This window comes from Cupriavidus sp. WGlv3 (assembly GCF_023952475.1).
GTDB classification, from domain to species: Bacteria; Pseudomonadota; Gammaproteobacteria; order Burkholderiales; family Burkholderiaceae; genus Cupriavidus; species Cupriavidus phytorum.
In genome coordinates, this window is record NZ_JALHRX010000014.1 from 1 (window position 1) to 56,902 (window position 56,902).

Annotated in this window: 50 protein-coding genes and 1 tRNA gene (1 of these 51 cut by a window edge); 36 read left to right on the forward strand and 15 right to left on the reverse strand. The window is 67.4% G+C overall.

Going from position 1 to position 56,902, the window contains the following annotated elements:
* The first annotated feature begins 236 nt into the window (after positions 1–236).
* On the forward strand, positions 237–1,178 hold the full coding sequence (locus MKD38_RS21250; protein WP_252679727.1) for a DUF3047 domain-containing protein: 942 nt from the start codon (positions 237–239) through the stop codon (positions 1,176–1,178).
* A gap of 20 nt (positions 1,179–1,198) precedes the next feature.
* On the opposite strand, the gene MKD38_RS21255 is transcribed toward MKD38_RS21250, so the two are convergent.
* Entirely contained in the window at positions 1,199–2,224 is a 1,026-nt protein-coding gene (locus tag MKD38_RS21255; protein ID WP_252679729.1) for a DUF2891 domain-containing protein, read from the reverse strand.
* Positions 2,225–2,311: 87 nt separating this feature from the next.
* Complete coding sequence (locus MKD38_RS21260; protein ID WP_252679730.1) at positions 2,312–3,505, reverse strand: M20 aminoacylase family protein; 1,194 nt, start codon at positions 3,503–3,505, stop codon at positions 2,312–2,314.
* A 56-nt stretch (positions 3,506–3,561) separates the two neighbouring features.
* Between MKD38_RS21260 and MKD38_RS21265 the strand changes: the two genes are divergently transcribed.
* The 6 genes from MKD38_RS21265 to MKD38_RS21290 all read left to right on the forward strand — a co-directional run bounded on the left by MKD38_RS21265 (position 3,562) and on the right by MKD38_RS21290 (position 9,529).
* Positions 3,562–3,762, forward strand: a complete 201-nt coding sequence (locus tag MKD38_RS21265) for a hypothetical protein (protein ID WP_252679732.1) — start codon at positions 3,562–3,564, stop codon at positions 3,760–3,762.
* A gap of 66 nt (positions 3,763–3,828) precedes the next feature.
* Complete coding sequence (locus tag MKD38_RS21270; RefSeq protein ID WP_252679734.1) at positions 3,829–5,415, forward strand: ABC transporter substrate-binding protein; 1,587 nt, start codon at positions 3,829–3,831, stop codon at positions 5,413–5,415.
* A 130-nt stretch (positions 5,416–5,545) separates the two neighbouring features.
* Positions 5,546–6,523, forward strand: a complete 978-nt coding sequence (locus MKD38_RS21275) for an ABC transporter permease (protein WP_012353976.1) — start codon at positions 5,546–5,548, stop codon at positions 6,521–6,523.
* A gap of 3 nt (positions 6,524–6,526) precedes the next feature.
* Positions 6,527–7,459 carry an ABC transporter permease gene (locus MKD38_RS21280; RefSeq protein WP_252679741.1) on the forward strand — a complete coding sequence of 311 codons (933 nt, stop codon included), beginning with the start codon at positions 6,527–6,529 and terminating at the stop codon, positions 7,457–7,459.
* 13 nt (positions 7,460–7,472) lie between these two features.
* Complete coding sequence (locus tag MKD38_RS21285; RefSeq protein ID WP_018003713.1) at positions 7,473–8,471, forward strand: ABC transporter ATP-binding protein; 999 nt, start codon at positions 7,473–7,475, stop codon at positions 8,469–8,471.
* Positions 8,468–9,529: an ABC transporter ATP-binding protein gene (locus MKD38_RS21290; RefSeq protein ID WP_371925724.1), complete on the forward strand. Its 1,062-nt coding sequence runs from the start codon at positions 8,468–8,470 to the stop codon at positions 9,527–9,529. The genes MKD38_RS21285 and MKD38_RS21290 overlap by 4 nt, the downstream gene beginning before the upstream one ends.
* A gap of 25 nt (positions 9,530–9,554) precedes the next feature.
* On the opposite strand, the gene MKD38_RS21295 is transcribed toward MKD38_RS21290, so the two are convergent.
* On the reverse strand, positions 9,555–10,757 hold the full coding sequence (locus MKD38_RS21295) for an ABC transporter substrate-binding protein (RefSeq protein ID WP_252679743.1): 1,203 nt from the start codon (positions 10,755–10,757) through the stop codon (positions 9,555–9,557).
* A gap of 289 nt (positions 10,758–11,046) precedes the next feature.
* Between MKD38_RS21295 and MKD38_RS21300 the strand changes: the two genes are divergently transcribed.
* From MKD38_RS21300 to MKD38_RS21315, 4 genes are all read left to right on the forward strand, one after another.
* Complete coding sequence (locus MKD38_RS21300; protein WP_252679745.1) at positions 11,047–13,155, forward strand: molybdopterin-containing oxidoreductase family protein; 2,109 nt, start codon at positions 11,047–11,049, stop codon at positions 13,153–13,155.
* The gene (locus MKD38_RS21305) at positions 13,152–14,285 is read left to right on the forward strand and encodes an aminopeptidase (protein WP_252679747.1); all 1,134 of its coding nucleotides are present in this window, start codon (positions 13,152–13,154) and stop codon (positions 14,283–14,285) included. Before MKD38_RS21300 ends, MKD38_RS21305 begins: the two co-directional genes overlap by 4 nt.
* 68 nt (positions 14,286–14,353) lie before the next feature.
* A complete protein-coding gene (locus tag MKD38_RS21310) occupies positions 14,354–15,016 on the forward strand; it encodes a TetR/AcrR family transcriptional regulator (RefSeq protein ID WP_252679749.1) in 663 nt (220 codons plus the stop codon).
* 188 nt (positions 15,017–15,204) lie between these two features.
* Positions 15,205–16,887 carry a long-chain fatty acid--CoA ligase gene (locus MKD38_RS21315; protein WP_252679751.1) on the forward strand — a complete coding sequence of 561 codons (1,683 nt, stop codon included), beginning with the start codon at positions 15,205–15,207 and terminating at the stop codon, positions 16,885–16,887.
* Between the two features lie 75 nt (positions 16,888–16,962).
* Here MKD38_RS21315 and MKD38_RS21320 read toward each other — a convergent pair whose 3' ends face one another.
* The 4 genes from MKD38_RS21320 to MKD38_RS21335 all read right to left on the reverse strand — a co-directional run bounded on the left by MKD38_RS21320 (position 16,963) and on the right by MKD38_RS21335 (position 20,384).
* A complete protein-coding gene (locus MKD38_RS21320) occupies positions 16,963–17,412 on the reverse strand; it encodes a hypothetical protein (RefSeq protein ID WP_252679752.1) in 450 nt (149 codons plus the stop codon).
* On the reverse strand, positions 17,409–17,912 hold the full coding sequence (locus MKD38_RS21325) for a MarR family winged helix-turn-helix transcriptional regulator (RefSeq protein ID WP_062801825.1): 504 nt from the start codon (positions 17,910–17,912) through the stop codon (positions 17,409–17,411). Before MKD38_RS21325 ends, MKD38_RS21320 begins: the two co-directional genes overlap by 4 nt.
* A gap of 163 nt (positions 17,913–18,075) precedes the next feature.
* On the reverse strand, positions 18,076–19,077 hold the full coding sequence (locus tag MKD38_RS21330) for a Bug family tripartite tricarboxylate transporter substrate binding protein (protein WP_252679754.1): 1,002 nt from the start codon (positions 19,075–19,077) through the stop codon (positions 18,076–18,078).
* 173 nt (positions 19,078–19,250) lie between these two features.
* Entirely contained in the window at positions 19,251–20,384 is a 1,134-nt protein-coding gene (locus MKD38_RS21335) for a porin (RefSeq protein WP_252679756.1), read from the reverse strand.
* A gap of 337 nt (positions 20,385–20,721) precedes the next feature.
* Between MKD38_RS21335 and coq7 the strand changes: the two genes are divergently transcribed.
* From coq7 to lpxC, 18 genes are all read left to right on the forward strand, one after another.
* Positions 20,722–21,345 (forward strand): 2-polyprenyl-3-methyl-6-methoxy-1,4-benzoquinone monooxygenase, encoded by a 624-nt coding sequence (coq7, locus tag MKD38_RS21340; protein ID WP_252679758.1) that lies wholly within the window; start codon positions 20,722–20,724, stop codon positions 21,343–21,345.
* Positions 21,346–21,782: 437 nt separating this feature from the next.
* Positions 21,783–22,211 (forward strand): division/cell wall cluster transcriptional repressor MraZ, encoded by a 429-nt coding sequence (gene mraZ, locus MKD38_RS21345; protein WP_018006227.1) that lies wholly within the window; start codon positions 21,783–21,785, stop codon positions 22,209–22,211.
* Between the two features lie 7 nt (positions 22,212–22,218).
* Positions 22,219–23,220: a 16S rRNA (cytosine(1402)-N(4))-methyltransferase RsmH gene (gene rsmH, locus MKD38_RS21350; protein WP_252679760.1), complete on the forward strand. Its 1,002-nt coding sequence runs from the start codon at positions 22,219–22,221 to the stop codon at positions 23,218–23,220.
* Entirely contained in the window at positions 23,217–23,528 is a 312-nt protein-coding gene (ftsL, locus tag MKD38_RS21355) for a cell division protein FtsL (protein WP_018006229.1), read from the forward strand. Before rsmH ends, ftsL begins: the two co-directional genes overlap by 4 nt.
* Positions 23,528–25,333 (forward strand): peptidoglycan D,D-transpeptidase FtsI family protein, encoded by a 1,806-nt coding sequence (locus MKD38_RS21360; RefSeq protein WP_252679762.1) that lies wholly within the window; start codon positions 23,528–23,530, stop codon positions 25,331–25,333. Before ftsL ends, MKD38_RS21360 begins: the two co-directional genes overlap by 1 nt.
* A 10-nt stretch (positions 25,334–25,343) precedes the next feature.
* Entirely contained in the window at positions 25,344–26,909 is a 1,566-nt protein-coding gene (locus tag MKD38_RS21365) for a UDP-N-acetylmuramoyl-L-alanyl-D-glutamate--2,6-diaminopimelate ligase (RefSeq protein ID WP_252679764.1), read from the forward strand.
* On the forward strand, positions 26,906–28,306 hold the full coding sequence (locus MKD38_RS21370; protein WP_252679766.1) for a UDP-N-acetylmuramoyl-tripeptide--D-alanyl-D-alanine ligase: 1,401 nt from the start codon (positions 26,906–26,908) through the stop codon (positions 28,304–28,306). The genes MKD38_RS21365 and MKD38_RS21370 overlap by 4 nt, the downstream gene beginning before the upstream one ends.
* Positions 28,307–28,319: 13 nt before the next feature.
* A complete protein-coding gene (gene mraY / locus MKD38_RS21375; protein WP_012353957.1) occupies positions 28,320–29,489 on the forward strand; it encodes a phospho-N-acetylmuramoyl-pentapeptide-transferase in 1,170 nt (389 codons plus the stop codon).
* A 64-nt stretch (positions 29,490–29,553) separates the two neighbouring features.
* Positions 29,554–31,065 (forward strand): UDP-N-acetylmuramoyl-L-alanine--D-glutamate ligase, encoded by a 1,512-nt coding sequence (murD, locus tag MKD38_RS21380; protein ID WP_252680021.1) that lies wholly within the window; start codon positions 29,554–29,556, stop codon positions 31,063–31,065.
* Complete coding sequence (gene ftsW / locus MKD38_RS21385; protein WP_116600847.1) at positions 31,062–32,303, forward strand: putative lipid II flippase FtsW; 1,242 nt, start codon at positions 31,062–31,064, stop codon at positions 32,301–32,303. The genes murD and ftsW overlap by 4 nt, the downstream gene beginning before the upstream one ends.
* On the forward strand, positions 32,300–33,370 hold the full coding sequence (murG, locus tag MKD38_RS21390; RefSeq protein WP_252679768.1) for an undecaprenyldiphospho-muramoylpentapeptide beta-N-acetylglucosaminyltransferase: 1,071 nt from the start codon (positions 32,300–32,302) through the stop codon (positions 33,368–33,370). The genes ftsW and murG overlap by 4 nt, the downstream gene beginning before the upstream one ends.
* 21 nt (positions 33,371–33,391) lie before the next feature.
* Complete coding sequence (murC, locus tag MKD38_RS21395; RefSeq protein ID WP_092306212.1) at positions 33,392–34,819, forward strand: UDP-N-acetylmuramate--L-alanine ligase; 1,428 nt, start codon at positions 33,392–33,394, stop codon at positions 34,817–34,819.
* Positions 34,816–35,799 carry a D-alanine--D-alanine ligase gene (locus MKD38_RS21400; protein WP_115704895.1) on the forward strand — a complete coding sequence of 328 codons (984 nt, stop codon included), beginning with the start codon at positions 34,816–34,818 and terminating at the stop codon, positions 35,797–35,799. The genes murC and MKD38_RS21400 overlap by 4 nt, the downstream gene beginning before the upstream one ends.
* Positions 35,800–35,826: 27 nt before the next feature.
* On the forward strand, positions 35,827–36,765 hold the full coding sequence (locus MKD38_RS21405) for a cell division protein FtsQ/DivIB (RefSeq protein WP_252679770.1): 939 nt from the start codon (positions 35,827–35,829) through the stop codon (positions 36,763–36,765).
* Complete coding sequence (gene ftsA / locus MKD38_RS21410) at positions 36,762–37,994, forward strand: cell division protein FtsA (protein WP_012353950.1); 1,233 nt, start codon at positions 36,762–36,764, stop codon at positions 37,992–37,994. The genes MKD38_RS21405 and ftsA overlap by 4 nt, the downstream gene beginning before the upstream one ends.
* 179 nt (positions 37,995–38,173) lie before the next feature.
* A complete protein-coding gene (gene ftsZ, locus MKD38_RS21415) occupies positions 38,174–39,367 on the forward strand; it encodes a cell division protein FtsZ (protein ID WP_252679771.1) in 1,194 nt (397 codons plus the stop codon).
* 476 nt (positions 39,368–39,843) lie between these two features.
* On the forward strand, positions 39,844–40,350 hold the full coding sequence (locus tag MKD38_RS21420) for a peroxiredoxin (RefSeq protein WP_252679773.1): 507 nt from the start codon (positions 39,844–39,846) through the stop codon (positions 40,348–40,350).
* Between the two features lie 153 nt (positions 40,351–40,503).
* Positions 40,504–41,421, forward strand: a complete 918-nt coding sequence (gene lpxC, locus MKD38_RS21425; RefSeq protein WP_012353947.1) for a UDP-3-O-acyl-N-acetylglucosamine deacetylase — start codon at positions 40,504–40,506, stop codon at positions 41,419–41,421.
* 69 nt (positions 41,422–41,490) lie between these two features.
* Here the strand turns inward: lpxC and MKD38_RS21430 are convergent, their stop codons facing one another.
* The gene (locus MKD38_RS21430; RefSeq protein ID WP_252679776.1) at positions 41,491–41,994 is read right to left on the reverse strand and encodes a DciA family protein; all 504 of its coding nucleotides are present in this window, start codon (positions 41,992–41,994) and stop codon (positions 41,491–41,493) included.
* Positions 41,995–42,252: 258 nt separating this feature from the next.
* Here MKD38_RS21430 and secA point away from each other — a divergent pair, with 258 nt between their 5' ends.
* From secA to MKD38_RS21455, 5 genes are all read left to right on the forward strand, one after another.
* On the forward strand, positions 42,253–45,033 hold the full coding sequence (secA, locus tag MKD38_RS21435) for a preprotein translocase subunit SecA (protein ID WP_252679778.1): 2,781 nt from the start codon (positions 42,253–42,255) through the stop codon (positions 45,031–45,033).
* Positions 45,034–45,174: 141 nt separating this feature from the next.
* Positions 45,175–46,413 carry a bifunctional glutamate N-acetyltransferase/amino-acid acetyltransferase ArgJ gene (gene argJ / locus MKD38_RS21440; RefSeq protein WP_252679786.1) on the forward strand — a complete coding sequence of 413 codons (1,239 nt, stop codon included), beginning with the start codon at positions 45,175–45,177 and terminating at the stop codon, positions 46,411–46,413.
* A gap of 71 nt (positions 46,414–46,484) precedes the next feature.
* Complete coding sequence (locus MKD38_RS21445) at positions 46,485–47,390, forward strand: ATP-binding protein (RefSeq protein ID WP_252679788.1); 906 nt, start codon at positions 46,485–46,487, stop codon at positions 47,388–47,390.
* Positions 47,387–47,833 carry an NUDIX domain-containing protein gene (locus MKD38_RS21450; protein WP_252679790.1) on the forward strand — a complete coding sequence of 149 codons (447 nt, stop codon included), beginning with the start codon at positions 47,387–47,389 and terminating at the stop codon, positions 47,831–47,833. Before MKD38_RS21445 ends, MKD38_RS21450 begins: the two co-directional genes overlap by 4 nt.
* A gap of 91 nt (positions 47,834–47,924) precedes the next feature.
* The gene (locus MKD38_RS21455; RefSeq protein ID WP_252679792.1) at positions 47,925–49,964 is read left to right on the forward strand and encodes an OPT family oligopeptide transporter; all 2,040 of its coding nucleotides are present in this window, start codon (positions 47,925–47,927) and stop codon (positions 49,962–49,964) included.
* A 25-nt stretch (positions 49,965–49,989) separates the two neighbouring features.
* Here MKD38_RS21455 and MKD38_RS21460 read toward each other — a convergent pair whose 3' ends face one another.
* The 6 genes from MKD38_RS21460 to pilB all read right to left on the reverse strand — a co-directional run bounded on the left by MKD38_RS21460 (position 49,990) and on the right by pilB (position 55,862).
* A complete protein-coding gene (locus MKD38_RS21460; protein WP_111519102.1) occupies positions 49,990–50,178 on the reverse strand; it encodes a DNA gyrase inhibitor YacG in 189 nt (62 codons plus the stop codon).
* Between the two features lie 17 nt (positions 50,179–50,195).
* Entirely contained in the window at positions 50,196–50,954 is a 759-nt protein-coding gene (gene zapD, locus MKD38_RS21465; protein WP_115681185.1) for a cell division protein ZapD, read from the reverse strand.
* Between the two features lie 209 nt (positions 50,955–51,163).
* The gene (coaE, locus tag MKD38_RS21470; protein WP_252679794.1) at positions 51,164–51,790 is read right to left on the reverse strand and encodes a dephospho-CoA kinase; all 627 of its coding nucleotides are present in this window, start codon (positions 51,788–51,790) and stop codon (positions 51,164–51,166) included.
* 83 nt (positions 51,791–51,873) lie between these two features.
* Entirely contained in the window at positions 51,874–52,797 is a 924-nt protein-coding gene (locus MKD38_RS21475; protein WP_252679801.1) for a prepilin peptidase, read from the reverse strand.
* Positions 52,798–52,800: 3 nt separating this feature from the next.
* Entirely contained in the window at positions 52,801–54,072 is a 1,272-nt protein-coding gene (locus MKD38_RS21480; RefSeq protein ID WP_252679803.1) for a type II secretion system F family protein, read from the reverse strand.
* Positions 54,073–54,137: 65 nt separating this feature from the next.
* Positions 54,138–55,862, reverse strand: a complete 1,725-nt coding sequence (gene pilB, locus MKD38_RS21485; RefSeq protein WP_252679805.1) for a type IV-A pilus assembly ATPase PilB — start codon at positions 55,860–55,862, stop codon at positions 54,138–54,140.
* Between the two features lie 321 nt (positions 55,863–56,183).
* Here pilB and MKD38_RS21490 point away from each other — a divergent pair, with 321 nt between their 5' ends.
* Both MKD38_RS21490 and MKD38_RS21495 read left to right on the forward strand, forming a co-directional pair.
* A complete protein-coding gene (locus tag MKD38_RS21490) occupies positions 56,184–56,489 on the forward strand; it encodes a type II toxin-antitoxin system RelE/ParE family toxin (protein WP_252679807.1) in 306 nt (101 codons plus the stop codon).
* A 21-nt stretch (positions 56,490–56,510) separates the two neighbouring features.
* On the forward strand, positions 56,511–56,822 hold the full coding sequence (locus MKD38_RS21495) for a helix-turn-helix domain-containing protein (protein ID WP_252679809.1): 312 nt from the start codon (positions 56,511–56,513) through the stop codon (positions 56,820–56,822).
* A 60-nt stretch (positions 56,823–56,882) separates the two neighbouring features.
* Here the strand turns inward: MKD38_RS21495 and MKD38_RS21500 are convergent.
* A tRNA-Pro gene (locus MKD38_RS21500) sits at positions 56,883–56,902 on the reverse strand (it continues 57 nt past the right edge of the window).

Consider the following 56,902-nt stretch of genomic DNA (forward strand, 5'->3'; position numbering starts at 1 on the left):
TGCTTTGGCGCGGCGCAAACGCCGTGCCGTACGCTGGCATGCCGGTCCCCGTTGTTTTCATGCTGCATTGCGGGTCGTGGCGCATTCCGGCCCCGTCCGGCTTCTGCTATGTTCGACCCTCAAGTGCCCACGGGTGGCACGAAGGCGGTTGCAACATGTGTTTGCAGCAAGCAGTGAGCAATAAAGCGGGCCGATGCCGCAGAGCGGGTCCGCGATTTCGGGTTTCGAGGGGTTACATGACGGCCAAGATGTTTCGGCTGGTTTTGACTGGCGCCGCCGGCGCGCTACTGCTGGCAGGGTGCGCTTCCACTCCCCCTGAACCGACCGCGTCGAAAGGCGATCCGGCCCCCGCCGTCCCGAGCGCCTCCAGCTCCGCCATCGATTGCCAGGCCTTCACAGAGCGCATGGCTGCCCACGCGGCGGCGCAGGCCGATTCCGCGGTGAACGAGCCCGACGCCCTGGCCGCTGCCAACACCGGCGCCGAGGAGGCAGGGGACGATGGCGAGTTCGCCGACGCCACGCCAGCCACTCTTGCCACGCTGCCGCTGTTTTCGATTTCGCCGCGCCGCGACCAGTTGCCCGTAGGCTGGCAGCCGTGGACCATCAACCGCAACAAGATCCCCACCACGTACTCGATGGCCGAGGTCGACCAGCGTGTCGTGGTGCACGCCAAGGCCGACAGCTCGGCCTCCGGCCTCTATGTGCCGCTGCGCGAGCGCGATGCCGGCATGCTGCGCTGGACCTGGAAGACCAGCGGCATTATCCGCAACGCCGACAACAGTCATGGCCCGCGCGAGGATTCGCCGCTGCGCCTGTTCGTGGCCTTCGATGGCGACAAGGGCGCGTTGCCGCTCAAGGACCAGTTGATGTACGAGATGGCGCGGCTGACCACCGGGCGCGAGATGCCGTACGCCACACTGATGTATATCTGGGGCGGACAGCGCGCGGAAGGTGCGGTGGTGAAGAACCCGCATACCGATCGCGTGCGCATGATCGTGGTGGATAGCGGCATGAAGCACGCCAATGAGTGGCGTTGCCACGAGCGCGACCTGCGCGCCGACTACCGCAAGGCGTTCGGGGCCGACCCTGGCCGCGTCATCGCCGTCGGCATCATGACCGATACCGACAATACCAAGACCAAGGCCGAAGCCTGGTACGGCGACATCGCGCTGGACTAGATTGTCGCGCCGGCGGCTCCTCAGCCGCCGATCGGCTCGGCCAGCGCAAGCACCGCGAACGAGGCCAGCCAGTGCGTGGACACATACTCGCCTTCCACCGCCTGGGGCAGTGACGCCTCGATATGGTCCGACCACGCACGGATCGCCAGCGGCCGCAGCGGCTCGGGCAGGGCGGGCTCCAGCAGGCGCCAGCACCAGGCGCGCGACAGGTTCAGTCCGTCCAGGTGCGCGGCCTTGGGGTCATTGCGGTTGGTCACCGTCACCGGTGTCAGCCAGTTGGCCAGCTCTGACTGGCCCGGGACGAACAATTCCCACCATTCCGAAAACGCGCAGCCATCCATCACCGCGTGCATCAGCACGGCTTCGGTCAGTCCGCCGGACAGGAATTCATCCCCGCCAGGCTCGTAGCGGGCCGGATACTTCTGGTCGTGGCCGAACCAGCGGTGGGCGCGCCGTACGATGGCGCGCCGCAAGGCCAGGTCCTGGTAATTGCGCGCATAAGCCAGCGCCATGACCAGCGCGAAGGCGCTGTTGTAATGGGTGCCGGTGCGTACCGGGAACGCTGCCGCATCGAGGAAATCCGCCAGTTGCTGCGATAAATGCGAGGCCAGCGGCGCGCAAGCGTCAGCCCAGACGCCGGCATGCGTATCGTGCCGTGCCAGCGACAGGAGTTCGGCTTGCAGCCTCAGCATCCAGCCCCAGCCGTAGGGGCGCTCGAAGGTGCATGCGTCCGGCCGGCGGAAATACGCGAGTTCGGCGGCCATGGCGTCCGGTCGCAACTGGGCGTCCAGCATGGCGCGGATGCGCGGCGCTTCCTCGAGGTCCGGATGCAGTGTCAGCAACCGCACCAGCAGCCAATGCATATGGACGCTGGAGTGCCAGTCGTAGCTGCCGCAAAACACCGGATGCCAGGCGGCCGGGCCGGCGAGATCGCCGGCGCCCGCCATCATGTGGTCCAGCTTGTACGGATAACGGCGCAGGATATTCTCCAGCGCCACGCGCGCAAAGCTGCGCGCGGTCTCGCGATCCAGCGCCGAACGCCCCATCGCCGAAGCTCCCCTTTGTGATCGTATTGCCCTGCTCAGGCAGGCGTGCTCGGGCACGCTCTGGTCTATGCCATCCACTACCTGTCATCAGGCAGGTGCAAGCCACTTCTCCACCAGCCGTACGAAGAAGGTCGAGCCGACCGGCAGCAGTTCGTCGTTGAAATCGTAGCTCGGGTTGTGCAGCATGCAAGGCCCCATGCCGTGGCCGGCGTCGCGATGGCCGCCGTCGCCATTGCCGAGGAACAGATAGCAGCCCGGCTTGTGCTGCAGCATGAACGAGAAATCCTCGGCGCCCATGGTGGGCTCGACGTTGCTGTCGACGTTGTCCGCGCCGACCAGTTCGGCGGCGACCGTGGCGGCAAAGCCGGTCTCCGCTTCGCTGTTGATGGTGGGCGGATAGTTGCGGTGGAATTCGTATTCGACGGTGCAGTCGAATGCCGCCGCCACCGCGCGCGCCACCTCTTCCATGCGCCGCTCGATCAGGTCGAGCACTGGCACCGTGAAGGTCCGCACGGTACCGCCGATCCAGGCCTGGTCCGGCACGATGTTGGTGGCATCGCCGGCATGGAACTGCGTCACCGAGATCACCGCGGTATCGATCGGGCGCTTGTTGCGCGTGATGATGCCCTGCAGCGCCGACACGATCTGCGCCGCGGTGAACACCGGGTCGTTGCCGTTGTTGGGCATGGCCGCATGCGCGCCCTTGCCGCGCACGACGATGCGGAACTCGTTGCTCGATGCCATCAGCGGGCCCGCGCGCGTGCCGAAGGCGCCCATCGGCATGCCCGGCCAGTTGTGCACGCCGAACACCGCGTCGCATGGAAAGCGCTCGAACAGGCCGTCCTTGATCATCTCGCGCGCGCCGCCGCCGCCTTCTTCGGCGGGCTGGAAGATCAGGTGCACGGTGCCGTCGAAGGGCTTGTGTTGCGCTAGGTAGCGCGCCGCGCCGAGCAGCATCGCGGTGTGGCCGTCATGGCCGCACGCGTGCATCTTGCCGGCGTGCTGCGAGCGGTGGTCGAAGGCGTTGGCTTCCTGCAGCGGCAGAGCATCCATGTCGGCGCGCAGGCCGATGGTGCGCGGGCTGCTGCCGTTGCGGATCACGCCGACCAGGCCGGTGGTGCCCAGCCCGCGGTGGACTTCGATGCCCCACGCTTCCAGGTTGCGGGCGACCACGTCGGCGGTGCGCTGCTCTTCGAAGCAGAGTTCAGGGTGGGCGTGGATGTCGCGCCGGATCGCGCGGATTTCGGCTTGTGCCTGCAGGATTTCGGGGATCAGCTTCATGATGCCGGGCGGCCTTGGGGTCGAAGGCGTTAGCAATGGGATACCCGGATCATACGATGCCTGTCGCGAAAGCGCCAAAACGCGGCGATTTGCTGCGCGCTCGCCGCCTTGGCGCAGTGCAATATGCCGGCGCGGGTGGGTTTCCCCGCATTGCCCTGGCATGTGCACTGCTGGAACAGTTCATGCTTGAAGTGCCCGGCCGGCAATACCGTCGCTTTGTGATGCCCCATCGCACCAAAAAGCAGCGCCGCTCGTGACCCGCTGCGCGCGCGCATTGCCGATCCTAAAACGTCTGCTTCACTTCCTACAGGGAGAATTGCGCGATGTCCCTTCGCACTTTCAAGAAGGCAATTGGCGCGGTCGCGGTGGCGGGGGCCCTTGGCCTCGCGCTGGCCGGCACCGCCCAGGCCGCGGACCTCAAACTGGCCATGAGTTCGCCGCCGACCTCGATGGATCCGCACTTCTACAACCTGTTCTCCAACATCAACGTTTCCGAGCATATTTTCGACTCGCTGACCAAGATGGACCCGGACAGCCGCATCATCCCGGGCCTGGCCGAGTCGTGGAAGCTGGTCAACGACCTCACCTGGGAATTCAAGATCCGCAAGGGCGTGAAGTTCCACGACGGCTCCGAGCTGACCGCCGAGGACGTGATCTGGTCGCTCGACCGCCCCGCCACCATCCAGAACAGCCCGGGAAAATTCGACGTCTATACCAAGGCGATCGTCAACAAGAAGATCGTCGACAAATACACCATCCAGCTCACCACCAGCCAGCCGTATCCGCTGATGCTGAACGACCTGACCTCGATCTTCATCGTGCAGAAGAAGGCCACGCAGGGCCTGGGCTCGGATGACTTCGCGCAGGGCAAGGGCATGGTCGGCACCGGCCCGTTCAAGTTCGTCAGCTATGCGCGCGACGACCGGGTCGAGCTGGTGCGCAACAACGATTACTGGGGCAACAAGCCGGCCTGGGACAAGGTCACGCTGCGCTTCATCCCCAACCCGGCGACGCGCCTGGCGGCGCTGCTGTCGGGCGACGTGCAGGCCATCGAGAACGTGCCCACGCCCGACTTGCCCAAGGTGCGCAAGGATCCCAAGCTGGCGTTCTTCTCCAAGATCTCGCACCGCGTGATCTACCTGTACTTCGATGCCAAGCGCGACAAGTCGCCTTACGTCACCACCAAGGAAGGCGCGCCCCTGGACAAGAACCCGCTGAAGGACACGCGCGTGCGCAATGCCATCAGCATGGCGATCAACCGGCAGGGCATCAAGGACCGGCTGATGGAAGGCCTGTCCGAGCCGACCAACAACCTGGTGCCGCCCACGCTGTTCGGCTACAACCCCAACCTGAAGACCGTCAAGTACGACCCCGAGGGCGCCAAGAAGCTGCTGGCCGAGGCGGGCTTCGCCAACGGTTTCGGCGTGACGCTGCATACGCCCAACAACCGCTACGTCAACGACGAGAAGATCGCGCAAACCATCGCGCAGAACCTGACCCGCATCGGCATCGCCACCAAGGTCGAGGGCATGCCGATGGCGACGTACTCGTCCAAGGGCATCAAGCACGAGTGGTCGTTCGGCCTGCTCGGCTGGGGCGCCCAGACCGGCGAGGTCAGCTCGCCGCTGCGCGCGCTGCTGGCGTGCGAAGACAGCAAGAAGGGCTTCGGCACCACCAACTGGGGCGAGTACTGCAACCCGAAGATGGATGTGGTGCTGGAAAAGGCGCTGTCGACGGTGGACGACACCGAGCGCTCCAAGCTGCTGCAGGAAGCCACCGCGATCGCGATCAACGATGGCGGTATCATCCCGATCCACCAGCAGGTGACCACCTGGGCCACGCAGAAGGGCATCGTCTACGTGCCGCGCACCGACGAGCGCACCTACGCGCATAACTTCAAGCCCCAGTAAGTCAAGCCCTGGTAAGCAGGCTGCCTGCTGCTGAGTTCGCGGTGCCGCGCGTGGCTGCCGCGCCGCCTGGAAGCGCATCGCGCTCCCGGGCGGCGCGCGCATTCCCGCGCGAAAGGATAGTGGTCTGAATATGCTGGTCTTTATCATCCGGCGCCTGATGCAGAGCGTGGTCGTGCTCTTCGTCATGTCGCTGCTGGTTTTCCTCGGCGTCTTTGCCATCGGCAATCCCGTCGACATCCTGATCAACCCGCAGGCCGACCAGGAGGACATCAAGCGCACCATCGCGGCGCTGGGCCTGGACAAGCCGCTGTGGGAGCAATACTGGGTGTTCCTGCAGAATGCGCTGCAAGGCAACCTCGGTACGTCGTTCGCGCATGGCACGCCGGCGCTCAAGCTGATCTTCGAGCGCATGCCCGCGACCATGGAGCTGGCGGTCTGCGCGATCCTGCTGGCGATCGTGCTGGGCATCCCGCTGGGCCTGTGGGCCGGGCTGCGGCCCAAGGGCATTGCCGGCAAGTCGATCATGACGGTGTCGATCCTGGGCTTCTCGCTGCCCACCTTCTGGGTCGGGCTGATGCTGATCATGGTGTTTGCGGTGCAGCTGGGCTGGCTGCCCTCCAACGGCCGCGGCGAGACCGTGCGCGTGCTGGGCATCCCGCTCAGCTTCCTGACCGCGGACGGCATCCGCCACCTGATCCTGCCGGCGGTGACGCTGTCGCTGCTCAACATCGCCATGGTGATCCGGCTCACGCGCGCCGGCACGCAGGAGGCGATGCTGCAGGACTACGTCAAGTTCGCGCGCGCCAAGGGGCTGTCCAACACGCGCATCGTCGGCGTGCATGTGCTGAAGAACATCCTGATCCCGATCGTGACCGTGATCGCGCTGCAGTTCGGCTCGATCATCGCCTTTGCGATCGTGACCGAGACCATCTTCGCCTGGCCCGGCATGGGCAAGCTCATCATCGACTCGATCCAGCTGCTGGACCGGCCGGTGATCGTCGCCTACCTGATGGTGATCGTGACGCTGTTCATCCTGATCAACCTGGTGGTGGACATCATCTACAGCATGCTCGATCCGCGCGTGCGCATTGCCGACAACAAGGGCTGAGCCATGACCGCAGTAACTGTCGAACCCGAAGACAAGACGCCGCCGCGCGCCGGGGCGCGCGAGCAATCTCCATGGCGGCGCTTTGCCGCCGAGTTCTTCGCCAGCAAGATCGCCGTGGCCGGGCTGGCCACGCTGGTGACGATCATCCTGATCGCCATCTTCGCGCCATGGCTGGCGCCGCAGAACCCGTATGACCTGGCCACCCTGGACGTGCTCGACGCGCGCCTGGCGCCGGGCGAGCAGGCCGGCAGCGGCATGACCTTCCTGCTGGGCTCGGACGAGCAGGGCCGCGACATCCTGTCGGCGGTGATGTACGGGCTGCGCATCAGCATCGGCGTGGGCGTGGTCAGCACCCTGATCGCGCTGCTGCTGGGCGCCACGCTCGGGCTGCTGGCCGGCTTCCTCGGCGGGCGTACCGAAGCCCTCATCATGCGTGTGGCGGACCTGCAGCTGTCGTTCCCGCCGATCCTGCTGGCGCTGATCCTGCTGGCCTTCCTGCGCCCAGGGCTGGGCAATATCGTGATCGCGCTGGTGGCGGTGCAGTGGGCCTACTACGCGCGCACCACGCGCAGCGCCGCGCTGGTCGAACGGCGCAAGGAGTACATCGAAGCCGCCACCTGCCTGGGCCTGCCGCCCGCGCGCATCATGTTCCGCCACCTGCTGCCCAACTGCCTGCCGCCGTTGATCGTGATCGCGGCGCTGCAGGTGGCCTCGGCGATCACGCTGGAGGCGACGCTGTCGTTCCTCGGGCTGGGGGTGCCGATCACCGAGCCGTCGCTTGGTTCGCTGATCTCCAACGGCCAGCAGTACATGCTGTCGGGCAAGTACTGGATCAGCTTCTTCCCGGGCATCGCGCTGGTGGTCACCATCGTGGCGATGAACCTGGTCGCCGACCAGCTGCGCGATGTGCTGAACCCGCGCCTGCAGACGCAATAACCGGGAGCGCAAGATGGCACAACCGACGCTGGTGGTCGAACACCTGAAAACGCATTTCTATACGCGCGGCGGCATCGCCCGGGCCGTCGACGACGTGTCCTTCACCGTGGGCCGCGGCGAGATCATGGGGCTGGTGGGCGAGTCCGGCTCGGGCAAGTCCATGACCGGCTATTCGATCATGGGCCTGATCGATCCGCCCGGGAAGATCGTCGACGGCCGCATCGCGCTGACCAGCCGCGACGGCGTCACGCGCGACCTGCGCGCGCTCACGCCGGCACAGCAGCGCGACGTGCGCGGCAACCGCATCGCCATGATCTTCCAGGATCCGATGATGACGCTGAACCCGGTGCTGCGCATCGACACGCAGATGATCGAGGCGGTGCTGGCGCATGAGAACGTGAGCAAGGCGGTGGCGCGCGAGCGCGCGCGCAATGCCCTGGCGCGGGTCGGCATTCCGTCGCCGGACGAGCGCCTGCAGGCCTATCCGCACCAGTTCTCGGGCGGCATGCGCCAGCGCGTGGCGATTGCCACGGCGCTGCTGAACAAGCCCGACCTGATCATTGCCGATGAACCGACCACCGCGCTCGACGTGACCATCCAGGGCCAGATCCTGTACGAGATGCAGACCCTGTGCCGCGAGTCCGGCACGGCGCTGATCTGGATCACGCACGATCTGTCGGTGGTGGCGGGACTGGCCGATTCGGTCTGCGTGATGTACGCCGGCAAGATTGTCGAGGCTGGCGACGTGCGCCAGGTGCTGGAGCACCCCGAGCATCCCTACACCCACGGGCTGATCAGCTCGGCGCCGTCGCGCAATCCGCGCGGCGCGCCGCTGCGGCAGATCCCGGGCATGACGCCATCGCTGCTGAACCTGCCGGGCGGCTGCTCGTTCCGCGAACGCTGCCCCTATGCGACCGCGGCGTGCAAGACCGAGCCGCCGCTGGAAACCGCCGCGGACGGGCGCCGGCTGCGCTGCTTCCATCCGGTGCTGGCCAACCAGGAGGCAGCATGAACGCCACTGCACTGCAATCCCGACCCATGACCGAACCTGCTGCGCAGGAAGGTGCCACGCCCGCTGCGCCGATCCTCGAACTGCGGGGCGTGTCCAAGCGCTTCGTCAAGTCGCTCGATGCCGCCGCGCGCATCGCCAACCTGTTCGGCGCGCATGCGCGCGAAGAGGTGGTGCATGCGGTGGACCGCGTCGACCTGAGCATCCGCGCCGGCGAGGTGGTGGGGCTGGTGGGCGAATCCGGCTGCGGCAAGTCCACGCTCGGGCGCATGGCCGTGGGCCTGCACTCGCTGACCGAAGGCGAACGGCTGTGGCGCGGCACCAACCTGGACCACCTGCCGCCCGACAAGCGCCGCGAGAAGCAGCTGGCGATCCAGATGATCTTCCAGGATCCGTATGCCTCGCTCAACCCGCGGCTGCGCGTGCTCGATATCGTGGGCGAGGCGCCGGTGGTGCACGGCATGGTCGGACGCGGCGCGCAGAAGGGCTATGTCGAGGACATGCTGGTGCGCGTCGGCATGGACCCGACCGTGCTGCGCCGCTTCCCGCACCAGTTTTCCGGCGGCCAGCGCGCGCGCATCGGCATTGCGCGCGCGCTGGCGGTGAAGCCGGAGTTCCTGGTCTGCGACGAATCGGTGGCGGCGCTGGACGTGTCGATCCAGGCCCAGGTGCTGAACCTGTTCATGCGCCTGCGCGAAGAGCTGAACCTGACCTACCTGTTCATCAGCCACGACCTGGGTGTGGTCAAGCACATCAGCGACCGGGTGGTGATCATGTACCTGGGGCGGGTGGTCGAATCCGCGCCGACCGAGGACGTGTTCGCCGCGCCCAACCACCCCTATACGCAGGCGCTGCTGGCGGAGGCGCCCAAGCTGGAGGTGGCGCGCAAGAACTACGTCGCGATCCGCGGCGAGATTCCGTCGCCGCTGCACCCGCCGAGCGGCTGCCATTTCCATCCGCGCTGCCCGCACGCGATGCCGCGTTGCCGCGAAGAGCAACCGCTGCTCAAGGAAATTGCGCCGCTGCGGTTCTCGGCATGCCATCTGAATGACATGAAGTAGGGCCTGCAAATCGCGGGGGCGCGCTTCAGCGAATCACCTGTCCCTTCGAATTGATGATCGTCATCTCCACGAACTTCGAGCCGACATGGTTCTCGGGCGTGAAGTTGACGATAAACCCACCCAGGTCGTAGTTGCGCATCGATTCCAGTGCGGTCACCAGCTTCTCGCGCGTCAGGTCCTTGCCCGCGCGGCGCAGGCCTTCGGTGAAGGTCTTGGCGGCGATGAAGCCCTCGATGCTGGCATAGTCGAATTCGCTGGGCTTGCCCGCGGCCTGCAGCAGGCGCAGGTATTCGCGCACGATCGGCAGCGTGGCGTTGCCCGGGTGCGGCATCACCTGCGAGATGATCACGCCGCTGCCCTGCGCCCCGACCACGTTGGCCAGCGCCTGCGTGCCGACGAAGGACACGTTGTAGAACTGTCCGTTGTAGCCGCGGCGCAGCGCTTCCTTCACGAACGCGCCGGCGGTGCGGTAGGCGCTGATCATCACCACTGCGTCGGGCTTTGCCTTCATCGAGCCCTGCATGGCGTCGCCGATCTCCGTCGTGTTGCGCACCACCGGCTCGCGCGCGACGATCTGCACGCCGCTGTCGGGGGCGGCCTTGAGCGCGCGATCGAGCCCGTCGAGGCCGGCCTTGCCGTAGGCATCCTCGTTGTAGACCACGGCCACGCGCTTGAGCCCGGTGGTCTGGATCTGGCGCACGATGGCCGCGGTTTCCTCGTTGTAGCCGGCGCGCACATGGAACACGTAGCGGCTGCGGGGCTCGCGCAGCGACTGCGCGCCCGTGTACGGACCGAAGAACGGCACCCTGGCCTGGATCGCCAGCGGCAGCGCGGCCTGGCTGGTGGGCGTGCCGACATAGCCGAACAGGGCGAAGACGCGATCCTCTTCGATCAGCTTCTTCGTGTTCTTGGCCGCCGGTTCGGGCTCGTAGTAGTCGTCGAGCGCCTCGAGCCGGATCTTGCGCCCGTGGATGCCGCCCTGCTGGTTGATGTGGTCGAAATACAGCCGCGCGCCCGAGTTCATCTGCTTGCCGAGTACGGCGGTCGGGCCCGTCAGCGCGGCGGACTGGCCCAGCAGGATGGTGTCGGCGGTGACGCCTTGCTCGGATGTGGCGGTAGTGGCTGCGGTGTTCGCCGCAAAGGCGGCGCAGGACGCGCCGCCCGTGCCGATGGCGCACGCCACCAGCAGGCCGGCAAGCCGGCCATTGACCCCGGATCGGAAAGACATAAACCCCCCGCGAATGATGGTTCGGTTACCCGTTCGCCGCGTTGGCCGGTCTGCGCCGGCGGGTTCCTGAAAGCATGCGGCATGGTGCGCGTCCCGGTCTGTGCCGCGAGCGCGCCGGCACATCATAATCGAATACAATCGGGACGAGATACTCCCCGCCATCGCCCCGCACGCCAGGGGGAATGCGCTGCCGGCCGGCGCGGCGCAGGCGCCGCCACCAGCGGCCTGCACCGGCACTCCAGTTCCGTACGACCGAACGAAAACAACACATCCCCCGCCCGGAGACCCCATGGCTTCCCGCATCGTCCGCGCCGCCTGCCCGCATGACTGCCCCGATACTTGTGCCTTGCTCGTCACCGTCGAGGGCGGCCGCGCCGTCAAGGTAGCGGGCGATCCAGACCATCCCGGCACGCAGGGCGTGCTCTGCACCAAGGTCTCGCGCTACACCGAGCGCACCTACCACCCCGACCGCCTGCTCACGCCGATGAAGCGCATCGGCAGGAAGGGCGAGGGCAAGTTCGCGCCGATCTCGTGGGACGAGGCGCTGGATACCATCGCCACGCGCCTGCAGGCGATCGCCGCGTGCGATCCGCAGGCGATCGTGCCGTACAGCTATGCGGGCACCATGGGGCTGGTGCAGGGCGAGAGCATGGCCGCGCGCTTCTTCAACAAGCTGGGCGCGTCGCGGCTGGACCGCACCATCTGCGCCAGCGCCGGCGCCACCGCGCTGCGCTACACCTACGGCGCCAGCGTGGGCATGGACATGGAGCACGTGGTCGATGCCCGGCTGGTGATCATCTGGGGCGGCAACCCGATTGCCTCCAACCTGCACTTCTGGACCCGCGCGCAGGAGGCCAAGCGGCGGGGCGCCACGCTGGTGGCGATCGACCCGTACCGCTCGCTCAGCGCCGAGAAGTGCCACCGCCATATCGCGCCGATGCCCGGCACCGACGGCGCGCTGGCGCTGGCGCTGATCCACGTGCTGATTCGCGACGGCCTGCTCGATCACGACTACATCGAACGTCACACCGTGGGCTTCGAGGCGCTGCGCGAGCGCGCGCAGGCCTATCCGCCGGCGCGCGCCGCCGAGATCTGCGGCATCCCGGTCGAGGACATCGAATGGCTGGCCGGGCTCTACGGCCAGCTCGCGGTGCGCGAGCGCCAGCCGGTGGCGATCCGGCTGAACTACGGCATGCAGCGCGTGCACGGCGGCGGCCAGGCGGTGCGCGCGGTGGCGTGCCTGCCGTCGCTGGTGGGCGCGTGGCGCCATCCGGCGGGCGGACTGCAGTTGTCGACCTCGGGTTTCTTCCCGATCAACGAAGCCGCGCTGCAGCGCCCGGACCTGCTGCCGGGATGGCCGCAGCAGCTGCCGCGCCTGGTCAACATGAGCACCATTGGCGATGCCTTGCTGGCCGAGGGCGCGCCCGGCGCGCCGCGCATCGAGGCGGTGGTGGTGTACAACAGCAACCCGGTGGCGGTGGCGCCGGAATCGGGCAAGGTCGCCGCGGGCTTCGCGCGCGAGGACCTGTTCACGGTGGTGCTGGAGCACTTTCGCACCGACACCGCCGACTACGCCGACATCATCCTGCCCGCGACCACGCAGCTCGAGCACACCGACGTGCACAAGGCCTACGGCCATACCTATTTCCTCGCCAACAACGCTGCCATCGCGCCGCTGGGCGAGGCGCTGCCCAATACCGAGATCTTTCGCCGGCTGGCGCAGCGCATGGGCTTTACCGAGTCCTGCTTTGCCGACAGCGACGAGGCCATCGCCGCGCAGGCGATCCTGCCGGACGATGCGCGCGCGGCCGGTATCAGCTGGGAAACGCTGAAAGCGCAGGGCTGGCAGAAGCTGGCGCTGCCGGCGGCGCCGTTCGCCGAGGGCGGCTTCCCCACGCCATCGGGCAAGTGCCAGTTCTATTCGGAGCCGATGGCGCGCGACGGTTTCGACCCGCTGCCCGACTACGTGCCGCAGTACGAAGCGCCGCAGACCGCGCCGGAACTGGCGGCGCGCTATCCGCTGGCGATGATCTCGCCGCCGGCGCGCAATTTCCTCAACAGCTCGTTCGTCAACGTCGACAGCCTGCGCGCCACCGAGGGCGAGCCGCACCTGGACATCCATCCGGCCGATGCTGCCGAGCGCGGCATCGTGCACGGCGCGCTGGTGCGCGCCTTCAATGACCGCGGCAGCATGGTGGCGCGCGCCCGCGTGACCGATCGCGCCCGGCGCGGCCTGGTGGTGGGGCTGTCGATCTGGTGGAAGAAGCTCGCGCCCGACGGCAAGAACGCCAACGAGCTGACCAGCCAGCGTCTGACCGACCTGGGCCGCGCGCCGGTGTTCTACGACTGCCTGGTGCAGGTCGAAGCCTGCGCGCAAGGGGCAGTCGAGGCGGCATGACGCGGCTGCGCGGCCGCCGCGGCTGGGCGGCACTCGTGGGGGCGGCGGCGCTGTCGGCCGTGCTGCTGCTGACGGCGGGGTGCGAGGCGGTCGGCTACTACGCGCAGTCGATCGGCGGCCATCTCGGCGTCATGGCCCAGGCGCAGCCGCTGACCGACGCCATCGCCAGCGCGCACGACGCCAACGATGCGCGCCTGGCCCAGCGGCTGGCGCTGGCCGGCCGCATGCGCGACTTTGCCTCGCGCGAGCTGAAGCTGCCCGACAACGGCAGCTATCGCCGCTACGCCAACCTGCACCGGCCCTATGTGGTGTGGAGCGTGTTCGCCACGCCGGAGCTGTCGATGGAACTGAGCAAGTGGTGCTTCCCCATCGTCGGCTGCATCAGCTACCGCGGCTACTACGCCAAGTCCGATGCCGAGCAGTATGCGCAAGGCCTGCGCCGCGGCGGGCTCGAGACCTATGTGGCCGGCGTCCCCGCCTATTCGACGCTGGGCTATTTCGACGACCCGCTGCTCAACACCTTCGTCTACCTGCCCGAGGGCGAGCTGGCGCGGCTGATCTTCCATGAGTTGGCGCACCAGGTGGTGTACGTGCGCAACGACACCGCGTTCAACGAGTCCTTCGCCACCGCGGTCGAAGCGGCCGGCGTGGAGCGCTGGCTGGACCAGGATGCGTCGGAGGATGCGCGCACCAGCTATCGCCAGTACGATGCCCGGCGGCAGCAGTTCCGCGCGCTGCTGCTGGGCACGCGCGACCGGCTGGTGGCGCTGTACCAGACCCCGCTCGACGACGCCGCCAAGCGCGAGGGCAAGGCGCAGATCTTTGCCGACCTGCGCGCCGGCTATGCGCGGCTGCGTACCGATTGGGGCGGCTACAGCGGCTATGACCGCTGGTTCGACCAGCCGCTGACCAACGCCCACCTGGCCGCGGTGGCGACCTACCAGCAATGGGTGCCGGCCTTTACCGCGCTGCTGGCGCGTTGCGACGGCGACTGGCAGCGCTTCTATGCCGAGGCACGCCGCATCGGCGCGCTGCCCGCCGGCGAGCGCGAGGCGGCATTGCGCCGGCTGGCGCCGCCGGCGACCCGCACCGACACGCTGACCGCGGGCGGCAAGGCGGCGGCCAACTAGGCCGCAGGCGGACTTTGGGCGGGTAACCACGGTGCTGCGCCCCCGGCGCCCCGTGCGAGAATGCCGTCATGTCGATTGCTCCCAGATCCGAACCGCTGGCACCACCGTCGGGCGTGCCGCCGGAGCCCCAGCCGGCCCGCGCGCATATCGCCGAGCGCCAGGAGGCGCGCCGCCGGCAGATCCTCGATACCGCCGCACAGCTCTTCTACAGCAAGGGCTACCCCGGCATGACCATGAACGACCTGTGCCGCGCGCTGGGCGTGACCAAGCCGGCGGTCTACTACTACTTCACTGACAAGTACGAGATCTTCGACATCCTGTGCCGGGAGTCGGCCCAGACCTGCCTGCCCGTGATCCGCGAGACCGCCGATCCGGCGCAACCCGTCCAGGCCCGCCTGCACGCCTGCCTGCTCGAGATGGCGCGGCGCTGCATCGCTTGCCACGTGCCGGCCACGCTGAGCTTCCGCGACCGGCAGTACCTGCGTCCGGACACCGTGGCCTGGCTCGACAGCATGGCGCGGGACTTCTATCGCGACCTCTATGCGCTGCTGGACGAAGGCCAGCGCGAGGGCGTGTTCGCCTTTGGCGACGCGCGCGTGACCGCGCATGCGATCGGCAGCGTGGTTGGCTTCCTGTACACGTGGCACGAACCCGGGCGCACCGACCCCGAAACCCTGGCGCAGGAACTGGCGGCCAGCATGATGAAGCTGGTGCAGCCCAGCGGCGCGTGAGCGCGGCGCGGGCACGTAGGGGTTATCCCGCTGCCTATGTCCGATCGGTGGCGCATAATGCTCGCCAGGGCCGGCCAGGATTGGCGAACGACCCTGAGGACTTCGTCTAAGTTGTTGTTTTAACCGGGGCGCCCGTTTAGCATCTCGGAAAAATCGAACGACCATTCAGAAATTCAGGAGACGGTGCTATGGAAAGAATTTGGCTGAAACACTACCCGGCCGGCGTCCCTGCCGAGATCGATGCCAGCCAGTTCCGCTCGCTCGCTGCGCTGCTCGAGGCGTCTTTCCACAGCTATGCCGACCGCAAGGCCTTTATCTGCATGGACAAGGCCATCACCTACGGTGAACTGGACCGGCTTTCGACCCACTTTGCCGCATGGCTGCAGTCGCGCGGGCTGCGTCCCGGTGCGCGCGTGGCGATCATGATGCCCAACGTGCTGCAATACCCGGTGGTGCTGGCCGCGGTGCTGCGTGCGGGCTTCGTGGTGGTCAACGTCAACCCGCTCTACACCCCGCGCGAGCTCGAGCACCAGCTCAAGGACAGCGGCGCCGAAGCCATCGTGATCCTCGAGAACTTTGCCGCGACGCTGCAGCAGGTGCTGCCCCGGACCCCGGTCAAGCACGTGGTGGTGGCCAGCATGGGCGACATGCTGGGCGGGTTGAAGGGCGCGATCGTCAATTTCGTCGTGCGCAACGTCAAGAAGATGGTGCCGGCGTGGGAATTGCCCCACTGCGTGCGCTTCAACAGCGTGCTGGCCGAAGGCCGCAAGCTGACGCTGCAACCGGCCACCACCGGCCCCGACGACATCGCCTTCCTGCAGTACACCGGCGGCACCACGGGGGTGTCCAAGGGCGCGGTGCTGCTGCACCGTAACGTGGTCGCCAACGTGCTGCAGTCCGAGGCATGGATGCAGCCGGCGCTGAACAAGGGCGCCCATATCGACCAGCCCATCACCATCACGGCGCTGCCGCTGTACCACATCTTCGCGCTGACGGTCTGCTGCCTGCTGGGCATGCGCAGCGGCGGCACCAGCGTGCTGATCCCGAATCCGCGCGACATCCCGGGCTTCATCAAGGAACTGCAGAAGTACAAGTTCAATATGTTCCCGGCCGTCAACACGCTGTACAACGCGCTGCTCAACAACCCGGAGATCGGCAAGGTCGACTTCTCGGGCCTGCGCGTGGCCAACGGCGGCGGCATGGCGGTGCAGGAAGCGGTGGCCAAGCAATGGCTGGCCAAGACCGGCTGCCCCATCATCGAGGGCTACGGCCTGTCCGAGACCTCGCCGTCGGCCACCTGTAACCCGACTGACACCGATGCGTTCTCGGGCACCATCGGCATGCCGCTGCCGTCGACCGAAGTCGTGATCCGCGACGACGACGGCAACGACGTGCCGCTGGGCCAGCCCGGCGAGATCTGCATCCGCGGCCCGCAGGTGATGGCCGGCTACTGGAACCGCCCGGACGAGACCGCCAAGGTCATGACCCCGGACGGCTTCTTCAAGACCGGCGATATTGGCATGATGGACGAGCGCGGCTATACCCGGATCGTCGACCGCAAGAAGGACATGATCCTGGTGTCGGGCTTCAACGTCTATCCGAACGAAGTCGAAGGCGTGGTGGCGGAGTGCCCGGGCGTGCTGGAAGTGGCGGCGGTCGGCGTGCCGGACACGCATTCGGGCGAGGTGGTCAAGCTGTTCGTGGTGAAGAAGGACCCGGCGCTGACCGAGACCGATGTGATCGAATTCTGCAAGGAGCGCCTGACCGGCTACAAGCGGCCCAAGTACGTCGAATTCCGCACCGAACTGCCGAAGACCAACGTCGGCAAGATCCTGCGCCGCGAACTGCGCGACAGCCGCGCGGCAGCCTGAACGCCCGGTCTTGCCACGGGAAACGACAACGGCCTCCTCGAAGGCCGTTGTGCGTTCAGGCAGGGCGGTTCTGGCTCAGCACTCGTTCGATGGCGCCAGCTGTGGCTCCTGCCCGCCATCGGGGTAGATCACCCGCACGCAGGCGCCCGGCTCCAGGCCAGGTACGGCCGGTGCGTTCGCTGTCACCATCGCCCCGTCCAGGGTGCGCACCTTGTACTGGAACAGATCCACCTGCTGCACCGGCGCGGGCTTGTTGAACAGCCGGCTCAGGTCGAAGGCAAAGCCCACGCCGACCCCGCCGCCGCCGTGGCCGCCGCTAGCGGCACCCACGCCGACGCTGGTGCCGCCACCGTAGTAAGAGGGCACCTGGGCCACGTCCAGGCGGGTCAGGAACACTCTTTCGGTGACGCGGCCGAGCTTGATGGTGGCGTTCACCGGGGTGACCTGCGGTGGCTGCGGCGTGCTGCTGCAGGCGGCCAGCACCGGCAGCACGCCGCACAGGGTAAGGATGGCAAGCGGTTTCATGGCGAGATCAGGCCGGATTTGAGCCGGCCAAGCAGTCGGAACAAGGCGCGCCGGTCGGTCTCGGCCAGGCCCGAGAACAGTTGCCCGATCCAGTCCTCGTGGGCGCGCGCCATGCGCGAGAACGCGGCGCGCCCGGCCGGCGTCAGGCGGATCAGATAGGCGCGCCGATCGGTGGGCAGGGCCTCGCGTGAGACCAGCCCTTCCTGCTGCAGCTGGTCGGTGATGCCCGTGACGTTGCCGCCGGTCACCATCATGCGGCGCGACAGTTCGCCCATCTTGAGCCCTTCGGGATGGCGGTCGAGCTGCGCCATCAGGTCGAAGCGGGGCAGGGTGCAGGCGAAGTCCTGGCGCAGCCGCGAGCGGATATCGGCTTCGATCAGGTTGGTGCAGGTCAGCAGCCGCAGCCACAGCCGCAGGGCCTCGTGCTCGGTGTGGTCGGCGCGGGTTTCGAGGTCGACCGGCGCGCTCTCGGCGCCGGCCGCAGGAGACAGGTTTGGCATCTTCGGTGCGCCCTGGGGTGGCAGGTGTGCGGCAAGCGCCGCCAGGGGCCGCCCGACTTCGGGCGGCCGACATTTGATGCCTCAAGTATATGCGCGATATATAGCCGATAAGCGCCGCGGCCCTGCCGGCGATCAATTCAAGCCGATCCGGCCCAATCCCGCATCAATCCACCTTGGCGCCCGAATCCTTGACCACCTTGGCCCATTTCGTGGTTTCGGCGCGGATGAAGGCGGCGAACTGCTCGGGCGTGTTGCCGACCGGCTCGGCGCCCTGTGCCTGCAGCCGCTCGCGCACCGCCGGGGCGCCCAGCGCCTTGGCCACTTCCTGCTGGATGCGCTGGATTACCTCCGGCGGCGTGCCCGCCGGCGCCAGCATGCCGAACCAGGAACTGGCCTCGTATTGCGGCAGGCCGGCCGCCTGGGCAATGGTCGGCACGCCCGGCAGCGCCGGCGACGGCCTGGCGCTGGTCACCGCCAGCGCCTTGAGCTTGCCGCTCTTGATCAGCGCCATCGACGACGGCAGGTTGTCGAACATCACCTGCATGGTGCCGCCCGCCAGGTCGACCAGCGCGGGACCGCTGCCCTTGTAAGGGAAGTGCACCATGAAGGTCCGGGTTTGTGTCTTGAACAGCTCACCGGCCAGGTGGATCGAGGTACCGTTGCCGCTCGAGGCCATGTTGATCTTGCCGGGATTGGCGCGCGCATAGGTGATCAGGTCCTTGACGCTGTCGATCTTGTGCTGCTGCGCGAACGCCGGATTGAGCACCAGCACGTTGGGCACCGCCGCCACCTCGGTGATCGGCGCGAAGTCCTTGATCGGGTCGAACGGCAGCTTGCCGTACAGCGACTGGTTGATGCCGTGGGTGCCGACGGTGCCCATCAGCAGCGTGTAGCCGTCGGGCGCGGCCTTGGCGACGATGTCGGCGCCGATATTGCCGCCGGCGCCGGGCTTGTTGTCGACCACCACGTTCCAGCCGGGCAGCTTGGCCAGTTCGGCCGCCACCGCGCGCGCCAGGATATCGGTGGTGCCGCCGGCGGCGAAGGGCACCACCAGCCGGATCGGCTTGGCCGGATACGGGTCGGCGGCCAGCGCCGGCTGGCTGGCAAGCGCGCCGAGGCTGGCGGACAGCAGCAGCGCAACGACGCGCCGGCGAGTGGGTTGCATGCTTGGTCTCCCTGGGGTTTGGCCGCGGCACCTGGTGGCGGCATGGTCAGTGCATTCTAGTTGGCACCCGCGACGGAGCCGATGAGGTGATGCCCTATGGCGTATCGTGGGGCGCGGTCCTGCCAATGAAAAAAGGCACCCGGAGGTGCCTTTCCAGTTCAAGCCTGATTTGCTTAGAACTTGTGGCGGATGCCGATGGCGGCGCCGATCATCTTGTCTTCGCCGGTACCCAGGAAGTAACCGTTGGCGAAGCTGATTGCCGAGGTGTCGAAGTTCAGGCCGGCGTTCTTCGAGAAGGCAGCGGTCAGGTAAACGTCGGTGCGCTTGGACAGGTTGTAGTCGGCGACGAACGAGATCTGCCAGGGGTTCTTAATGTTGTTGGCGGTGCCGGTGGCGGCCAGGTTCAGGTTCTTGACGTCGTCGTAGTAGTAGGCGAGCGTCAGGCCCAGCGCCGGGCTGACCTGGTAGTTGGCACCCACCCAGTAGTAGTTGTCCTTCAGGATGGTGTTGTCGTTGGGGGCCTTGTTCATGCCCCAGCGGTAGCCGGCCATCAGCTTGGCCGGGCCGAAGGCGTAGCTGGCGGCGACGGCCGCCTTCTTGAAGTCGCCGGTGCCACCGGCGGCGTTCAGGGTCGGGTTGTACTGGTCGTAGGCTGCCGAAATGCCGAACGGGCCTGCCGCCCACGCCAGGCCGGCACCATAGCCGGTGTCGCGGCGGAACTGGCCCGGGACCTCGCCGGCGCCGGCCACGCCGTTGCCGAACGACCAGTGGGCGATCCCCGTGACCGGACCGAACTTGCCGGTGTACTTGGCGGTATTGTCCGAGCGGAAGTTCAGGCCCAGCTGCGCCACCACCGGTTCATACTGGGTGGCATAGCCGGTCGGCGAGAAGTTGGCCATCATGTCGAACAGCGTGGTGTACTGGCGACCGAAGGTGAAGCGGCCGACCTGGGCGCTTTCCAGGCCGACATACGCCTGACGACCGAACAGGCGGCCGCCTTGCTGGGACCGGCCGTCATCGAGACCGAAACCGCTTTCGAGCACGAACAGCGCCTTCATGCCGCTGCCCAGGTCTTCCACGCCGCGCAGGCCCCAACGCGAACCGGACAGGCCGCCCGAGGTCAGCCGGAAGACGTTTTCCGCCGGGCCGACTGCCAGGCCGTTGGCGATCGACGGCGTGACGCTGGACATGTTGCTTACGTATTCGATGTTGGCATCGACCACACCGTACAGGGTCACGCTCGATTGGGCCTGCGCCGCCCCAGCAAATGCGCCAAGCGCTGCCAGCGCCAGAAGCGATTTCTTCATGCTCGTTGATCTCCACTGTAAGAATTATTGGTGACGGCGCGGGAGAACCTCCTGATGGTCTCCATCCCCCGAGCGTCAAACTTCCTTGGAAGTTGCGAAGTACTGTAACAAACAACTTTTCGTTCACCATTGGGGCCCAACCCCTTGTCTTGTTTTAACAACTCAGGGTTTCTGAGTAGCCGGGCGTATCAACGCAAGGCGGGATGCGGTCTGGCGGCGATTAGAGGCAAGCTACAATACGGGTAATCCCGATGGCGCCCCGGCGTGCCGCGCCGCGGCCGCGCACCCCACCATGGCAGGGGCTTGCCCGGGCACCGATTCCAACCGCCTCTGCGACATGGACAACCTGATCAAAGAATTCGACGTGGCCCTGCGCGCCATTGCCGGCGCCACGCGCTCGGCGCGCGCCAACCCGGCTGACCGGCTGGCGCCGGACACCGAACAGATGAGTGCCGACGAGCGCCGCCATGTGGCCGGCCTGATGCGCATCAACCATGTCGGCGAGGTCTGCGCCCAGGCCCTGTACCAGGCGCAGAAGCTGACCGCGCGCAACGGCGCCGTGCGCGCGCAGATGGATGCCGCCGCGCGCGAAGAGGAAGACCACCTGGCCTGGTGCGCCGAGCGCCTGCGCGAGCTGGGTTCGCGTCCGAGCCTGCTCAATCCGCTCTGGTACGCCGGCGCCTTCGCCATCGGCTGGGTCGCCGGCCGCGCGGGCGATCGCGTCAGCCTGGGCTTCGTTGCCGAGACCGAGCGCCAGGTCGAGCACCACCTCGGCGGACACCTGGACCGCCTGCCCGAGTCCGATGGCCGCTCGCGCGCCATCCTCGAGCAGATGCGCGACGACGAGATCCGCCATGGCGACGCCGCGCGCGAGGCCGGCGGCATGCCCTTGCCCGCGCCGGTGCGCGCGCTGATGCGCGGCGCCTCGCGCGTGATGACCACCGCCGCCTACCGCATCTGAGCTCGGCCGCCCGAGATCGGGCGTCTGCCGCCCAGCCCTGAATTCAGCAGGGCTGGCGGGCAATTGTTGTATCCTCGGGGCGCGCGCCGGGACAGGTCTTTTCCGCGCTGTCGGCAGTTCCTCCGCAAGTGGTTCTCAGGTGGTTTCTCTGCTTTCCTCCCTAAGATCTTCATTTCATTAAGGATTCACTTTTCCGGTGCGTGAGGTGTGCGCGCTAAGTCATTGTTCTGATTAAAAAAATCTCGTTTGTTGCCCCGCCTGCAGCCTTGACCGCCCATATCGCTTCCTCTAAAGTGGGAAATAGTGTGAGGAAGTGTATTTTTGTGTGAAATTGGGCCCCGGCCATGGGATGATTCTCACCATAGTCGGAACGGAAGGATTCACGCGCAGGCCGGCCGGCGAACCGTTCGCAGGACCGGCGTGGACCGGGAGCAAGCTTGTTTCAGGGAGCATCGGCGCTGTCGCTGGATGCCAAGGGGCGGATGTCGATTCCGTCGCGGCATCGCGAAGCGCTGCAACAGCAGGCCGAGGGCCGGGTTACGCTGACCAAGCACCCGGATGGCTGCCTGCTGCTGTTTCCCCGGCCCGAGTGGGAAAACTTCCGCACGCGCATTGCAGCGCTGCCGATGGATGCGCACTGGTGGAAGCGCATCTTCCTGGGCAACGCCGCCGACGTGGAAATGGACGGCGCGGGCCGGGTGCTGATCGCACCGGAGCTGCGCAGTGCCGCCATGCTCGACAAGGAAGTCATGCTGCTCGGCATGGGCAGCCATTTCGAAGTGTGGGATGCCGCAACCTACGCCGCCAAGGAACAGCAGGCGATGGCGCAGGGCATGCCCGAAGCATTGAAGAATTTCTCTTTCTGAAGAGGTCATGAGTCCTACCGGAACCCCGGCAACCCCCGCCTTGCAGCATCGCACCGTGCTGCTGGACGAGGCCGTCGACGCGCTGGTCTGGCGGCCCGACGGGGTTTATGTCGACGGCACCTTCGGCAGGGGAGGGCACAGCCGGGCGGTACTGGCCCGGCTGGGGCCAGACGGGGCCCTGGTTGCGTTCGACAAGGACCCAGCAGCAATCGCAGAAGCGGGCACCATCAAGGATGCCCGCTTCTCCATTGAGCACGCGAGCTTTGCGGCGATGGCCGAGCGCCTGTCGGGGCGCGGCCATGTCGCCGGCGTGCTGCTCGACCTGGGGATCAGCTCGCCCCAGATCGATGAGGCGGCGAGGGGGTTTTCCTTTCGTTTCGAGGGCCCGCTGGACATGCGCATGGACACCACGCGCGGCATCACTGCCGCCCAGTGGCTGGCGCAGGCGGATGAGCAGGACATTGCCAGGGTGATACGAGACTATGGGGAAGAACGGTTTGCTGTACAGATTGCAAAGGCGATTGTTGCTCGCCGGAGCCAATCCGGCGATGGCGGACCCGTCGCCACTACTGCCGACCTTGCCGCGCTCGTGGCGAAAGCCGTCAAAACACGCGAGAAGGGTCAGGACCCTGCGACCCGCACCTTTCAGGCTCTACGGATTCACGTCAATCAAGAGCTTGAGGACCTCGAAAGAGGGCTGAAGGCAGCTTATGACCTGCTGCAGGTAGGGGGACGCCTGGTGGTGATCAGCTTCCATTCGCTGGAGGACCGCATCGTCAAGCGGTTCATGGCGGCGCACGCCCGTCCCCAGCAGGATGCCGATCCGGCGCTGCGCCGCGCGCCGCTGCGCGCGGCCGACCTGCCGCAACCGACGCTGCGCCTGCTCGGCCGCTACAAGCCGGGCGCCGAAGAGGTGGCCGCCAACCCGCGCGCGCGCTCGGCGGTGATGCGCGTGGCCGAGAAGCTGGCGCCTGCTGTGTCGACCGCTGGCGGAGGTGCGCGCGCATGAACCGCCTGACCTTCTTCCTGCTGGCCGCGCTGATCCTGTGCGCGCTGTCGCTGGTGAGCGCGCAGCACCAGGCGCGCACGCTGTTTGTCGCGCTCGAGCGCGCCCAGGCGGAAGAGCGGCAGCTCGACATCGACTGGTCGCGCCTGCAATACCAGCAGAGCGCGCTGGGCAAGAGCGCGCGCATTGCCGATGCGGCGCGCGCGCAGCTGAAGATGGCGCCGGTCAACCCCGGCAAGACCCAGTACCTGTCCGGCATCGTGCTGCCGCCGGCCCCGTCCGCGCCGGCCAGCGCAGCGGAGGCGCGCTGATGAGCATGGCCCGCCCCAACCCGCCCCGCCGTGACCGCAACGGCACCGCCTCGCGCCCGCGCAGCGGCCAGTTCGCCGCCAGCCCGGTGCTGGGCCTGCGCCTGCCGATGTGGCGCTCCAAGCTGGTGGTGTTCCTGATGTTCGCCGCGTTCGTCGCGCTGGCCGTGCGCGCCGCGTGGATCCAGGGGCCCGGCAACCAGTTCTACGAGGCCGAGGGCAAGAAGCGCTTCCAGCGCACGCTTGAATTGCCGGCCACGCGCGGCAAGATCCTCGACCGCAACGGCCTGGTGCTGGCCACCAGCCTGCCGGTCAAGGCGATCTGGGCGGTGCCCGAGGACGTGCCCAACCAGGTCGAAGCGGCCAAGATCCGCCAGCTGGCCCGGCTGCTCGGCATGTCCGAGAAGGACCTGGGCAAGAAGCTGTCCGAGGACAAGGGCTTTGTCTACCTGAAGCGCCAGGTGCTGCCCGACGTCGCCGACAAGATCGCGGCGCTGAAGATCGAAGGCATCCACCAGACCCGCGAATACAAGCGCTTCTACCCGGAAGGGGAGGCGATGGCGCATATCGTCGGCTTCACCAATGTGGAGGACCGCGGCCAGGAAGGCGTCGAGCTGGCGCGCGAGAGCGGGCTGGCCGGCCGTGCCGGCGCGCGCCAGGTGATCAAGGACCGGCTCGGCCGCGTGGTCGAGGACATCGGCGTGCTCAAGACCCCGCGCGACGGCGAGGACATCCAGCTGTCGATCGACGCCAAGATCCAGTACCTGGCCTACAACGAACTCAAGGCCGTAGTCGACAAGCACAAGGCCAAGGCCGCCAGCGCGGTGGTGCTCGACGCCCAGACCGGCGAGGTGCTGGCGCTGGCCAACTGGCCTACCTACAACCCCAACGACCGCACCCGGCTGTCCGGCGAGCAGCTGCGCAACCGCGTGCTGACCGACACCTTCGAGCCCGGCTCGATGATGAAGCCGATCACGGTGGGGCTGGCGCTGCAGCTCAAGCGCGTGTCGCCCTCGACCGTGATCGCCACCACCGGCAAGTACAACTTCGAAGGCGCCACCATCACCGATACCCACAACTATGGCGCGCTCACCGTCACCGGCGTGATCCAGAAGTCGTCCAACATCGGCACGACCAAGATCGCGATGATGATGAAGCCGCAGGAAATGTGGGACATGTACACCAGCATCGGGCTGGGGCAGGCGCCCAAGATCGGCTTCCCCGGCGCGGTCGCCGGACGCGTGCGCCCGTACAAGAGCTGGCGCCCGATCGAGCAGGCCACCATGTCGTACGGCTACGGCCTGTCGGTGTCGCTGTTCCAGATGGCGCATGCCTACACCATCTTCGCCCATGACGGCGAGCTAATCCCGGTGACGATGTTCCGCACCAACGGCCCCGCCACCGGCGAGCGCATCCTGTCGCCGCAGGTGGCGCGCGACGTGCGCGCGATGATGGAAACCGTGACCGCGCCCGGCGGCACCGCGCCCGAGGCGCAGGTGATGGGCTACCGCGTCGGCGGCAAGACCGGCACCGCCTACAAGCATGAAGGACGCGGCTACAACCGCAGCAAGTACCGCGCCTCGTTCATCGGCCTGGCGCCGATGTCCAACCCGCGCATCATCGTTGCCGTCAGCGTGGACGAGCCCACCGCCGGCAGCCACTACGGCGGCCTGGTGGCCGGCCCCGCGTTCGCGGCCATCACCGGCGGCACGCTGCGCGCGCTGAACGTCCAGCCCGATTCGCCGATCCGCCAGCTGGTGGTCAGCGACAAGGTGCAGGAAAGCGAACCGTGGAGTTCGACCCAATGAGATCGACCCGATGACGGCCAAGCCCCTGCTTCCCCTCGAGGTCACCGCCCAGGCCAGCAACGCGCTGGCCTGGCTGCGTACCAACGTGGCCGCCGCGGCGCAGCTGAGCGGCGATACCCGGCGCCTGGCGCGCGGCGATGTGTTCTTCGCCTACGTGCTGGGCAACGACCGCCTTGCCACCGACGGCCGGCCCTATATCGCCCAGGCGATTGCCGCCGGCGCCGGCGCCGTGGTCTACGAAGCCGACGGCTTCGACTGGTCCTTCGGCGACGCCGTGCCGCACCTCGCCGTAAGCTGCCTGCACCAGCTGGCCGGCCCGATCGCTGCCGGCTGGCACGGCAACCCGGCGCGCGGCCTGGCCGTGACCGGCATCACCGGCACCAACGGCAAGACCTCGTGCAGCCAGTGGCTGGCGCGCGTGCTGCAGGCCGCCGGCACGCCCTGTGCAGCCATCGGCACGCTCGGCACCGGCTTCCCGGACGCGTTGCAGGCCACCGGCTTCACCACCCCCGACGCGGTGCAGCTGCAGGCCAGCCTGGCCACGCTGCACGATGCCGGCGCGCGCGCCGTGGCGATGGAAGTGTCCTCGCACGGTCTCGAGCAGGGGCGCGTGGCCGGTACGCATTTCTCGGTGGCGGTGCTGACCAACCTGACCCAGGACCACCTCGACTACCACGGCTCGATGGCCGAGTACGAGGCCGCCAAGGCGCGCCTGTTCCGCTGGGACGGCCTGCGCACCGCGGTGATCAACCGCGACGACGGCATGGGCCAGCGCCTGTTGGCGGCCGACGCCGCCGCCGTGGCCGCGCCGCATGTGATCGAATACGGCATCGACGGCCCCGCCGCCGCCACGGTGCGCGGCCCGCGTGGCGCATGGCTGCGCGCCACCAAGGTGCGCGCCACCGGCACCGGCACTGCCTTCCATATCGACGGCAGCTTCGGCCATGCCGAGATGGCGACGCCGATGATCGGCGCCTTCAATGTCAGCAACCTGCTGGCGGTGCTGGGCGCGGCCTTGGCCAACGGCGTGGCGTGGGACGCGGCGATTGCCGCGCTGCGCGCGCTCGCGCCGGTGGAAGGGCGCATGGAGCTGTTCGGCGCCGGCCATGACGCCGCGCAGGCGCCGCTGGCCGTGGTCGACTACGCCCACACCCCCGACGCGCTCGAGCAGACCCTGGCCGCGCTGCGCCCGGTGGCGCAGGCGCGCAACGGCCGCCTGTGGTGCGTGTTCGGCTGCGGCGGCGACCGCGATCCGATCAAGCGCCCGCTGATGGGCGCCGTGGCCGAGCGCCTGGCCGACGAAGTTGTGCTGACCAGCGACAACCCGCGCAGCGAAGACCCGCAGGAGATCCTCGACGCGATTGCCGACGGCATGGCCGAGCGCGCGCGCGGGCGCCAGATCGAAGACCGCGCCGCCGCCATCCTCTATGCCGTGCGGCACGCGGCCCCGGCCGACGTGGTGCTGGTGGCGGGCAAGGGCCACGAGGCCACCCAGGAGATCCAGGGCCGCAAGCGGCCGTTCTCGGATCGCGAACACGTACGGCTGGCACTGGCCACGCGCGGAGTATCGGCATGAGCCAGACCACCATGACCACCTTGCAGCAGGCCGCCGGCTGGATCGCCGGCGCGCGCATTAGCGGCGATGGCGCCGTGTCGTTCGCGCGCGTGCATACCGACAGCCGCAGCGTCGAGCCCGGCGACCTGTTCGTGGCGCTGCGCGGCGAGCGTTTCGATGCGCATGACTTCATTGCCGACGTGGTCGCGCGCGGCGCCGCCGCGGTGCTGGTGAGCCGCGAGGTCGACGCCGGGGTGCCGGCCATCGTTGCGCCGGACACGCGCATTGCGCTGGGCGAGCTCGGTGCCGGCTGGCGCCGCCAGTTCACGCTGCCGGCGGTGGCGGTGACCGGCAGCAACGGCAAGACCACGGTCAAGGAAATGATCGCGGCGATCTTTGCCGCGGCCGTCGGCGAGGACCAGCGGCTGGCCACCGGCGGCAACCTGAACAACGATATCGGCCTGCCGCTGACGGTGCTGCGCCTGCGCGCCACGCACAAGCTGGCAGTGCTGGAGCTCGGCATGAACCATCCGGGCGAGACCGTCTACCTGGCCGGCATCGCCCAGCCCACCGTGGCGGTGATCACCAACGCGCAGCGCGAGCACCAGGAGTTCATGGTCAGCGTGGAAGCCGTGGCGCACGAGCACGCCGCCGCGATCGCGGCGCTGCCGGCCGACGGCGTGGCGGTGTTCCCGCTCGACGCGCAAAGCGGCGGCGCCTACGCGCCGGTATGGCGCGCAGCCGCGGGTGCGCGCCAGGCGCTGTCGTTCGGCACCTCGCAGCAGGCCGACGTGCACGCCACCGTGGAACTGGTCGACGGCGTGCAGGTGATGCAGGTGCGCGCGCCGGGCCATGCCTTCGAGGTGCGGCTGGCGCTGCTGGGCGAGCACAACGTGCGCAACGCGCTGGCGGCGATCGCCTGCGCGCTCGCAGCGGGCGTGCACGTGCCGGCGATCCAGGCGGGCCTGGCGGAGTTCAAGCCCGTGAAGGGGCGGCTGCAGGTCAAGTACACGCCGGCCGGCACGGTGGTGATCGACGACACCTACAACGCCAATCCCGACTCGATGCGCGCCGCCATCGACGTGCTGGCCGGCTTTGCCGCGCCGCGCGTGCTGGTGCTGGGCGACATGGGCGAGGTGGGCGACCAGGGGCCGGCGTTCCACGACGAGATCGGGGCCTACGCCCGGGCGCGCGGCATCGACGTGCTGTGGGCCACCGGCGAACTGGCAGCGCATGCAGTGCAGGCGTTCGGCGCCAGCGGCCGCCATTTCGGCAGCGCGGAAGACCTGGCGAAGGCCTTGGAGGAAGACAGCGGGGGCATGGTGGCGCAAGCGGGCGCCGTGCTGGTGAAGGGATCGCGCTTCATGCGCATGGAACGGATGGTCGCGGCGCTGGTCGCAGACACTTCCGCATATTAAATAAGACAACACGATGTTATTGGCTCTGGCCCAGTGGCTGCAAAACGACTACAGCTTCCTCCGGGTCGTCAACTACCTGACTTTCCGCGCGGTGATGGCCAACGTCACCGCGCTGGTGATCGGCCTGGCGTTCGGGCCGTGGGTGATCCGCAAGCTGACCGAGCTGAAGGTCGGTCAGGCGGTGCGCACCATCGGCCCGCAGACGCACCTGGTCAAGTCCGGCACGCCCACCATGGGCGGCGTGCTGGTGCTGGTGTCGATCGCAGTGTCGACGCTGCTGTGGTGCGACTGGGGCAACCGCTTTATCTGGGTGGTGATGCTGGTCACCTTCGGCTATGGCGCGATCGGCTGGGTCGATGACTACCGCAAGGTGGTGTATCGCGACCCGCGCGGCATGTCGAGCCGCGAGAAGTTTTTCTGGCAGACGCTGATCGGCCTGGTGGCCGCGGTCTACCTGGCGTTCTCGGTGTCCGAGAGCAGCAACGTGCGGGTGTGGGAGCTGTTCCTGAACTGGGTCGAGGGCGGGCTGTCGCTGGACATGCCGTACAAGTCCAACCTGATCGTGCCCTTCTTCAAGGAGATCAGCTATCCGCTGGGCGTGGCCGGCTTCATCGTGCTGACCTACCTGGTGATCGTGGGCTCTAGCAACGCGGTCAACCTGACCGACGGCCTGGACGGCCTGGTGATCATGCCGGTGGTCTTGGTCGGCGGCGGGCTGGGCGTGTTTGCCTATGTGATGGGCAACGCGGTCTACAGCAAGTACCTGCTGTTCCCGCATATCCCGGGCGCGGGCGAGCTGCTGATCTTCTGCTCGGCGCTGGGCGGGGCGGGGCTGGCCTTCCTCTGGTTCAACGCGCATCCGGCCCAGGTGTTCATGGGCGACGTCGGCGCGCTGGCTCTGGGTGGCGCGCTGGGCACGGTGGCGGTGATCGTGCGCCAGGAGATCGTGCTGTTCGTGATGGGCGGCATCTTCGTGGTGGAAACGCTGTCGGTGATGGCGCAGGTCACGTGGTTCAAGATCACCAAGCGCCGCTATGGCGAGGGCAGGCGGCTGTTCCGCATGGCGCCGCTGCATCACCATTTCGAGCTGGGCGGCTGGAAGGAAACCCAGGTCACGGTGCGCTTCTGGATCATCACCATGCTGCTGGTGCTGATCGGGTTGTCGACGCTGAAGCTGCGTTAAGAAAGACGCTGCGCTGAAGAGGCGCGGCTTGATCGATACAGGAAACCAAGGGCAGGAAATCGAAGTGTTTGGCGAGCTGCAAAAACCTCATGTGCTGGTACTGGGCCTCGGCGAGTCGGGGCTGGCCATGGCGCGCTGGTGTGGCCTGAACGGCTGCGCGGTGCGCGTGGCCGACACGCGCGAGGCGCCCGCCAACCTTGTGTTCCTGCAGGCCGAACTGACTTCGGCCGAATTCGTCGGCGGCCCCTTCGCCGAAAGCCTGCTCGACGGCATCGGCCTTGTGGCGATCAGCCCCGGCCTGTCCCCGCTGGAGGCCGCCACCGGCGCGCTGCTGGCCGCGGCGCAGGCGCGCGGCATCCCGGTGTGGGGTGAAATCGAGCTGTTCGTGCGCGCGCTGCGCCACCTCGAAGCCGAGTCCGGCTATGCGCCGAAGCTGCTGGCGATCACCGGCACCAACGGCAAGACCACCACCACCGCGCTGACCGGCCGGCTGGTCGAGCGCGCCGGCAAGAGCGTGGCGGTGGCGGGCAATATCAGCCCGTCGGCGCTGGACAAGCTGTCGGCCTGCATCGCCGCGGCGTCGCTGCCGGAGGTCTGGGTGCTGGAGCTGTCGAGCTTCCAGCTGGAAACCGCCCATACGCTGGCGCCGCATGCTGCCACCGTGCTCAACGTGACGCAGGACCACCTCGACTGGCACGGCTCGATGGAAGCCTATGCCGCGTCCAAGGCGCGCATCTTCGGCCCGGCCGGCCATGCCTGCGTGCAGGTGCTGAACCGCAACGATCGCCTGACCCTGGACATGGCACGCCCGGGCGCCGCGCCGGTGACCTTCGGCATCGACCTGCCCGAAGTGCCGGGCAGCTTCGGCATCCTGCGCGAGGGCGGCATGCCCTGGCTGGTGCTGGCCGAGCCCGATCCCGACGCGCAAGGGGAGGGCAAGCCGCGCCGCCGCAAGGCCGCCGAGCCCGCCCCGGAAGCGGTGCCGGTGCGCCACAAGCGCCTGATGCCGGCCGACGCGCTGCATATCCGCGGCATGCACAACGCCACCAACGCGATGGCCGCGCTGGCGCTGTGCCGTGCCATCGACCTGCCGCTGAACGCGCTGCTGCACGGCCTGCGTGAATACCGCGGCGAGCCGCATCGCGTCGAGTGGGTCGCCACCATCGACGATGTCGAGTATTTCGACGACAGCAAGGGCACCAACGTGGGCGCCACCGTGGCCGCGCTGTCGGGCCTGGACAAGCGCGTGGTGCTGATCGCCGGGGGCGAGGGCAAGGGACAGGATTTCTCGCCGCTGGCCGCGCCGGTGGCGCAGTACGCGCGCGCGGTGGTGCTGATCGGCCGCGCCGCGGCCGAGCTGCGCGATGCGCTGCAGGGCAGCGGCGCCAGCCTGGTCGACGCCGCCACGCTGGAAGAGGCGGTGACGCAGGCCGCCGCGCTGGCCGAAGCCGGCGATGCGGTGCTGCTGTCGCCGGCGTGCGCCAGCCTGGACATGTTCCGCAACTACGTGCATCGCGCCGAGGTGTTCCGCGGCGCGGTGGAAGAACTGGCCCTGTCCCGGGGGATCCTGCCATGAGCGACGCACAGGTCAAGCGCAGCGGTTTTATCGGCGCCACCATCGGCAATGCCTGGGGTGGCCTGCGCGACGCGGTGTCGGGCGTCAAGCCGACCCGCTCGCGCATGATGGAGTACGACCAGCCCATGCTGTGGGTCTCGATCGTGCTGCTCGCGCTCGGCCTGGTGATGGTCTACTCGGCCTCGATCGCGCTGCCGGACTCGCCGCGCTACGCCAACTACCGCGAAAGCCACTTCCTGATGCGCCATGCGTTCGCGCTGGGGATCGGGCTGTCGGTCGGGCTGGCCGCGTTCCAGGTGCCGGTCAAGGTGTGGGACCGCTATGCGCCCAAGTTGTTTATCGTCGCGTTGATCCTGCTGGTGATCGTGCTGGTGCCGTTCGTCGGCAAGGGCGTGAACGGCGCACGGCGCTGGATTCCGCTGGGCGTGATGAACTTCCAGCCGTCCGAGCTGATGAAGCTGGCGGTGGTGCTGTATGCCGCCAACTACACCGTGCGCAAGCAGGAGTGGATGCAGACCGTGTCCAAGGGCTTCCTGCCGATGGGCGTGGCGGTGGTGGTGGTGGGCCTGCTGCTGCTGCTGGAACCCGACATGGGCGCGTTCCTGGTGATCGCCGCGGTGGCGATGGGCATCCTGTTCCTGGGCGGCATCAACGGCAAGCTCTTCGCCGGCCTGGTCGGGGTGGCGATCGGGGCCTTCGCGCTGCTGATCACCGCGTCGCCCTGGCGGCGCGAGCGGATCTTCGCCTACCTGAACCCGTGGGAAGAGAGCAACGCGCTCGGCAAGGCCTACCAGCTGACGCACTCGCTGATCGCCTTCGGCCGCGGCGAGTGGACCGGCGTGGGGCTGGGCGGCAGCATCGAAAAGCTGCACTACCTGCCCGAGGCGCATACCGACTTCATCCTCGCCGTGATCGGCGAGGAATTCGGCTTTATCGGCGTGCTGGTGGTGATCGTGCTGTTCTACTGGCTGGTGCGGCGCGCCTTCAATATCGGCCGCACCGCGCTGCAGCTGGACCGCACCTTTGCCGGCCTGGTGGCCAAGGGCATCGGCGTCTGGATCGGCTGGCAGACCTTTATCAACATGGGCGTTAACCTGGGCCTGCTGCCGACCAAGGGGCTGACGCTGCCGCTGGTCAGCTATGGCGGCTCGGGCATCCTGATGAATTGCGTGGCGCTGGCGATTCTCCTTCGCATCGACTACGAAAACCGTGTGCTGATGCGAGGAGGGAAGGTATGACGCAGTCGCGCACCCTGCTCGTGATGGCCGGCGGCACCGGGGGGCATGTGTTCCCCGGGCTGGCGGTCGCACAGGCGCTGCGCGCGCAGGGCTGGAACGTAGTCTGGCTGGGCAACCGCACCGGCATGGAAGCCACGCTGGTGCCGAAGCACGACATCCCGATGGAGTTCATCCAGTTCGGCGGGCTGCGCGGCAAGGGGCTGGTGACCAAGTTCCTGCTGCCGCTGAACCTGTTGCGCGCGTTCTGGCAAAGCATCGCCGCGCTGCGGCGGGTGCGTCCGAGCGTGGTGCTGGGCATGGGCGGCTATATCACCTTCCCGGCCGGCATGATGGCCTCGCTGCTGGGACGGCCGCTGGTGCTGCACGAGCAGAACTCGATCGCCGGGCTGGCCAACAAGGTGCTGGCCCGGGTCGCAGACCGCGTGCTGTGCGCCTTCCCGGACACGCTGCCCGGCGGCGAATGGACCGGCAACCCGGTGCGCGAGGAACTGGCGCACCTGGATGCACCCGAGTCGCGCTACGACCAGCGCATCGGCCAGCTGCGCATCCTGGTGGTGGGCGGCAGCCTGGGCGCCGCGTCGCTGAACGAGGTGGTGCCGAAGGCCATCGCGCTGCTGCCGGAAGGCGAGCGCCCGGTGGTTACGCACCAGGCCGGAGCCAAGCAGATCGACACGCTGCGCGCCAACTACGCCGCGGCGCAGGTGCCGGCGCAGACGCTGCCGTTCATCGACGACATGGCGCGCGCCTATGCCGACGCCGACCTGGTGATCTGCCGTGCCGGCGCGATGACGGTGTCGGAAGTGGCCGCGGCGGGCGTGGCGGCGCTGTTCGTGCCGTTCCCGCATGCGGTGGACGACCACCAGACCACCAACGCACAGTTTTTGTCGAGCCAGGGTGCGGCCCTGCTCGTGCAGCAGAAAGACCTGACGGCCGAGGGCCTGGCGCAGACCATTGCCAGCCTGACCCGGCCGCAGCTGAAGGACATGGCGCGCCTGGCGCGCGGACTGGCCAGGCCTGAGGCAACCCGGCGCGTCGCCGAGGTATGCAGCGAGCTGGCCAGGGACTGAAGTGAGCGAAGCAGCAATCCAATGAAGCATATCGTCAAGAACATCCACTTCGTGGGCATCGGCGGCGCCGGCATGAGCGGCATCGCCGAGGTCCTGCTGAACCTGGGATACAAGGTCTCGGGCTCGGACGTGGGCAACAATGCCGCCACGCGGCGCCTGGCGTCGCTGGGCGCCACCGTCATGCACGGCCACGACGCCGCCAACGTGAGCGGCGCCAACGCCGTGGTGGTGTCGACCGCGGTCAGCGGCGACAACCCAGAAGTGCTGGCCGCGCGCAGCCAGCGCATCCCGGTGGTGCCGCGCGCGGTGATGCTGGCCGAACTGATGCGGCTGAAGCAGGGCGTGGCCATTGCCGGCACGCACGGCAAGACCACCACCACCAGCCTGGTGGCATCGGTGCTGGCCGAAGGCGGCCTCGATCCGACCTTCGTCATCGGCGGCCGGCTGAACTCGGCCGGCGCCAACGCGCGCCTGGGCACCGGCGATTTCATCGTGGCCGAGGCCGACGAATCGGATGCCTCGTTCCTGAACCTGTTCCCGGTGATCGAGGTCATCACCAATATCGATGCCGACCACATGGACACCTACGGGCACGACTTTGCCCGGCTCAAGCAGGCGTTCATCGAATTCACCCAGCGGCTGCCGTTCTACGGCATCGCGGTGCTGTGCGTGGACGATCCCAACGTGCGCGAGATCCTGCCGTTCGTGTCCAAGCCGGTGGTGCGCTACGGCTTTGCCGAAGACGCGCAGATCCGCGCCGTGGATGCGCGCGCGGTCGACGGCCAGATGCACTTCACCGTGCTGCGCCAGCTGAACCAGCACGCCGAGCCGCCGCTGGAGATCGTGCTGAACCTGCCCGGCATGCACAACGTGCAGAACGCGCTGGCGGCGATCGCCATCGCCACCGAGCTGGAAGTGCCCGATGCCGCCATTGTCAAAGCGCTGCGTGAATTCCACGGCGTTGGCCGCCGCTTCCAGCGCTACGGCGAAGTCGCCACGCCCGACGGCGCCGGCACCTTCACGCTGGTCGACGACTACGGCCACCACCCGGTGGAAATGGCCGCCACGCTGGCCGCCGCGCGCGGTGCCTTCCCCGGGCGCCGCCTGGTGCTGGCGTTCCAGCCGCACCGCTTTACCCGTACGCGCGATTGCTTTGAAGACTTCGTCAAGGTGCTGGGCACGGTCGATGCCTTGCTGCTGGCCGAAGTCTATGCCGCCGGCGAGGCCCCGATCGTCGCCGCCGATGGCCGTGCGCTGACCCGCGCGCTGCGGGTGGCGGGCAAGGTCGAACCTGTTTTCGTGGAGCAGATGGAAGAAATGCCGCAGGCCATCCTGAATGCCGTACGGCCCGGCGACGTGGTCGTGACCATGGGCGCCGGCTCGATCGGCGGCGTGCCCGGCCAACTGGTGTCGCACCAGCAACCGCTGCAGCAAGGGAGCCAGGCATGAGCTTCGTCGCCCATCCCAATATCGATCCCAAGTCGCTGGGCAAGGTCGGCGTGCTGCTGGGCGGCCGCTCGGCCGAACGCGAGATCTCGCTGATGTCCGGCAACGGCGTGCTGGCCGCGCTGCAGTCGCGCGGCGTGGACGCGCACGGCTTCGACCCCGGCCTGCAGGGCGTGGCCGAGCTGGCAGCGGCCGGTTTCGACCGCGTCTTCATCGCGCTGCACGGCCGCTACGGCGAGGACGGCACCATCCAGGGCCTGCTCGAGCAGTTGGGCGTGCCGTACACCGGCAGCGGCGTGCTGGCGTCGGCGCTGGCCATGGACAAGCAGGCCACCAAGCGCCTGTGGATGACGCACGGCCTGGCCACGCCGCGCTTCGCCATGCTGCAGGCAAGCACCGACTTTGACGCGGTGGTGGCCGACCTGGGCCTGCCGCTGATCGTCAAGCCGGCGCGCGAAGGCTCGTCGATCGGGCTGACCAAGGTTACCGCGGCGGACCAGATGCGCGCCGCCTTCGACAAGGCCGCGGCGCTGGACAACGACGTCATCGCCGAGACCTTCGTCGACGGCGCCGAGCTGACCTGCCCGGTGGTGGGCGAAGGCGACAGCGCCGAAGCGCTGCCGGTGATCCGCATCGTTGCGCCCGAGGCCAACTACGACTATCAAAATAAGTACTTTACTGACGATACCCAGTACTTGTGTCCGTCGGGCCTGGATGCCGAAGTCGAGCGGCAGGTGCAGGCGCTGGCGGTGCAGGCCTACCGCGTGCTGGGCTGCCGCGGCTGGGCGCGCGCCGACGTGATGCTGCGCGCCGACGGCACGCCTTTCCTGCTCGAGATGAATACCTCGCCCGGCATGACCGGCCATTCGCTGGTGCCGATGGCGGCGCGCGCGGTCGGCATCAGCTACGAGGACTTCGTGCTGCAGGTGGTGGCCGCCGCGACGCTGGACCTGCATCCCAACGAGCATTGGAAACCCGAATAACTTCACCCGACAGGACCGCACCGGACCATGTGGCATAACGCACGCCTGCTCAACCTGATCGCCTCCACGCTGTATGCGGTGGTGGCGCTGATGGCGCTCGCGGCGGGCCTGCTGTGGCTGGCGCAGCGGCCGGTGTTTGCCATCACGCACGTGGAGATCGGCCCGATGGACGGCGGCGCCCTGCGCCACGTGAACGCACCCAGCGTGCGCGCCAGCGCGCTGGGCAAGCTGACCGGCAACTTCTTCACGCTCGACCTGAACGCGGCGCGCCAGGCGTTCGAGTCGGTGCCGTGGGTGCGGCGCGCCAGCGTGCGGCGCGAATGGCCCAACGGCCTCGCGGTCGAGGTCGAGGAGCACGAGGCGCTGGGCACCTGGGGCGCACCCGACAGCGGCCGCCTGATCAATACCTATGGCGAGATCTTTGTCGCCAACACCGCCGAGGCGGAAGAAGACGCGCAGCTGCTGGCGCTGGACGGGCCGCCGGACAGCGAAGGCGACGTGATCGAGAAGCTCGAGGTCATGCGCCAGTGGTTCAAGCCGCTCAAGGCCGAGCCGCTGGCGGTGGCCCTGTCGGGCCGCTACGCCTGGCGCGCGCGCCTGTCCAACGGCATGGAGGTCGAGCTGGGGCGCGAGCAGAACGACGAGGACCGCACCGCGATGGACCAGCGCGTGCGCCGCTTCGTCGCGGCCTGGCCGCAGGTCACGCAGCAATGGGGCAGCCAGATCGAATATGCCGACCTGCGCTATCCCAACGGCTTCGCCATCCGCGCCGCCAATGCGCGCTTCCTGACCGAGGCGCAGATCGCGGCGGCGGTGCGGGCGGAAAAGGCAGAGCGAGCGGCCAAGGCGAAGGCGGCGAGCGCGGCGACGAGCGCTGCCAGGCCGGGGGCGGCCGCAACGGTTTCAGGTACATCCAACAACAATCCGACGCGACTGAAGAGCAAGAACGCGGAGAAAACCCGATGAGCAAGGAATACAAGGACCTGTTGGTCGGTCTCGATATCGGCACCTCGAAGGTGGCGGCCGTGGTGGCGGAACTGCGCCCCGACGGCAGCTACGAGGTGATCGGGATGGGCCAGTCGGAGTCCAAGGGTCTGAAGAAAGGGGTCGTGGTCAACATCGAGGCCACCGTGCAGTCGATCCAGAAGGCGCTGGAAGAGGCCGAGCTGATGGCCGACTGCAAGATTTCGGAGGTCTTCACCGGCATTGCCGGCAGCCATATCCGCAGCTTCAACTCCAGCGGCATGGTGGCGATCAAGGACAAGGAAGTCACGCAGACCGACGTGGCGCGCGTGATCGAGACCGCCAAGGCGGTCAATATCCCGACCGACCAGCAGATCCTGCACATCCTGACGCAGGAATTCATCATCGACGGCCAGGAGGACGTGCGCGAGCCCATCGGCATGAGCGGCATCCGCCTGGAAGTGAAGGTGCATATCGTCACCGGCGCGGTCAGTGCCGCGCAGAACATCGTCAAGTGCGTGCGCCGCTGCGGCCTGGAAGTGCATGACCTGATCCTGCAGCCGCTGGCGTCGAGCCTGGCGGTGCTGACCGAAGACGAGAAGGAACTGGGCGTGGTGCTGGTCGACATCGGCGGCGGCACCACCGACATCGCCATCTTCAGCGAAGGCGCGATCCGCCATACGGCCGTGATCCCCATCGCCGGCGACCAGATCACCAACGATATCGCGATGGCGCTGCGCACGCCGACGCCGGACGCCGAGGACATCAAGATCCAGTACGGCATCGCCAAGCAGGCGATCGCCGACCCGGAAGACATGATCGAGGTGCCGGGCGTGGGCGACCGCGGCACGCGCACGCTCAGCCGCCAGGCGCTGGCCGCGGTGATCGAGCCGCGCATCGAAGAGCTGTACTCGCTGGTGCACCAAGTGGTGCGCGAGTCGGGCTATGAAGAGCTGTTGTCGTCGGGCGTGGTCATCACCGGCGGGACCGCGATGATGCCGGGCATGGTCGAGCTCGGCGAGGACATCTTCCTCAAGCCCGTGCGCGTCGGCGTGCCCGAGTACCGCGGCAACCTGCACGAGGTGGTGAAGAGCCCGCGCTACGCGACCGTGATGGGCCTGCTGCTGGAAGGTCGCGTGCAGCGCATGCGCGGGCGCAAGGTGGCGGTGCAGAGCGGCTCGGTCAAGCAGGTGTGGACCCGCATGAAGGAATGGTTCGTCGGCAATTTCTGATCGATGCGGAAATTGACGCGCTAACGATGCAACGGCGCGCGGGCAGGGCGGTCTACCGGACAGGCCGGCGTGCCGGATGGAAGTTTTCTGATTTTCTTTTTTTGGTTTCTTGTTCAGAAACCAGGGGTTGCGGCGGGGAGGCCGCATCGTCTGGGGACTGATTTTTCTCGGAGGCAGTGATGGACTTTGACATGATCGAAACGGAAGTGATGGACGGCACCATCATCAAGGTGGTCGGCGTGGGCGGCGCGGGCGGCAATGCCGTGCAGCACATGATCAGCCGCGGTGTCCAGGGCGTTGAATTCATCTGCATGAATACCGACGCCCAGGCGCTCAAGCGTTCCACCGCTTCGCGCGTGCTTCAACTCGGCAATACGGGCCTGGGCGCTGGCGCCAAGCCGGAAGTCGGTCGCGGTTGCGCCGATCAGGCCCGCGAGCAGATCGCCGACGCGCTGCGCGGCGCGCACATGGTCTTCATCACTGCCGGCATGGGCGGCGGCACCGGCACGGGCGCCGCGCCGATCGTCGCGCAGGTGGCCAAGGAGATGGGCATCCTGACCGTGGGCGTGGTCAGCAAGCCGTTCGACTTCGAAGGCGCGCGCCGCGCCAAGGTGGCCGAGCACGGTTCCAGCGAGCTGGAATCGAGCGTCGACTCGCTGATCGTGGTGCTCAACGAGAAGCTGTTCGAAGTGATGGGCGACGACGCCGAGATGGACAAGTGCTTCCAGTGCGCCGACGACGTGCTGCACAACGCGGTGGCCGGCATTGCCGAGATCATCAACGTTGACGGCCTGGTCAACGTCGACTTTGAAGACGTCAAGACGGTGATGGGCGAGCAGGGCAAGGCCATGATGGGGACGGCCACCGTGTCGGGCGTCGATCGCGCCCGCCTGGCGGCCGAGCAGGCCGTGGCCAGCCCGCTGCTGGAAGGCGTGGACCTGTCCGGCGCGCGCGGCGTGCTGGTCAACATCACCGCCAGCCGTTCGCTGAAGCTGTCGGAAACCAAGGAAGTCATGAACACCATCCGCAGCTACGCCGCGGAAGATGCGACCGTGATCTTCGGTACGGTGTACGACGATTCGATGAGCGATGCGTTGCGCGTGACCGTGGTCGCGACCGGCCTGGGCCGCTCGGCCAAGAAGCAACAGCCGATGACCCTGCTGAAGACCGGCACCGACAACATGCCGGTGCAGATGATGGCCAGCATGGCCGCCACCGCCGCGCAGCACAGCTCGCCGGACTACAGCAACCTCGATACGCCGGCAGTGTGGCGCAGCTCGCGTGAGTCGGCATCGGCCCACGTGGCGGCGCTGCAGGAAAAGGGTGTGGATACGTACGACATCCCGGCCTTCCTGCGCAAGCAGGCAGACTGAAGCCTGCCTGGCGCGGCATCGGTGCCTCCACCGGCCGCCTGACGGAACGCGTCGCCTGGTCGCGATGCACGTGCGCTCCCCATCCGCGCGTGCCTTGCATGGCTGACGTGAACCTTCGGGCTGCTGGCGGCGCCGCGCCTGCGCCGGACTGACTTCACCCGCATCCCGTTGCCGGGTTCGGGCGTGCCGCTGGCCGCCTCCCCGGACTGGTTTCCCGCCTTCCCGGTCGGGATGTATCGCCGTCCGCGCGGCGCACCCCAAAGGTGCGCCGCGCGGACGTCTTTGTAGTGTCTTCAGCTGTATCGAAATCCGTCCGGATATTGGGCCGAACGTAAGCGGATGTGATCCGGCTTTGGCAGCGCCGGTCCGGCGCCTATGATCGTTAGGTTGTCCAGCGCCAACGCGGCGCCATGCGGCCCCGCATCCGTCCTATCCTTCATAGACCCGTTCAGACACCCAAGGAAAACCGGAAAGCCATGATCACTGTCGGTTCCCGCGTCCCCGACGCCACGCTGCAGGAGTTCTTCGAAACCGAAAGCAACGGCTGCGCGCTCGGCCCCAATGCGTTCAAGGTGGCGGACCTGGTCCGCGGCCGCAAGATCGTCGTGTTTGGTCTGCCCGGCGCCTTCACCCCGACGTGTTCGGCCAAGCATGTGCCGGGCTTCGTGCAGCATGCCGAGGCCTTGCGCGACGCCGGCGTGGACGAGGTCTGGTGCGTCTCGGTCAACGACGCCTTTGTGATGGGTGCATGGGGCCGCGAGCAGCAGGTGGCCGGCAAGGTCCGGATGCTGGCCGACGGCAGCGCCGAGTGGACGCGTGCACTGGGCCTGGACCAGGATCTGAGCGCGCGCGGCATGGGCGTGCGCGCCAAGCGCTTTGCCATGGTGATCGAGGATGGCGTGGTGACCCGGCTCGATGTCGAGGCGCCTGGTGAATTCCGTGTCAGCAGCGCCGAGGCGGTGCTGGCGGCGTTGCGTGGCTGACACAGTCATCCGGGTAAACGTGGATAATACGTAACTTGTGACGGGCGTGTTAACAGCCGGAAACAAAACCCGGCTGCAGCGCCCCGGATGTGGTGGTAAAATCCCTTAATCAAAAAGATAACACGATAGATTTTAATAATTGTTGAGGCTGTCATGCTCAAACAGCGCACGATCAAATCCCTGGTGAAGACCGTTGGCATCGGCCTGCACTCCGGCCGCAAGGTCACGCTGACGCTGCGTCCGGCGCCGGCGGGTACCGGCATTGTCTTTACCCGCGTCGACCTGCCCGAGGCCGTCGAGATTCCCGTGGCCGCGTCGGCCATCGGTGACACGCGCCTGGCGTCGGTGCTGCAGAAGGATGGCGCGCGCGTTTCCACCGTCGAGCACCTGATGTCCGCCTGTGCCGGCCTGGGCATCGACAACCTCTATGTCGACGTCGACGCCGAGGAAATCCCGATCATGGACGGCAGCGCGGCGTCCTTCGTGTTCCTGCTGCAGTCGGCCGGCATCGAAGAACAGAACGCGCCCAAGACCTTCATCCGCGTGAAGAAGCCGGTGGAAGTGCGCGAAGGCGACAAGCTGGCGCGTCTGGAGCCGTTCTTCGGCTTCAAGCTGTCGTTCACCATCGACTTCCGCCATCCGGCGGTCGACAAGACCGGCCAGACCTTCTCGATCGATTTCGCCGACACCAGCTATGTGCGCGAAATTGCGCGCGCCCGCACCTTCGGCTTTGCGCACGAGGTCGAGGCCCTGCGCGAAATGGGCCTGGCGCGCGGCGGCAGCCTGGACAACGCGATCGTGCTGGACGAGCACCGCATGCTCAACAACGAGGAACTGCGCTACGGCGACGAGTTCGTGCGCCACAAGATCCTGGATGCGATCGGCGACCTGTACGTGGTGGGACATCCGCTGATCGGCGCCTATGTGGCGAACAAGTCCGGCCACGGCCTGAACAACCAGCTGCTGCGCGCGCTGCTGGCGGACCAGGAGGCCTACGAGCTGGTTACCTTCGATCGCGTCGAGGAAGCGCCGGCCGCGTTCCTGCCGCAGGCCCAGCCGGCTTTCGCCTGAGCTGCCCCGCATAGAGAAAGAGCCGACCTGCACAGGTCGGCTCTTTTGCTTTGGACGCGGCGCACACGCTTAGCGGTGATGTGACAGCAGGGTATTGAGCGCGTCGCGCAGCGGCGAATCCGGCAGGCTGCGCGCGAGCTGGTCGAGATTGGCCAGCCCGGTCGGCGTCATGCGGCCGCCGGTGCGCGGGCGTGCCACGGGCTCGACCTCCCAGTCGGAATGGCGCTGCACCTCCGGCTGCACCCGCACGCGGATCGAGGTGACCGGCGAGCCGCGCTGCTGCAGGCGTCCGAGCAGCGTCGGCACGACCTGGCGCACCCGCGCCGCGGCCGCCCCATGGGCCGCCAGCAACAGGAGCACCTGGCCGCTGGGGTCGGACGGGTCGCGCTTGATGCCGGCCACGGCCAGGCCCGCGCGCATGCCGGCCGGCAGCAACGCCAGCACCTCGGCTTCCAGCACCGACAGCTGGCGCGCGGTCTGCAGCAGCGTCGACACCGGGCCGGCCTTGTCCAGCCAGTCGTTGAGCGGCTTGGCGGCGGGGGTCTGCAGGGCGGGATGGGTGAAGCGGCGCATGGGTCCATTCTAGCAAGGGGCGGCGCGTGCACGCAGGGCAGCGCGGGCGGAAAGCGAGGGCGCCCGGATTGAAGCCGGCGCAACCATCCCAAACTGCTTGCGGCAGTGTCCGCGCCAGCGCGCCGAGCCGCCGGGCGTGACCCCGGCACATGATAAACTCGGCGTTTTGCGCCAATCTATCCATTACCGCGCCCGGCCGCCGGGGCAGCCCGCCTTCCCTGGGGATGCCACCCGGTTCCGCGCAGGTGAAAGCAATCGATGATCACGGGCCTTCTCAAGAAAGTCTTCGGCAGCCGCAATGAGCGGCTGATCAAGCAATACCGCCGCACGGTGGCGCAGATCAATGCGCTGGAGCCGAAGTTCGAGCAGCTCTCCGACGACGAGCTGCGCGGCATGACCGAGGCCTTCCGGCAGCGCCACGCCGGTGGCGAATCGCTCGAGGCGCTGCTGCCCGAGGCTTTCGCCGTGTGCCGCGAGGCCAGCAAGCGCGTCATGAAGATGCGCCACTTCGACGTGCAGCTGATCGGCGGCATGGTGCTGAACGACAACAAGATCGCCGAAATGCGCACCGGCGAAGGCAAGACCCTGACCGCGACGCTGGCCGTGTACCTGAATGCCATTACCGGCAAGGGCGTGCACGTGGTCACCGTCAACGACTACCTGGCGCAGCGCGATGCCGAGTGGATGGGCCGGTTGTACAACTTCCTGGGCCTGTCGGTGGGCGTGAACCTGTCGCAGATGCCGCATGACGCCAAGCAGGCGGCCTACAGCGCCGACATCACCTACGGCACCAACAACGAGTTCGGCTTCGACTACCTGCGCGACAACATGGTCTACGACCCGTCGCAGCGCGTGCAGCGGCCGTTGCACTACGCCATCGTCGACGAGGTGGACTCGATCCTGATCGACGAGGCCCGCACCCCGCTGATCATCTCCGGCCAGGCCGAGAACCAGACCGATCTGTACCAGCGCATGAACGGCATCCCCAAGCTGCTCGAGCGCCAGATCGGCGAAGAAAAGGCCGACGGCACCGGGGTCGAGAAGCCGGGCGACTACTACGTCGACGAGAAGGGTCATCAGGTCTACCTGACCGAGGCCGGCCATGAGAAGGCCGAAGACATCCTGTCGCAGCTGGGCCTGATCGGCGAGGGCGAATCGCTCTACGCGCCGCAGAACATCACGCTGATGCACCACCTGTACGCGGCCCTGCGCGCGCACAGCCTGTTCCACCGCGACCAGCACTACGTGGTGCAGAACGACGAAGTCGTGATCGTCGACGAATTCACCGGCCGCCTGATGACCGGCCGCCGCTGGTCCGATGGCCTGCATCAGGCTGTGGAAGCCAAGGAAGGTGTCACCGTCCAGCAGGAAAACCAGACACTGGCGACCGTCACGTTCCAGAACTACTTCCGCATGTACGAGAAGCTGGCCGGCATGACCGGCACGGCCGACACCGAAGCGTACGAGTTCCAGGAGATCTATGGCCTGGAAGTGGTGGTGATCCCGACCAACCGCCCGGCCCAGCGCAAGGATCTGCAGGACCAGATCTACAAGACCGGCAAGGAACGCTACGACGCCGTGGTGCGCGATATCCGCGACTGCTACGAGCGCGGCCAGCCGGTGCTGGTGGGCACCACCTCGATCGAGACCTCGGAATACCTGTCGGGTCTGCTCGACCGCGAGCAGCTGCCGCACCAGGTGCTCAACGCCAAGCAGCATGAGCGCGAAGCCGAGATCGTGGCCCAGGCCGGCCGCCCCAAGATGATCACCATCGCCACCAACATGGCGGGCCGCGGCACCGACATCGTGCTCGGCGGCAACGTGGAGAAGCAGGCCGGCTTCATCGAGGCCGACGCCAGCCTGGCCGACGCCGACAAGATCGCGCGCATCCAGCAGCTCAAGGATGAATGGCAGTCGCTGCACGAGCAGGTCAAGGCCGCCGGCGGCCTGCATATCGTCGGCACCGAGCGCCACGAGTCGCGCCGCATCGACAACCAGCTGCGCGGCCGTGCCGGCCGCCAGGGTGACCCGGGTTCGTCGCGCTTCTACCTGTCGCTGGACGACCAGCTGCTGCGCATCTTCGCCGGCGACCGCGTGCGCGCCATCATGGAGCGCCTGAAAATGCCCGAGGGCGAGCCGATCGAAGCCGGCATTGTCACGCGCTCGATCGAATCGGCGCAGCGCAAGGTCGAAGGCCGCAACTTCGACATCCGCAAGCAGCTGCTGCAGTACGACGACGTCGCCAACGACCAGCGCAAGGAAATCTACAAGCTGCGCAACGACGTGCTCGAAGCCAATGACGTCGGCGAAATGGTGGTCAACCTGCGCGAGAGCGTGCTGATCGAGCTGTTCCGCGACCACGTGCCGGCCGACACCATGGAAGAGCAGTGGAACATTGCCGGCCTGGAAACGCGCCTGCGCGAGGACTGGGGCCTGGAAGTGCCGCTGGCGCAGACCATCGAGGGCGCGCAGAGCATCGAGGACGAAGAGCTGCTCAACCTGATCATGAAGGCGGCGGCCGAGCGCTACGACAGCAAGGTGGCCATGGTGGGCCGCGAGTCGTTCGCCGGCTTCGAGCGCTCGGTCATGCTGCAGAGCATCGACACCCACTGGCGCGAGCACCTGGCCGCGCTGGACCACCTGCGCCAGGGCATCCACCTGCGCGGCTATGCGCAGAAGGACCCCAAGCAGGAATACAAGCGCGAGTCGTTCGAGCTGTTCGCGCGCCTGCTGGACGTGATCAAGAACGAAGTCACGCGCGTGACCTTCAACGTGCAGATCCAGTCGCCGGAAGAACTGGAACAGGCCTCCGAGGAAATCGAGGAAGGCCTGTCGCACCTGGAGAACGTGCAGTACAAGCACGACGAGTTCGCCGAAGGCCGCGAGCCGGTCGAGCAGGCGGCGCCATCGCCGCGCACCGGCACCGCCGTGGCCGCCGCCGAACTGGCGCTGGCGGGCATGCCCAAGGTCGGCCGCAACGATCCGTGCCCGTGCGGCTCGGGCAAGAAGTTCAAGCAGTGCCACGGCAGGCTCAGCTGAGCTGAGCCACGCCGGGCATCCGGTATGATGCCGCTCCCCGTAGCACGGGAGTGGCGCAAGAGGAATCGAACATGCCCGCCCTTCGCGGGCATGTTCGTCTGAGACCAGCAAGTCGCTAGCAGCAACATCGAGGAGTCCTGCATGCCCGTCAATCTTCCGCTGCCCCAGGCAGAGAACCTGAAATCCGTCGCCGGCGTGGAGCTCGGCTGGGCCGAGGCGGGCATCCGCAAGGCCAACCGCAAGGACGTGCTGCTGGTGCGCGTGGCCGAAGGCAGCACGGTGGCCGGCGTCTTCACCAGTAACCGCTTCTGCGCCGCGCCGGTACAGGTCTGCCGCGAGCACCTGGCGGCTGCGGACAAAGCGGGCAAGGGCATCCGCGCGCTGGTGGTAAACACCGGCAATGCCAACGCCGGCACCGGCGAGCAGGGCCTGGCCAATGCCCGCGCCACCTGCGACGCGCTGGCCGCGCAGCTGGGCATCGATGCCGCGCAGGTGCTGCCGTTCTCGACCGGCGTGATCCTCGAGCAACTGCCGATGGAGCGCCTGCTGGCGGGGCTGCCCGCTGCCATCGCCAACGCCGGCGCCGACAACTGGCTGGCCGCCGCGGAAGCGATCATGACCACCGACACCCAGCCCAAGGTCGCATCGCGCACGGTGCAGATCGACGGCAAGACCGTGACGCTGTCGGGCATCAGCAAGGGGGCGGGCATGATCCGCCCGAACATGGCGACCATGCTGGGCTTCATCGCCATGGATGCCGCGGTGGCGCAGCCGGTGCTGCAGGCGCTGGTGACGCACGCCGCCGATCACTCGTTCAACAGCATCACCATCGACGGCGACACCTCGACCAACGATTCGTTCGTGCTGATCGCCTCGGGCAAGTCCGGTGCCGTGGTCGAGCGCGCCGAAGGCCCGGCCTTCGAAGCGCTGCGCGACGCGGTGACGAGCCTGGCGCAGGAGCTGGCGCAGATGATCGTGCGCGACGGCGAAGGCGCCACCAAGCTGATCACCATCCGCGTCGAAGCCGGCAAGGACGTGGCCGAGTGCCGCCAGATCGCCTATGCGGTCGCGCATTCGCCGCTGGTCAAGACCGCGTTCTATGCCTCGGATCCGAACCTCGGCCGCATCCTGGCCGCGGTGGGCTACGCCGGCGTCAACGATCTCGACGTCGGCCGCGTCAGCCTGTGGCTGGACGATGTCTGGGTCGCGCGCGACGGCGGCCGCAATCCCCACTACCGCGAGGAAGACGGCCAGCGCGTGATGAAGCAGGCCGAGATCACCGTGCGCATCGCGCTCGGCCGCGGCAACGCAGAAGCCACCGTATGGACCTGCGACCTGTCGCACGACTACGTGTCGATCAACGCCGACTACCGTTCCTGAGCTTGTCTGTCCTTCCCGCGCACGCGGGAAGGACATCGATTTCCCCTGCCTGTCGCCACCGCCCCGCTGCCATGTCCGACCTCGCCGCCCGCCTCGACAATTTCCTCGCCCGACTCGAACAATGGCTGCCGCCGCAACTGAGCGATGCGGACTGGCAGGAGGCGGTTGCGTTCCGCTGGCGCAAGCGCCAGAGCCTGTTCGGCAATATCGGCTACCTGCAGCCGGTGCGGCAGCTGCCGCCGATCCACCTGGACGACCTGAAGAACATCGAGCGCCAGAAGGATGCCATCGTCGGCAATACGCGCCAGTTCGTGAACAAGCTGCCGGCCAACAACGTGCTGCTGACCGGCGCGCGCGGCACCGGCAAGTCGTCGCTGATCAAGGCCTGCCTCAATGCCTTCGTCAAGGACGGGCTGCGGCTGGTCGAGGTCGACAAGGATGACCTGGGCGACCTCGGCGATATCGTCGAGCTGGTCTCGCAGCGGCCCGAGCGCTTCGTGATCTTTTGCGACGACCTGTCGTTCGAGGAAGGCGAGTCGGGCTACAAGTCGCTCAAGTCGGCGCTGGATGGCTCGGTCGCGGCGCAGTCCGACAACGTGCTGATCTACGCCACGTCCAACCGCCGGCACCTGCTGCCGGAGTACATGAAGGACAACGAGAGCTACCGCCACACCGACGACGGCGAGATCCATCCCGGCGAAGTAGTCGAAGAAAAGATTTCGCTGTCCGAGCGCTTCGGGCTGTGGCTGTCGTTCTACCCGCCCAAGCAGGACGAGTACCTGGCCATCGTCGGCCACTGGCTGCGGCACTTCGGCTGCACCGACGAAGACATCGCCGCCGCCCGCGGCGACGCGCTGGTTTGGGCGCTGGAGCGCGGCTCCCGCTCGGGCCGCGTGGCCTGGCAGTTCGCGCGCGACTGGGGCGGCAAGCACGGCAAGCCGTACATCGCCGATGTTGCCGGGGATGCCAAGGCATGAGCGCGGCGACGCAGAACCCCGCAGCCACGGGCGACAACCCGCCGCGCAAGGTGACCGAGGTCGCGGTCGGCGTGCTGGTGCAGCCCGACGGCCGCTTCCTGTTGGCGCAGCGCCCGGCCGGCAAGCCCTACGAGGGCTACTGGGAATTCCCCGGCGGCAAGCTGGAGCCGGGCGAGTCGGTGGAGGCAGCGCTGGCGCGCGAGCTGCACGAAGAGCTGGGCCTTGATGTCACGCAATGCAAGCGCTGGCACATCCTGGAACATGACTACCCGCACGCCTATGTGCGGCTGCATTTCTGCAAGGTCACGGCCTGGCAGGGCGAGCCCGTCGGCCGCGAAGGCCAGGCCTTCTCGTGGCAGGGCACGCCGGTGACGGTGGGGCCGCTGCTGCCGGCCACCATTCCCGTGGTGGCATGGCTGGCCGAGGAAGTGCGCAACGGCTGAACCTGCCGTCCCCGCGTCACCGACAAGCGGCCGCGGCGCCCGCTTGTGCGCCGCCCGGGCCAGCGGCCCGGATCCACAGGAAGGAACCTGCATGCTACGTGTCGATCGTATCGCCGACGACGTTTCCCTGCCTGAACTGACCCTGCGCGGCATCATCCTCGGTGCGCTGATCACGGTCGTGTTCACCGCCTCCAATATCTACCTGGGCCTGAAGGTCGGCCTGACCTTCTCGTCGGCGATCCCCGCGGCGGTGATCTCGATGGCCGTGCTGCGGCTCTTCCCCGGCGCCAATATCCTGGAAAACAACATGGTGCAGACCCAGGCCTCGGCCGCGGGCACCTTGTCGTCGATCATCTTTATCCTGCCCGGGCTGGTGATGCTGGGCCACTGGCAGGGCTTCCCGTTCTGGCAGACGCTGGCGATCTGCGCGGCCGGCGGCATGCTGGGCGTGGTGTTCAGCATCCCGCTGCGCCATGCCATGGTGGTGCAGAGCGACCTGCCCTATCCCGAGGGCGTGGCGGCGGCGGAAATCCTGCGCGTGGGCAGTGCCGCGCCGGCCGAAGCCACGCCGGGCCAGAAGCCGCAGCCGACCGGCCTGGCCGACCTGATGGCCGGGGGCCTGGTGGCGGGGCTGTTCAGCTTCGCCGCAGGCGGGCTGCGCGTGCTGGCCGAGGGCGCCAATTTCTGGCTGTCGGCGGGCGCCTCGGTGGTGCGGCTGTCGATGGGCTTCTCGCTGGCGCTGGTGGGCGCGGGCTACCTGGTCGGCATCGTCGGCGGGCTGGCCATGCTGCTCGGGCTGGTGCTGACCTGGGGCGTCGCGGTGCCGTGGCTCACCGCGGTCACGCCGCGCCCGGACGGCGCCACGCTGTCGGCCTTCGGCACCATGGTGTGGAGCCAGCAGGCACGCTTTATCGGCGCCGGCACCATCGGCATCGCCGCAATCTGGACGCTGCTGTCATTGGCCAAGCCCATGCTGTATGGCATCCGCGCCTCGTTCGGCGCGCTGCAGGCCGGCCCGGCGGGGCAGGACAGCGTGCCGCGCACGCAGCAGGACATGCCGGCGAAGTGGATCGGGCTGGTGATGCTGGCGCTGCTGGCGGTGCTGGTGACGGTGTTCGCCTGGTTCCTCGCACCGGCGCCGCTGGATGGCGGGGCGCGCTGGCGCCTGGTGGTCTATGCGGTGGTGTTCGCCTTCATCTTTGGCTTCCTGGTGGCGGCGGCGTGCGGCTACATGGCCGGACTGGTGGGCTCGTCGGCCAGCCCGATCTCGGGCATCGGCATCATCGCGGTGATCCTGGTGTCGCTGCTGATCCTGCTGGCGGGCCAGGCCGACGGCCTGCTGGCCACGGCCGAGGGCGGCAAGTTCGCGATCGCGCTGGCGATCTTCACCACCTCCGCGGTGGTGGCGGTGGCCTCGATCGCCAATGACAACTTGCAGGACCTGAAGACCGGCTGGCTGGTCGGCGCGACGCCGTGGCGCCAGCAGGTGGCGTTGCTGATCGGCTGCGTGGTCGGCGCCGCGGTGATTCCTCCCGTGCTCGAGCTGCTCTACAGCGCCTATGGCTTCGCCGGCGCGCTGCCGCGAGCGGGCATGGACCCGAACCAGGCGCTGGCCGCGCCGCAGGCGACGCTGATGACCGCCATCGCCACCGGGATCTTCACCCACCAGCTCAACTGGAACATGATCCTGATCGGCATCGGGCTGGGCGTAGTGCTGATCGCCATCGACGAAATCCTGCGCTGCCGTGGCGGCGCGGCGCGCTTGCCGGTGCTGGCCGTGGGCATCGGCATCTACCTGCCGCCGACGATCAGCTCGGCACTGGTGGTGGGTGCGGTGCTGTCTTGGCTGTTGCTGCGCGCCGAGCGCCGCCGCGCCACCGCACGCGGCGACGACGTGCAACTGGCACTCGAGCACGCCGAGCGGCGCGGCACGCTGCTGGCGTCCGGCCTGATCGTCGGCGAAAGTTTGGTCGGCGTGATGCTGGCCGCGGTGATCGGCCTGTCAGGCAGCGATGCGCCGCTGGCCGTGGTCGGCGGCGGGTTTGAAGCGACGGCGCAGTGGCTGGGCCTGGCGGTGTTCGTGCTGGTGTGCGTGGGCTTCTATCGCCGCGTGCTGGCGGCGGCGCATTGAAGACGGGGGCGCCGGCGTCGCGCCCTCAGTCGTCCTCGTCTTCGGACCGGTCGGGCGAGGTCTCGCCCGGCTTGCCGCCAATTACGTATTTCTCGGACGCCCATGCGCCGAGATCGATTTGCTTGCAGCGCTCGGAACAGAAGGGGCGGAACTTGTTTTCGGTCACCCAGGCCACCTCGGTGCCGCAGGTGGGGCATTTGACGACAGCAGGCATGGCGTTCAGCGCAGGCTTCAGAAGTTGCAGAGTTTCAGCAGGAACGGAATATCCGCATCGACCGAGCGCGGGCGCAGGTCGCCGTCCTGCTGCGTGAAGCGCACCCACAGCATGTACTTGTTGGCGCTCATCTCGGGGATGAAGGCCAGCAGCGAATCGTCCAGCCAGACCTGCATCAGCTGGTAGCTGCGGCCCGACAGCATTTGCTGGTAGCTGCCGCCGGTGGCGATCACCTTGCCGCTCTGGCCGGCTTCGCGCAGCAGCCGCAGCACGATGGTCGTGCCCATGCGCAGCGACACCAGCGGACGCGCCCATTTCAGGATGTCGGCGCGGCGGTCTTCGGCGGGGCGATGCTGCCAGGCATAGTAGGCGGGCAGGTCGAACTCGCAGGTGCCGCCGGGGATGATCGCGCGGCTGCGGATGCTGGTCAGCCACTCGTTATCCGTCAGCAACTGGCCGGCCTTGCCCACGGTCTGGTTGAGCATGGCGATGCCCTGCTCGATCTCGCCGATGACCGAGTCGAGCGCGTCCTGGTCGATCTGCGGATTGGCGCGCAGCGGCGCCAGGGCCTGGCGCTGGCGCTCCAGTTCCTTGATCAGGTCGGTCTTGAGGTCGGCGCGGCCGGCCACGTCGATGATCTCGAACAGCGTGGTCAGCGCGACGTGGTGCTGCTGGGCATGATCCTGGCCGAGGAAGTATTCCAGCCGATCGAACAGGTCTTCCAGGCGCAGGAGAGTCCTGATGCGTTCGTTGAAAGGGTATTCGTACAGAATCAAGTGCTGTGTCCGTGCAGGGCGTCGGGCGCTTCAGGGGCGGCCCGGTGCAGAATGAGGCCCGGGAAATACCGGAAAGGGCGATCTATGCGTGTGGAATACCGGCACTATGCGGCGATTTCCCGGCATGTTCCAGCGCATTCTATGCGAGACAAGGTCCGAGGACAATGTCGCCCGCATGATGCCATGCGCCGCCGCGCCGGCCTGGCGCGTTATGGATGGACCGTGCCCGCGGCCGACAGTTCACGGTAGTAGCGGTCGAGCCGGTCGACCTGCGCCACCAGCGCCTGCACCGGCCCGTCGTTGTCGATGACGTCGTCGGCACATGCCAGGCGCGCCGCGCGCGTGGCCTGCCTGGCCATGATCGCCAGCACCTGTTCGCGGCTGAAGCCGTTGCGCGACATCACGCGGGCCACTTGCGTGGCTTCGGTGCAGTCGACCACCAGCACGCGGCCCACGCGCTCGCGCCATGAGCCCGATTCCACCAGCAGCGGTACCACGTAGATCAGGTAGGGGTGCGCGCCGGCAGCGCGGACCGACTGCGCGCGTTCGGTGGTCAGCGCGCGGATCAGCGGGTGGGTGATGGCTTCGAGCCGCGCCTTGGCGGCGGGATCGGCAAACACCAGCGCACGCATTGCGTCGCGGTCCATGGCGCCGTCCGGGCGCAGACAGGCGGGGCCGAAGGCTTCGACCAGCGCCGGGATCGCGCGCCCGCCCGGGGCGGTGATCTCGTGCGCAAGCAGGTCGGTGTCGATGATCGCGGCACCGCGCGCGGCGAACATGTCGGCCACGCGGGTCTTGCCGCTGCCGATGCCGCCGGTCAGTCCGATTTCCAGCATGTGATAGTTTCTGTCAGACGTCGTTGCCGCAACGATACCAGCTTCGGCCGCTTCGCCTGTGCCTGGTTCATGGCGCGAGGCCATCACCAGGCAAACAGCGGCAGCACCCTGGGGCCGAACAGCAGCACCACCACGCCGGCCAGCGCAATGAAGGGCCCGAACGGAAACGGCGTGTCGCGCTCCTGGCGGCGCAGCGCGATATTGGCCAGCCCGAACAGCACGCCGGCCACCGACGACAGCAGCACCAGCGCCGGCAACGCCTGCCAGCCGAACCACGCACCCAGCGCCGCCATCAGCTTGAAGTCGCCGAAACCCATGCCTTCCTTGCCACGCAGCAGCCGGAACAGCCAGTAGGCGATCCACAGCACCAGGTAGCCGGCGGCGGCGCCGATCACCGCGTCGGGCAGCGCCACGAACAGGCCGGCCAGGTTCAGCAGCAGGCCGGTCCACAGCAGCGGCAGCGTGATCTGGTCCGGCAGCAATTGTGTATCGGCATCGATCATGGTCAGCGCCAGCAGCCCCCACACCAGCACCAGCGCGGCCAGCGCCTGCGCGTTCGGGCCGAAGCGCCATGCCACCAGCGCGCTCAGCACGCCGCAGGCCAGTTCCACCAGCGGATAGCGTACGCTGATCGGCGCCTTGCACGCCGAGCAGCGGCCGCGCAGGAACAGGTAGCTCAGCACCGGCACGTTTTCCCACGGGGCGATGGCGTGGCCGCAATGCGGGCAGGCCGAGCGCGGCACCATCAGGTTGTAGCGGCCGGGGTAGGGCAGCGGGTCGCCGCGCAGTTCGGCAATGTAGTTTGCCTCTTCGCGCTCCATCATGCGCGGCACGCGGTGGATCACCACATTGAGGAAGCTGCCGACCACCAGCCCCAGCAGCGCCGCGGCCGCCACCAAAAAGACTGGCGGCAGCGCCGCCAGCGCGTGCAGCAGCGGGGCGGTGCCGGTCGCGGTTCCGGTCGCGGCTCCGGTCGGAAAGGGGGAAGCGGACCAAACAGGCTGCATCGCTTATACCACCTGTCCCAGCTTGAAGATCGGCAGGTACATCGCCACCACCATGCCGCCGATCAGCACGCCCAGCACCACGATGATCAGCGGCTCGATCAGGCTGGAGATGGCCGCGACGGCGTCGTCGACCTCGCGCTCGTAGAACTCCGCGACCTTCAGCAGCATGTTGTCCAGCGCGCCGGATTCCTCGCCGATCTGCGTCATCTGCAGCACCATGTTGTCGAACACATGGGTCGCCTGCATCGCGTTGGTCAGGCTGGTGCCGATGCGCACCGATTGCTCGATCTCGCGGGTGGCGTCGTAGTAGACCCAGTTGCCGGCGGCGCCGGCCACAGATTCCATCGATTCCACCAGCGGCGTGCCGGCCGCGAACATCGTTGCCAGGGTGCGGGTCCAGCGCGCGATCACGGCCTTGCGGAACAGGCTGCCGAAGATCGGCAGCTTCAGCAGCGCGCGGTCGGTGGCGCGCTGCACCTTCTCGGACTGCTTCAGCGCGCGCAGGTAGAAGCTGATGCCGGCCACCGGGGCGCCGATCACCAGGTACCAGTACTGCACAAAGAAGTCCGAGATCGCGATCACCAGCAGCGTCGGCGCGGGCAGGTTGGCGCCGAAGCTGGAGAACACGCCCTTGAACGCCGGGATCACGAACAGCATCAGGATCACCGTGACCGCAAAGGCGACCGTCAGCACCGCGATCGGGTAGATCATCGCGGACTTGATCTGCCCCTTCAGCGCGATGGTCTTCTCCATGTAGAGCGACAGGCGCTCCAGCAGCGAATCCAGAATACCGCCCTGTTCGCCGGCATCGATCAGGTTGCAGTACAGCGTGTCGAAGTATTTGGGATGGCGACGGAACGCCGCGGCCATGCTGCTGCCGGCCTCGATGTCGAAGCGGATGTCGGACAGCAGCTGGGTGAAGTTGGGATTCACGTGCCCGCGCGCGATGATGTCGATCGACTGCAGCAGCGGGATGCCGGCCTTGAGCATGGTCGACAGTTGCCGGGTGAAGTAGGCGATGTCCTTCTCGGTGATCTTGCGCCCGCGCGCGGCCTTGCGCTTCTTCAGCCTGACGATGGTCAGGCCCTGCTTGCGCAGCGTGGCGGTGACCTCGGCCTGGTTTTCCGCGCGCAGTTCACCGGTGAAGGTCTTGCCCTTGCGGTCCTTGCCTTCCCACTCGAAGATGTACTGGGTGGGGGCCTTGCGCCCCTTCCCTGATTTGGCCCGTGACGGTGCCCCCGTCCGGGCGCCCGCTGCTGGTGCGCGCGTCGCCATGTTATTGACCCCCGATGACAATGACGCTTGTTGTGCGTCTTGTATTTACGTTGTGTCTTGCTTGCCTACGTATTCGTGGTCGCCAGCACTTCTTCGAGTGACGTGACGCCCTGCCTGACCTTCAGCAACCCCGCTTCGCGCAACGATAGCACGCCGTCCTTGCGCGCCTGCTCGGCAATTTGCAGCGCGGTGCCGTGCGCCAGGATGATCTCCTGCATGGCCTCGGTGATCGGCATCACCTGGTAGATGCCGCAGCGGCCCTTGTAGCCGCTGCCGTTGCAGCGCTCGCAGCCGACCGGATGGTAGGGCTGCCAGCTGCCGTCCAGGTCCTGCTCGCGAAAGCCCGCTTCCAGCAAGGCCTCGCGCGGGATCTCGCCCTCGCGCTTGCAGCTGCAGAGCCGCCGCGCCAGCCGCTGCGCGGTGATCATCAGCACGCTCGACGCAATGTTGAAAGGGGCCACGCCCATGTTCATCAGGCGTGTCAGCGTGGTCGGCGCGTCGTTGGTGTGCAGCGTCGACAACACCAGGTGGCCGGTCTGCGCGGCCTTGATGGAGATGTCGGCGGTTTCCAGGTCGCGGATTTCGCCGACCATGATGATGTCCGGATCCTGGCGCAGGAACGAGCGCAGCGCGGTGGCAAAGGTCAGCCCGGCCTTGTCGTTGACGTTGACCTGGTTGATCCCCGGCAGCTGGATTTCGGCCGGGTCCTCGGCGGTGGAGATATTGATGTCGCCCTGGTTCAGCAGGTTCAGGAAGGTGTACAGCGACACGGTCTTGCCGCTGCCGGTGGGGCCGGTCACCAGCACCATGCCGTAGGGGCGCTTGATCACGTCCAGCAGCAGCGCCTTCTGCGCGGGCTCATAGCCGAGCTGGTCGATGTCGAGCTTGTCGGACGACGATTCCAGGATCCGCATCACGATCTTCTCGCCGAACAGCGTTGGCAGCGTCGATACGCGGAAGTCCACCGCCTTCTCGACGGTTTCCTTGGCATCCTTGTCCTTGGGCAGCGCGATCAGCAGCTTCATGCGGCCGTCCTGCGGCACGCGCTTTTCAGAAATGTCCAGCCGCGACAGCACCTTGATGCGGGTCGCGATCTTGTCGCGGATATCCAGCGGCGGGCGCGCGACCTCCTGCAGCACGCCGTCGACACGGAAGCGGATGCGGTAGAAGGTTTCGAACGGTTCGAAGTGCAGGTCGGAGGCGCCGCGGTGGAAGGCCTCGGTCAGCAGCTTCTGCAGGAAGCGCACCACCGGGGCGTCGTCGATGTTGTCGGCCGTGGTGCGGTTGCGCGGGTTGGCGGCGGCGGCGACCGGATCGTACTCGATCATCTTGCGCTCGGCCTGCACCGGCGAGATGTTCTTCAGCGTGCCGAGCGCCTCGCCGGCAGCGCGCACATGCTTCATCAGCTTGTCGTGCTCGACCACCACCGCTTCGACCGGCAGCTTGTACTTGTCGCGGATCGCGTCCAGGCCGGCCTGGTTGGACGGATCGGACAGCGCCAGCACCAGGCGATTGTCGCGCCGGCCCAGCGGCAGCAGCCGGTGGGCATGGAATTCACGGTTGCCGGCCAGCGCCGGCGGCACCTTGGCGAGGTTGTACTGCGCCAGGTCCAGCAGCGGCAGCTGGTACTTGTCCGCGGCGAACAGCGCCAGGTCGTGCGCGCTCATGGTGCCGCTGCCGACGATCTCGTCAATCAGCTGCGATTGCTTTTCACGCGCCGCCTGCTCCAGCTGAGCAAGCAGCGCGGGCGCGATACGCCGGCTCTGGGCCAGGGCAAGTCCGAGTGTCATGGCAGGTGCGCAGTGATTGGAGCAGTGTCCGCGGACAGGGCAGGACGAGACGAGCCCGCTTCTAGGGATCGGGGCAGTTTGCCGATGGGGTCACTTTTTGTAAAGGCGACGGCGGGACGTATTGGCGTTTGCGCGACACCGGCGCAACCCTAATGCGCGGGGCCCAGTTCCACGCGGCGCGAACACAGCATCACGGCATTTGAGAATTGCCCTAATCCTCCCCATGGGGCGCAGGCCAGCCATGCTTCCCGGCATGGTGGCTCGCCGACGTCCGGCGTAGTCTGATCTGTTATAGAATCAAAAATGAGTGTGTAACATCGCATGAGGCGAAACTACAAGAAGCCTTTCGCGCAGTTCGTCAAGAAGGCACACAAGCCACTGCAACTGGCGATCGAAGACGAGGTTGAGGAGCTCTGTGCGGCGCCCGAGCTGGGGGAGGCGAAGATCGGGGACTTGGGTGGCATCCGGGTGCACAAATTCCGGTTCAACCGGCAGCAATACCTGATCGCCTACCGGGCACTGCCGCAGGAGTTCAACGCGAAAGGCAGGCCGCTTGAAGTGCTATGGATCGATTTCTACAAGGTGGGCTCGCATGAGAACTTCTATGACGAGCTCAAAAATACCTGAAGGCAGAAAGGAATGGACACGATGACTGCTGAAGATCTGCTGCATGCCCTCGGCGAGTTGCCCCCGAGGGAGCGCGTCAGGTTCTTCACACTGATCGGGCAGCAGGCCTTTGGTGACGAGAATTTCTCGCACGAGGAAGTCTTTGGCCATCTCGCTGAGGACGATTTCACCGCGGCAGAGGCTGCCCAATACCTCGAAATCTCGATTGCCACCTTCCGCCGGCTGGTGCGCGATGGCAAGCTGGCTCCACGGGCGGAAGTCGGGCGCAGCCAGCTTTTCTCCGCAGCGGAGCTGAAAGCATTCAAGCGACGGCGAAAAGCCATCAAGGGCTGAGGAGGAGGGGTAGAAAGACAAAAAGCCGAACCAACTTTCGTTGATTCGGCTTCTTAAATCTGGTCGGGGTGAGAGGATTC

Coding starts and splice junctions, on each gene's coding strand:
- MKD38_RS21445 (WP_252679788.1), top strand. CDS start 46,485: ATGTCCGACCTCGCCGCCCGCCTCGACAATTTCCTCGCCCGACTCGAA.
- MKD38_RS21280 (WP_252679741.1), top strand. CDS start 6,527: ATGACCGCAGTAACTGTCGAACCCGAAGACAAGACGCCGCCGCGCGCC.
- secA (WP_252679778.1), top strand. CDS start 42,253: ATGATCACGGGCCTTCTCAAGAAAGTCTTCGGCAGCCGCAATGAGCGG.
- MKD38_RS21300 (WP_252679745.1), top strand. CDS start 11,047: ATGGCTTCCCGCATCGTCCGCGCCGCCTGCCCGCATGACTGCCCCGAT.
- MKD38_RS21290 (WP_371925724.1), top strand. CDS start 8,468: ATGAACGCCACTGCACTGCAATCCCGACCCATGACCGAACCTGCTGCG.
- MKD38_RS21295 (WP_252679743.1), bottom strand. CDS start 10,757: ATGTCTTTCCGATCCGGGGTCAATGGCCGGCTTGCCGGCCTGCTGGTG.
- argJ (WP_252679786.1), top strand. CDS start 45,175: ATGCCCGTCAATCTTCCGCTGCCCCAGGCAGAGAACCTGAAATCCGTC.
- lpxC (WP_012353947.1), top strand. CDS start 40,504: ATGCTCAAACAGCGCACGATCAAATCCCTGGTGAAGACCGTTGGCATC.
- coq7 (WP_252679758.1), top strand. CDS start 20,722: ATGGACAACCTGATCAAAGAATTCGACGTGGCCCTGCGCGCCATTGCC.
- MKD38_RS21460 (WP_111519102.1), bottom strand. CDS start 50,178: ATGCCTGCTGTCGTCAAATGCCCCACCTGCGGCACCGAGGTGGCCTGG.
- MKD38_RS21480 (WP_252679803.1), bottom strand. CDS start 54,072: ATGGCGACGCGCGCACCAGCAGCGGGCGCCCGGACGGGGGCACCGTCA.
- ftsZ (WP_252679771.1), top strand. CDS start 38,174: ATGGACTTTGACATGATCGAAACGGAAGTGATGGACGGCACCATCATC.
- MKD38_RS21270 (WP_252679734.1), top strand. CDS start 3,829: ATGTCCCTTCGCACTTTCAAGAAGGCAATTGGCGCGGTCGCGGTGGCG.
- MKD38_RS21495 (WP_252679809.1), top strand. CDS start 56,511: ATGACTGCTGAAGATCTGCTGCATGCCCTCGGCGAGTTGCCCCCGAGG.
- MKD38_RS21475 (WP_252679801.1), bottom strand. CDS start 52,797: ATGCAGCCTGTTTGGTCCGCTTCCCCCTTTCCGACCGGAGCCGCGACC.
- MKD38_RS21450 (WP_252679790.1), top strand. CDS start 47,387: ATGAGCGCGGCGACGCAGAACCCCGCAGCCACGGGCGACAACCCGCCG.
- ftsL (WP_018006229.1), top strand. CDS start 23,217: ATGAACCGCCTGACCTTCTTCCTGCTGGCCGCGCTGATCCTGTGCGCG.
- MKD38_RS21365 (WP_252679764.1), top strand. CDS start 25,344: ATGACGGCCAAGCCCCTGCTTCCCCTCGAGGTCACCGCCCAGGCCAGC.
- MKD38_RS21255 (WP_252679729.1), bottom strand. CDS start 2,224: ATGGGGCGTTCGGCGCTGGATCGCGAGACCGCGCGCAGCTTTGCGCGC.
- ftsW (WP_116600847.1), top strand. CDS start 31,062: ATGAGCGACGCACAGGTCAAGCGCAGCGGTTTTATCGGCGCCACCATC.
- MKD38_RS21250 (WP_252679727.1), top strand. CDS start 237: ATGACGGCCAAGATGTTTCGGCTGGTTTTGACTGGCGCCGCCGGCGCG.
- MKD38_RS21405 (WP_252679770.1), top strand. CDS start 35,827: ATGTGGCATAACGCACGCCTGCTCAACCTGATCGCCTCCACGCTGTAT.
- mraY (WP_012353957.1), top strand. CDS start 28,320: ATGTTATTGGCTCTGGCCCAGTGGCTGCAAAACGACTACAGCTTCCTC.
- MKD38_RS21400 (WP_115704895.1), top strand. CDS start 34,816: ATGAGCTTCGTCGCCCATCCCAATATCGATCCCAAGTCGCTGGGCAAG.
- MKD38_RS21370 (WP_252679766.1), top strand. CDS start 26,906: ATGAGCCAGACCACCATGACCACCTTGCAGCAGGCCGCCGGCTGGATC.
- MKD38_RS21420 (WP_252679773.1), top strand. CDS start 39,844: ATGATCACTGTCGGTTCCCGCGTCCCCGACGCCACGCTGCAGGAGTTC.
- MKD38_RS21335 (WP_252679756.1), bottom strand. CDS start 20,384: ATGAAGAAATCGCTTCTGGCGCTGGCAGCGCTTGGCGCATTTGCTGGG.
- MKD38_RS21260 (WP_252679730.1), bottom strand. CDS start 3,505: ATGAAGCTGATCCCCGAAATCCTGCAGGCACAAGCCGAAATCCGCGCG.
- ftsA (WP_012353950.1), top strand. CDS start 36,762: ATGAGCAAGGAATACAAGGACCTGTTGGTCGGTCTCGATATCGGCACC.
- pilB (WP_252679805.1), bottom strand. CDS start 55,862: ATGACACTCGGACTTGCCCTGGCCCAGAGCCGGCGTATCGCGCCCGCG.
- MKD38_RS21305 (WP_252679747.1), top strand. CDS start 13,152: ATGACGCGGCTGCGCGGCCGCCGCGGCTGGGCGGCACTCGTGGGGGCG.
- MKD38_RS21265 (WP_252679732.1), top strand. CDS start 3,562: ATGCCTGTCGCGAAAGCGCCAAAACGCGGCGATTTGCTGCGCGCTCGC.
- rsmH (WP_252679760.1), top strand. CDS start 22,219: ATGAGTCCTACCGGAACCCCGGCAACCCCCGCCTTGCAGCATCGCACC.
- MKD38_RS21330 (WP_252679754.1), bottom strand. CDS start 19,077: ATGCAACCCACTCGCCGGCGCGTCGTTGCGCTGCTGCTGTCCGCCAGC.
- MKD38_RS21455 (WP_252679792.1), top strand. CDS start 47,925: ATGCTACGTGTCGATCGTATCGCCGACGACGTTTCCCTGCCTGAACTG.
- MKD38_RS21315 (WP_252679751.1), top strand. CDS start 15,205: ATGGAAAGAATTTGGCTGAAACACTACCCGGCCGGCGTCCCTGCCGAG.
- MKD38_RS21430 (WP_252679776.1), bottom strand. CDS start 41,994: ATGCGCCGCTTCACCCATCCCGCCCTGCAGACCCCCGCCGCCAAGCCG.
- MKD38_RS21285 (WP_018003713.1), top strand. CDS start 7,473: ATGGCACAACCGACGCTGGTGGTCGAACACCTGAAAACGCATTTCTAT.
- coaE (WP_252679794.1), bottom strand. CDS start 51,790: ATGCTGGAAATCGGACTGACCGGCGGCATCGGCAGCGGCAAGACCCGC.
- MKD38_RS21490 (WP_252679807.1), top strand. CDS start 56,184: ATGAGGCGAAACTACAAGAAGCCTTTCGCGCAGTTCGTCAAGAAGGCA.
- murC (WP_092306212.1), top strand. CDS start 33,392: ATGAAGCATATCGTCAAGAACATCCACTTCGTGGGCATCGGCGGCGCC.
- MKD38_RS21320 (WP_252679752.1), bottom strand. CDS start 17,412: ATGAAACCGCTTGCCATCCTTACCCTGTGCGGCGTGCTGCCGGTGCTG.
- MKD38_RS21275 (WP_012353976.1), top strand. CDS start 5,546: ATGCTGGTCTTTATCATCCGGCGCCTGATGCAGAGCGTGGTCGTGCTC.
- MKD38_RS21360 (WP_252679762.1), top strand. CDS start 23,528: ATGAGCATGGCCCGCCCCAACCCGCCCCGCCGTGACCGCAACGGCACC.
- MKD38_RS21325 (WP_062801825.1), bottom strand. CDS start 17,912: ATGCCAAACCTGTCTCCTGCGGCCGGCGCCGAGAGCGCGCCGGTCGAC.
- murG (WP_252679768.1), top strand. CDS start 32,300: ATGACGCAGTCGCGCACCCTGCTCGTGATGGCCGGCGGCACCGGGGGG.
- MKD38_RS21310 (WP_252679749.1), top strand. CDS start 14,354: ATGTCGATTGCTCCCAGATCCGAACCGCTGGCACCACCGTCGGGCGTG.